Origin of the sequence: Nocardioides szechwanensis (assembly GCF_900103935.1) — a bacterium.
GTDB classification, from domain to species: Bacteria; Actinomycetota; Actinomycetes; order Propionibacteriales; family Nocardioidaceae; genus Nocardioides; species Nocardioides szechwanensis.
Map to the genome: position 1 here is coordinate 850818 of NZ_FNIC01000001.1, position 56594 is coordinate 907411.

Annotated in this window: 56 protein-coding genes and 1 tRNA gene (2 of these 57 cut by a window edge); 34 read left to right on the top strand and 23 right to left on the bottom strand. The window is 71.1% G+C overall.

The genetic code is table 11. The features are described from left to right. Together BLR90_RS04120 and BLR90_RS04125 are read left to right on the top strand one after the other, a co-directional pair. Positions 1–10, top strand: partial view of an acyl-CoA dehydrogenase family protein gene (locus tag BLR90_RS04120; RefSeq protein WP_091022727.1) — the final stretch only. Its footprint begins 1355 nt before the window's first position; only the last 10 of its 1365 coding nucleotides appear in the window; its start codon lies beyond the left edge, outside the window; the stop codon is at positions 8–10. Continuing rightward, on the top strand, positions 10–1224 hold the full coding sequence (locus BLR90_RS04125; RefSeq protein WP_091022728.1) for an acyl-CoA dehydrogenase family protein: 1215 nt from the start codon (positions 10–12) through the stop codon (positions 1222–1224). The genes BLR90_RS04120 and BLR90_RS04125 overlap by 1 nt, the downstream gene beginning before the upstream one ends. Positions 1225–1239: 15 nt before the next feature. Here the strand turns inward: BLR90_RS04125 and BLR90_RS20880 are convergent, their stop codons facing one another. The 3 genes from BLR90_RS20880 to BLR90_RS04140 form a co-directional block, all read right to left on the bottom strand. Beyond that, positions 1240–1920 carry a hypothetical protein gene (locus tag BLR90_RS20880; RefSeq protein WP_091022729.1) on the bottom strand — a complete coding sequence of 227 codons (681 nt, stop codon included), beginning with the start codon at positions 1918–1920 and terminating at the stop codon, positions 1240–1242. Positions 1921–1968: 48 nt separating this feature from the next. After that, a complete protein-coding gene (locus BLR90_RS04135; RefSeq protein ID WP_143016103.1) occupies positions 1969–2364 on the bottom strand; it encodes a hypothetical protein in 396 nt (131 codons plus the stop codon). A gap of 138 nt (positions 2365–2502) precedes the next feature. Continuing rightward, a complete protein-coding gene (locus BLR90_RS04140; protein ID WP_091022734.1) occupies positions 2503–2790 on the bottom strand; it encodes a YiaA/YiaB family inner membrane protein in 288 nt (95 codons plus the stop codon). Between the two features lie 113 nt (positions 2791–2903). Here BLR90_RS04140 and BLR90_RS04145 point away from each other — a divergent pair, with 113 nt between their 5' ends. After that, positions 2904–4211: a DUF2252 domain-containing protein gene (locus tag BLR90_RS04145; protein WP_091022735.1), complete on the top strand. Its 1308-nt coding sequence runs from the start codon at positions 2904–2906 to the stop codon at positions 4209–4211. Here the strand turns inward: BLR90_RS04145 and BLR90_RS04150 are convergent. The 3 genes from BLR90_RS04150 to galK all read right to left on the bottom strand — a co-directional run bounded on the left by BLR90_RS04150 (position 4204) and on the right by galK (position 6442). Continuing rightward, positions 4204–4644, bottom strand: a complete 441-nt coding sequence (locus BLR90_RS04150) for a hypothetical protein (protein WP_091022737.1) — start codon at positions 4642–4644, stop codon at positions 4204–4206. The two genes, BLR90_RS04145 and BLR90_RS04150, sit on opposite strands and share 8 nt — an antisense overlap. 479 nt (positions 4645–5123) lie before the next feature. After that, on the bottom strand, positions 5124–5348 hold the full coding sequence (locus BLR90_RS04155; RefSeq protein WP_143016104.1) for a hypothetical protein: 225 nt from the start codon (positions 5346–5348) through the stop codon (positions 5124–5126). A 2-nt stretch (positions 5349–5350) separates the two neighbouring features. After that, the gene (galK, locus tag BLR90_RS04160; protein WP_091022741.1) at positions 5351–6442 is read right to left on the bottom strand and encodes a galactokinase; all 1092 of its coding nucleotides are present in this window, start codon (positions 6440–6442) and stop codon (positions 5351–5353) included. A gap of 23 nt (positions 6443–6465) precedes the next feature. Here galK and BLR90_RS04165 point away from each other — a divergent pair, with 23 nt between their 5' ends. Continuing rightward, entirely contained in the window at positions 6466–7902 is a 1437-nt protein-coding gene (locus tag BLR90_RS04165) for a GuaB1 family IMP dehydrogenase-related protein (protein ID WP_091022743.1), read from the top strand. Between the two features lie 74 nt (positions 7903–7976). Here the strand turns inward: BLR90_RS04165 and BLR90_RS04170 are convergent, their stop codons facing one another. Next, a complete protein-coding gene (locus BLR90_RS04170) occupies positions 7977–8561 on the bottom strand; it encodes a LysR family transcriptional regulator substrate-binding protein (protein WP_091022745.1) in 585 nt (194 codons plus the stop codon). Positions 8562–8645: 84 nt separating this feature from the next. Between BLR90_RS04170 and BLR90_RS04175 the strand changes: the two genes are divergently transcribed. Beyond that, positions 8646–9611, top strand: a complete 966-nt coding sequence (locus BLR90_RS04175) for an NAD(P)H-binding protein (protein ID WP_170254183.1) — start codon at positions 8646–8648, stop codon at positions 9609–9611. 70 nt (positions 9612–9681) lie between these two features. Here BLR90_RS04175 and BLR90_RS04180 read toward each other — a convergent pair whose 3' ends face one another. From BLR90_RS04180 to BLR90_RS04215, 8 genes are all read right to left on the bottom strand, one after another. Further along, entirely contained in the window at positions 9682–11349 is a 1668-nt protein-coding gene (locus BLR90_RS04180) for a SulP family inorganic anion transporter (protein ID WP_245715146.1), read from the bottom strand. Further along, positions 11346–11708 carry an ArsR/SmtB family transcription factor gene (locus tag BLR90_RS04185; protein WP_091023260.1) on the bottom strand — a complete coding sequence of 121 codons (363 nt, stop codon included), beginning with the start codon at positions 11706–11708 and terminating at the stop codon, positions 11346–11348. The genes BLR90_RS04180 and BLR90_RS04185 overlap by 4 nt, the downstream gene beginning before the upstream one ends. 147 nt (positions 11709–11855) lie before the next feature. After that, positions 11856–12635: an isocitrate lyase/PEP mutase family protein gene (locus BLR90_RS04190; protein ID WP_218029279.1), complete on the bottom strand. Its 780-nt coding sequence runs from the start codon at positions 12633–12635 to the stop codon at positions 11856–11858. 49 nt (positions 12636–12684) lie between these two features. After that, positions 12685–13956 (bottom strand): MFS transporter, encoded by a 1272-nt coding sequence (locus BLR90_RS04195; RefSeq protein ID WP_245715147.1) that lies wholly within the window; start codon positions 13954–13956, stop codon positions 12685–12687. 74 nt (positions 13957–14030) lie between these two features. Then, positions 14031–16751, bottom strand: a complete 2721-nt coding sequence (gene ppdK / locus BLR90_RS04200) for a pyruvate, phosphate dikinase (protein ID WP_174812344.1) — start codon at positions 16749–16751, stop codon at positions 14031–14033. Then, positions 16748–17656 carry a universal stress protein gene (locus BLR90_RS04205; protein ID WP_091022752.1) on the bottom strand — a complete coding sequence of 303 codons (909 nt, stop codon included), beginning with the start codon at positions 17654–17656 and terminating at the stop codon, positions 16748–16750. The genes ppdK and BLR90_RS04205 overlap by 4 nt, the downstream gene beginning before the upstream one ends. 102 nt (positions 17657–17758) lie before the next feature. Continuing rightward, positions 17759–18178: a pyridoxamine 5'-phosphate oxidase family protein gene (locus BLR90_RS04210; protein ID WP_091022754.1), complete on the bottom strand. Its 420-nt coding sequence runs from the start codon at positions 18176–18178 to the stop codon at positions 17759–17761. Between the two features lie 33 nt (positions 18179–18211). Next, a complete protein-coding gene (locus tag BLR90_RS04215) occupies positions 18212–20959 on the bottom strand; it encodes a cation-translocating P-type ATPase (protein WP_342706556.1) in 2748 nt (915 codons plus the stop codon). Between BLR90_RS04215 and BLR90_RS04220 the strand changes: the two genes are divergently transcribed. Further along, positions 20933–21274: a hypothetical protein gene (locus tag BLR90_RS04220; protein ID WP_091022758.1), complete on the top strand. Its 342-nt coding sequence runs from the start codon at positions 20933–20935 to the stop codon at positions 21272–21274. The genes BLR90_RS04215 and BLR90_RS04220 overlap by 27 nt on opposite strands. Positions 21275–21293: 19 nt before the next feature. On the opposite strand, the gene BLR90_RS04225 is transcribed toward BLR90_RS04220, so the two are convergent. Continuing rightward, positions 21294–22154: a class I SAM-dependent methyltransferase gene (locus BLR90_RS04225; RefSeq protein WP_091022760.1), complete on the bottom strand. Its 861-nt coding sequence runs from the start codon at positions 22152–22154 to the stop codon at positions 21294–21296. 130 nt (positions 22155–22284) lie between these two features. Here BLR90_RS04225 and BLR90_RS04230 point away from each other — a divergent pair, with 130 nt between their 5' ends. Continuing rightward, on the top strand, positions 22285–22989 hold the full coding sequence (locus tag BLR90_RS04230; RefSeq protein ID WP_091022761.1) for a winged helix-turn-helix transcriptional regulator: 705 nt from the start codon (positions 22285–22287) through the stop codon (positions 22987–22989). A gap of 33 nt (positions 22990–23022) precedes the next feature. On the opposite strand, the gene BLR90_RS04235 is transcribed toward BLR90_RS04230, so the two are convergent. Further along, a tRNA-Leu gene (locus BLR90_RS04235) sits at positions 23023–23108 on the bottom strand. A gap of 78 nt (positions 23109–23186) precedes the next feature. Between BLR90_RS04235 and BLR90_RS04240 the strand changes: the two genes are divergently transcribed. Next, positions 23187–24521: a M20/M25/M40 family metallo-hydrolase gene (locus BLR90_RS04240; RefSeq protein WP_091022763.1), complete on the top strand. Its 1335-nt coding sequence runs from the start codon at positions 23187–23189 to the stop codon at positions 24519–24521. 113 nt (positions 24522–24634) lie between these two features. On the opposite strand, the gene BLR90_RS04245 is transcribed toward BLR90_RS04240, so the two are convergent. Both BLR90_RS04245 and BLR90_RS04250 read right to left on the bottom strand, forming a co-directional pair. After that, positions 24635–24853: a DUF5703 family protein gene (locus tag BLR90_RS04245; RefSeq protein ID WP_245715148.1), complete on the bottom strand. Its 219-nt coding sequence runs from the start codon at positions 24851–24853 to the stop codon at positions 24635–24637. After that, positions 24850–25800 carry an aldo/keto reductase gene (locus BLR90_RS04250; protein ID WP_091022767.1) on the bottom strand — a complete coding sequence of 317 codons (951 nt, stop codon included), beginning with the start codon at positions 25798–25800 and terminating at the stop codon, positions 24850–24852. Before BLR90_RS04250 ends, BLR90_RS04245 begins: the two co-directional genes overlap by 4 nt. Positions 25801–25872: 72 nt before the next feature. Here BLR90_RS04250 and BLR90_RS04255 point away from each other — a divergent pair, with 72 nt between their 5' ends. Beyond that, positions 25873–26697, top strand: coding sequence for an undecaprenyl-diphosphate phosphatase (locus tag BLR90_RS04255; protein WP_091022768.1), 825 nt, complete (start codon positions 25873–25875; stop codon positions 26695–26697). An 83-nt stretch (positions 26698–26780) separates the two neighbouring features. Here the strand turns inward: BLR90_RS04255 and corA are convergent, their stop codons facing one another. Beyond that, positions 26781–27761 carry a magnesium/cobalt transporter CorA gene (gene corA, locus BLR90_RS04260; protein WP_091022770.1) on the bottom strand — a complete coding sequence of 327 codons (981 nt, stop codon included), beginning with the start codon at positions 27759–27761 and terminating at the stop codon, positions 26781–26783. Positions 27762–27793: 32 nt separating this feature from the next. Between corA and BLR90_RS04265 the strand changes: the two genes are divergently transcribed. The 4 genes from BLR90_RS04265 to mshC are packed head-to-tail and all read left to right on the top strand — an operon-like array spanning position 27794 to position 31152. After that, positions 27794–28513, top strand: coding sequence for a histidine phosphatase family protein (locus BLR90_RS04265; protein WP_091022772.1), 720 nt, complete (start codon positions 27794–27796; stop codon positions 28511–28513). A 10-nt stretch (positions 28514–28523) separates the two neighbouring features. Next, a complete protein-coding gene (locus tag BLR90_RS04270; protein ID WP_091023265.1) occupies positions 28524–29111 on the top strand; it encodes a DUF3090 domain-containing protein in 588 nt (195 codons plus the stop codon). Continuing rightward, positions 29108–29893: an SCO1664 family protein gene (locus tag BLR90_RS04275; protein ID WP_091022774.1), complete on the top strand. Its 786-nt coding sequence runs from the start codon at positions 29108–29110 to the stop codon at positions 29891–29893. Before BLR90_RS04270 ends, BLR90_RS04275 begins: the two co-directional genes overlap by 4 nt. A 23-nt stretch (positions 29894–29916) precedes the next feature. Then, positions 29917–31152, top strand: a complete 1236-nt coding sequence (gene mshC, locus BLR90_RS04280) for a cysteine--1-D-myo-inosityl 2-amino-2-deoxy-alpha-D-glucopyranoside ligase (RefSeq protein ID WP_091022776.1) — start codon at positions 29917–29919, stop codon at positions 31150–31152. Between the two features lie 100 nt (positions 31153–31252). On the opposite strand, the gene BLR90_RS04285 is transcribed toward mshC, so the two are convergent. Beyond that, positions 31253–32125: a PAC2 family protein gene (locus tag BLR90_RS04285; RefSeq protein ID WP_091022778.1), complete on the bottom strand. Its 873-nt coding sequence runs from the start codon at positions 32123–32125 to the stop codon at positions 31253–31255. Positions 32126–32366: 241 nt separating this feature from the next. Here BLR90_RS04285 and metH point away from each other — a divergent pair, with 241 nt between their 5' ends. The 5 genes from metH (at position 32367) to BLR90_RS04310 (ending at position 39146) form a co-directional block, all read left to right on the top strand. Continuing rightward, a complete protein-coding gene (gene metH / locus BLR90_RS04290) occupies positions 32367–36035 on the top strand; it encodes a methionine synthase (protein ID WP_091023267.1) in 3669 nt (1222 codons plus the stop codon). Between the two features lie 4 nt (positions 36036–36039). After that, positions 36040–36693 (top strand): HAD family hydrolase, encoded by a 654-nt coding sequence (locus tag BLR90_RS04295; RefSeq protein WP_245715149.1) that lies wholly within the window; start codon positions 36040–36042, stop codon positions 36691–36693. 236 nt (positions 36694–36929) lie between these two features. Next, a complete protein-coding gene (locus BLR90_RS04300; RefSeq protein ID WP_091022782.1) occupies positions 36930–37229 on the top strand; it encodes a hypothetical protein in 300 nt (99 codons plus the stop codon). Positions 37230–37252: 23 nt separating this feature from the next. After that, complete coding sequence (locus tag BLR90_RS04305) at positions 37253–38509, top strand: sensor histidine kinase (RefSeq protein WP_091022784.1); 1257 nt, start codon at positions 37253–37255, stop codon at positions 38507–38509. Next, the gene (locus tag BLR90_RS04310; RefSeq protein ID WP_091022786.1) at positions 38502–39146 is read left to right on the top strand and encodes a response regulator; all 645 of its coding nucleotides are present in this window, start codon (positions 38502–38504) and stop codon (positions 39144–39146) included. Before BLR90_RS04305 ends, BLR90_RS04310 begins: the two co-directional genes overlap by 8 nt. 4 nt (positions 39147–39150) lie before the next feature. Here BLR90_RS04310 and BLR90_RS04315 read toward each other — a convergent pair whose 3' ends face one another. Beyond that, entirely contained in the window at positions 39151–40035 is an 885-nt protein-coding gene (locus BLR90_RS04315) for a RecB family exonuclease (protein ID WP_091022788.1), read from the bottom strand. A 64-nt stretch (positions 40036–40099) separates the two neighbouring features. Between BLR90_RS04315 and BLR90_RS04320 the strand changes: the two genes are divergently transcribed. The 4 genes from BLR90_RS04320 (at position 40100) to arc (ending at position 44848) form a co-directional block, all read left to right on the top strand. Then, positions 40100–41233 carry a site-2 protease family protein gene (locus BLR90_RS04320; protein ID WP_091022790.1) on the top strand — a complete coding sequence of 378 codons (1134 nt, stop codon included), beginning with the start codon at positions 40100–40102 and terminating at the stop codon, positions 41231–41233. 26 nt (positions 41234–41259) lie between these two features. Continuing rightward, a complete protein-coding gene (locus tag BLR90_RS04325) occupies positions 41260–42225 on the top strand; it encodes a tRNA (adenine-N1)-methyltransferase (RefSeq protein ID WP_091022792.1) in 966 nt (321 codons plus the stop codon). Continuing rightward, the gene (locus BLR90_RS04330) at positions 42222–42953 is read left to right on the top strand and encodes a glutamine amidotransferase (protein ID WP_091022794.1); all 732 of its coding nucleotides are present in this window, start codon (positions 42222–42224) and stop codon (positions 42951–42953) included. Before BLR90_RS04325 ends, BLR90_RS04330 begins: the two co-directional genes overlap by 4 nt. A 140-nt stretch (positions 42954–43093) precedes the next feature. Further along, on the top strand, positions 43094–44848 hold the full coding sequence (arc, locus tag BLR90_RS04335) for a proteasome ATPase (protein ID WP_091022796.1): 1755 nt from the start codon (positions 43094–43096) through the stop codon (positions 44846–44848). A 122-nt stretch (positions 44849–44970) separates the two neighbouring features. Here the strand turns inward: arc and BLR90_RS04340 are convergent, their stop codons facing one another. Then, on the bottom strand, positions 44971–45591 hold the full coding sequence (locus BLR90_RS04340; protein WP_091022798.1) for a class I SAM-dependent methyltransferase: 621 nt from the start codon (positions 45589–45591) through the stop codon (positions 44971–44973). A gap of 205 nt (positions 45592–45796) precedes the next feature. Between BLR90_RS04340 and dop the strand changes: the two genes are divergently transcribed. The 12 genes from dop to BLR90_RS04400 all read left to right on the top strand — a co-directional run. After that, positions 45797–47305: a depupylase/deamidase Dop gene (gene dop / locus BLR90_RS04345; protein ID WP_091022800.1), complete on the top strand. Its 1509-nt coding sequence runs from the start codon at positions 45797–45799 to the stop codon at positions 47303–47305. Between the two features lie 106 nt (positions 47306–47411). Then, on the top strand, positions 47412–47609 hold the full coding sequence (locus tag BLR90_RS04350; RefSeq protein ID WP_091022801.1) for a ubiquitin-like protein Pup: 198 nt from the start codon (positions 47412–47414) through the stop codon (positions 47607–47609). Next, positions 47606–48463, top strand: coding sequence for a proteasome subunit beta (gene prcB, locus BLR90_RS04355; protein WP_091022802.1), 858 nt, complete (start codon positions 47606–47608; stop codon positions 48461–48463). Before BLR90_RS04350 ends, prcB begins: the two co-directional genes overlap by 4 nt. Then, complete coding sequence (prcA, locus tag BLR90_RS04360; RefSeq protein ID WP_091022804.1) at positions 48460–49398, top strand: proteasome subunit alpha; 939 nt, start codon at positions 48460–48462, stop codon at positions 49396–49398. Before prcB ends, prcA begins: the two co-directional genes overlap by 4 nt. 196 nt (positions 49399–49594) lie before the next feature. Continuing rightward, complete coding sequence (locus tag BLR90_RS04365) at positions 49595–50602, top strand: hypothetical protein (RefSeq protein WP_091022806.1); 1008 nt, start codon at positions 49595–49597, stop codon at positions 50600–50602. Positions 50603–50699: 97 nt separating this feature from the next. Continuing rightward, positions 50700–52061, top strand: a complete 1362-nt coding sequence (pafA, locus tag BLR90_RS04370) for a Pup--protein ligase (protein WP_091022808.1) — start codon at positions 50700–50702, stop codon at positions 52059–52061. Positions 52062–52218: 157 nt separating this feature from the next. Continuing rightward, complete coding sequence (locus tag BLR90_RS04375; protein ID WP_091022810.1) at positions 52219–53148, top strand: FKBP-type peptidyl-prolyl cis-trans isomerase; 930 nt, start codon at positions 52219–52221, stop codon at positions 53146–53148. 59 nt (positions 53149–53207) lie between these two features. Next, complete coding sequence (locus tag BLR90_RS04380) at positions 53208–54200, top strand: helix-turn-helix transcriptional regulator (RefSeq protein WP_091022812.1); 993 nt, start codon at positions 53208–53210, stop codon at positions 54198–54200. After that, a complete protein-coding gene (locus BLR90_RS04385) occupies positions 54197–55171 on the top strand; it encodes a helix-turn-helix transcriptional regulator (protein WP_091022814.1) in 975 nt (324 codons plus the stop codon). The genes BLR90_RS04380 and BLR90_RS04385 overlap by 4 nt, the downstream gene beginning before the upstream one ends. Positions 55172–55220: 49 nt before the next feature. Further along, positions 55221–55502, top strand: coding sequence for a Sec-independent protein translocase subunit TatA (locus tag BLR90_RS04390; protein WP_091022816.1), 282 nt, complete (start codon positions 55221–55223; stop codon positions 55500–55502). Positions 55503–55530: 28 nt separating this feature from the next. Next, positions 55531–56367: a twin-arginine translocase subunit TatC gene (tatC, locus tag BLR90_RS04395; protein WP_091022819.1), complete on the top strand. Its 837-nt coding sequence runs from the start codon at positions 55531–55533 to the stop codon at positions 56365–56367. Next, positions 56364–56594 carry the 5' portion of a hypothetical protein gene (locus BLR90_RS04400; RefSeq protein WP_091022821.1) on the top strand. The gene runs 171 nt beyond the window's last position, so only the first 231 of its 402 coding nucleotides appear in the window; it begins with the start codon at positions 56364–56366; its stop codon lies beyond the right edge, outside the window. The genes tatC and BLR90_RS04400 overlap by 4 nt, the downstream gene beginning before the upstream one ends.

The following is a 56594-nucleotide window of genomic DNA, read 5'->3' on the forward strand; positions in this document are numbered from 1 at the left end:
TCTCGTCTGATGGCCATCAATCTGGACGACCCCAAGAAGTTCCGCCCGCTGGTGGGCCAGGCCCACCAGGTCGCGATGAACATGCTGCGACCCATCTCGCGCAAGTACGACCGCGCCGAGCACGAGTACCCCAAGGAGCTCGACATGCTCGCCGCGATGATCGACGGGCTCTCCGAGTCCGGCGCGAGCGAGGGCGCCGGTGCGGCCGGCGTTCGGCGTGACGAGGGCGACCAGGACACCTCGGTCAAGAACGGCGCCAACCTGGCCTCGGTCATGTCGATCGCCGAGATGTGCTGGGGCGACGTGGGCCTGCTCCTCTCGATGCCCCGCCAGGGTCTCGGCAACTCCGCGATCGCGTCGGTCGCCAACGAGGAGCAGCACGAGCGCTTCGACGGCGTGTGGGCCGGGATGGCGATCACCGAGCCGGGCGTCGGCTCCGACTCGGCCAACATCAAGACCACCGCCACGCTCGACGGCGACCACTACGTGCTCAACGGCGAGAAGATCTTCGTCACCTCCGGTGACCGCGCCGACGCGATCGTGGTGTGGGCGACGCTCGACAAGGACCTCGGCCGTGCCGCGATCAAGTCGTTCGTCGTCGCCAAGGGCACCCCCGGCATGCGGGTGGAGCGGCTCGAGCACAAGCTCGGCATCCGCGCCTCCGACACCGCGACGATCATCTTCGACAACTGCCGCGTCCCGGCGGAGAACCTCCTCGGCTCGGCCGAGGTCGACCCGAAACAGGGCTTCGCGGGCGCCATGGCGACTTTCGACAACACCCGGCCGCTGGTGGCCGCCATGGCCGTGGGCTGTGCCCGGGCCGCGCTGGACCTCACCCGCGACCTGTTGGCCCAGGCCGGCGTCACCGTCGACTACGACCGCCCCGCGCTGACGCAGTCGGCCGCCGCGGCCAAGCTCCTCCAGATGGAGGCCGACTGGGAGGCGGCGCACCTGCTGACCCTGCAGGCGGCCTGGATGGCCGACAACCGCCAGCCCAACTCGCTCGAGGCCTCGATGGCCAAGGCGAAGGCCGGCCGGGTCGGCTCCGACATCACGCTGAGCTGTGTGGAGCTCGCGAGCTCGGTCGGCTACAGCGAGGCCGAGCTGCTCGAGAAGTGGGGCCGCGACTCCAAGATCCTCGACATCTTCGAGGGCACCCAGCAGATCCAGCAGCTGATCGTGGCCCGCCGGATCCTGGGGCTCTCGAGCGCCGAGCTCAGGTAGCCCGGCCGGCCCGGCTCAGGAGGTCCGCGGAGGCAGCTTGTCGCCCGGCGAGGAGGCGGCGGTCCTCTTCGTCGGGGCCTTCTTGGCGGGCGCCTTCTTGGCCGCCGCCTTCTTCGCCGGGGCGGTCTTGGCCGGGGCCTTCTTCGCGGCCGCCTTCTTGACCGCCGGTGCGATGTCGGCCGGGGTCGCGTCGACGTGGCTCGCGTCGGCCGCGGCGTCGATCGAGGTGAGCGGCTTGGCGCTCTTGTCCGCCTTGGCGGCGGGGGCCGGCTTGGCCACCGGGGCGGCGTCGAGGCCCAGCTCCTTGGTCACGTTGACCGGCTTGTCCGGAGAGATCTTGGCGACCTTGGGGGTGGCCTTCTTGGCCGCGGCCTTCTTCGTGGGCGCCGACTTGATCGGCGTCACCTTGGCCGGGGACATGGGGTCGCCCTGCGACTTGCGGGACACCGTCGCGGGGACGGCCGGCTCCAGGTCGGGCGAGGGGGCCGGAGCCGGGGTCTTGCGGCCCGGGATGAGTGAGGTGACGGTGTCGCCGGCCTTGGCCGCGACCTGCCCGGCCACGGTCACGCCGAGGCCGACCCCGCCCTTCGCGCCCTCGACGACCTGTCCGACTGCCTTCTCGGCGGTCGCCTTCGGCTTGCGGATAGTGCCGAGCGCGACGTCCTTGATGGTGCCGAGCGGGTTCTTGCGAGCCACGGTGTGTCCCTTCGGTTGGTGGTGCGTACGTCGTGCGGTGGTGCCGGCCTAGGTCCCCTCGGTCTTGCGACGCGGGGGGAGCTTGGCGCCGGGCGCCGCCTTCTTCACCGGCTTCTTGGTCTTGCTCGCCGGCTGCGGCGGGTGAGGCGGGATGTTCTTGGCGACCGCTGCCGGGGTGGGCGTCGGGCTGGGCTTGGTCGGCGCCGCGGCGGCCGGCTCGGCCGGTGTGGCTGGCTGTGCTGGTCGGGCCGGGGCCGGCGTGACGGTCACCGGGCCGGTACCCGTCGGCGGCGTGGGTGAATCACCCACGCGTGACTTGATCGCACCGATCGCCTTGCCGACCAGCGGTCCGGCCGTGCGTGCTGCGCGGGCGGCGACCGCGGTGCCGATGACCACGGCTCCGGACGCTGCGCTCTTGATGCGGTCGAGGGCGTTGGCGGCCACGGGCACTCCCTGGGTCGTTGTGGGTCGTGGGCGAGTCGGTCGTGACCCCGATTCAAGCAGGCCGGGCAACAGAAGAGGGCGGGCGGTCCGTCGGTGGGACGGACCGCCCGCCCTCGGGGACGGGGGTGGCGGTGGGGCTCAGGAGACGCTACGGAAGGGGTCGTGCTCGGCGAGGATCTTGTCGACCCGGGCCTGGTCGATGCGGGAGACGACGTACTGGTTCTCCTGCGCGTCGCGCACGACCTTGGCGAGGGTGAAGCACGAGGTGGTGAGGAACATGGTGCCGAGGCCGAGGAACGCGCGGATCCAGGGGTCGACCGGGAGGTAGAGGATCGCGAACAGCATCGTCATCAGCGCGATGCCGAACGAGAGAGCCGCTTGGACGAAGAAGGCGTTGGTGTTCTTGGACGTGCTCGGAGTGCTCATGCGACGAGCCTGTCGTCCGGGCGCCGGGGCCGGACCTGCGTGAGTACCTGACTGCGGCTGAGTACCCCACCTCAGGTTCCCCACCTCAGGACCGCTGTGGCAGGGTCGACGAGATGACGAGCGACGCGCGCCTGGACCTGATCGTGTCGACGCTGAGTGACGCGTTCGCCCCACTCATGGAGGCCGACCCGGCGGCGTTCCGCGGGAAGTTCCGGACCATGTCCGCCGACCCGCACGCGTTCTACCGGGGCTCGGCGTGCCTCTTCTACGCCGACGTGACGGAGCAGGACGACCCCTACGCCGACGAGCACAGCGGCCGGATCTGGGTGCACGGCGACCTGCATGTCGAGAACTTCGGCACCTACCTCAACTCCGACGGCCGGCTGGTCTTCGACATCAACGACTTCGACGAGGCCTACCTCGGGCGCTTCACGTGGGACCTCCAGCGCTTCGCGGCGTCCCTGGCGCTGGTCGGCTGGCAGAAGGCACTGCCGGAGGAGGACGTCAGCCGCCTCATCGGCCGCTACCTGCGCGCCTACCTGTCGCAGATCGACGAGTACCGCAAGAGCGAGGAGGACGACTTCGCGCTGCACCTCGACAACACCGAGGGTCCGATCAAGGAGGCCCTGGTCATGGCGCGCCAGCAGCGGCGCGCCGACCTGCTCGACGAGAGCACCCAGGAGGTCGACGGGATCCGGCTCTTCCGTGAGGGACGCGGCGTACGCCGCCTGGGCAAGGCCGAGCGGGCGAAGGTGGTCAAGGCGTTCGAGGCCTACCTGGACACCATCCCCGAGCGGCGGCGCTCGGACCGGGATCTCTTCTACGACCTGCGCGACGTCGTCGGGAAGTCGGGGTTCGGGATCGGCAGCGCCGGGCTGCCGGCGTACAACGTGCTGGTCGAGGGCTACAGCCAGGCCCTGGACAACGACGTCGTGCTGTCGATGAAGCAGGCGAACGTGCCGGCGATCAGCCGGTTCGTCGACACCAGCGCCGTGGAGCGCTACTTCGAGCACGAGGGGCACCGGACCGTCGTCAGCCAGCGCGCCCTGCAGGTGCACACCGACCCGATGCTCGGCTACACCGAGCTGGACGGCGTCGGCTATGTCGTCGCCGAGGTCTCGCCCTACGAGGTCGACCTGAACTGGTCGGGGCTGACCGAGCCCGAGGAGATCTCGAAGGTCGTGGACCTGCTGGGACGGGCGACAGCCAAGATCCACTGCGCCTCCGACGAGGACAGCGACCAGGACCTCGTGGACTTCCAGGTCGAGGACGCCATCGCCGAGAGCGTCGAGGGCCGGCGCCGGGAGTTCGTGCGCTGGGTGACCGACTTCGGGATGAGCTACGCCAACCAGGTGCGCGAGGACCACGCGCTGTTCGTGCAGGCGTTCCGCGAGGGGCTGGTCGGGGTCACGTCTACCTGACCCGGATGCGCACGGGCTGGACGTGGTCGGCGACCAGTCGGGCCGGGCCGGGCTCGGCCGCCAGGGGGACGTCGAAGCTCCAGGTCACCCAGCCCTGATGGTCGGTCTCTGCGGTCTCCGCGTCCGTGATGCCGAGAGTCCACGAGCGGTCGCCCTGAACCAGTCGCAGCTCCACGTCCTCCAGCGGCGCGGGAGGCGGGTCGTCGTACTCACAGTCGTCACAGCCGAAGCCCGCCGAACAGCTCATGCTGTCGCGGCAGCCCTCGGTGAAGGCGCGGCCCTCGATCACCACGTCCGCACCGCGCTCCAGCACGAGCGGCTCGGTGATCTCGAGGTACGGCGCCGCGCAGGATGCCGACGCGGGTGCCTGAGGGAACGGGGCCGCGGCGAGGCCCAGCAACGTGGCGAGGAGGAGCAGGGGCGTGCGCCGCATGTGGGTGGGACGGTCTGGTCGCGGCATCGGTTCCGCTTCCGCTTCCGGTGCGATGGTCATGACCCGAGCAGGGTTCGCACCCGGGCGGCCTGGTGCTCCAGGCTCCCGGGTGGGTTGCGCGCGTGACCCGGGTTGCCAGGGAGCAGCATGAGCAGCCAGAACGTCGCGAACAGCCTGCGGCCCTGAACCAGACGGTGGCGCTGCGCCGCGGACAGGCCGAGCGCGGAGACCAGCGCCTCCGCGTCGACGAGCCCGCGCAGCGACGCCGAGACGTGCTCGAGCAGGTCGGCGACCTCGAAGTCGACGACCCGGCAGGTGGCGCCGTCCCAGAGGAAGTTGCCGAGGTTGCCAGGTCCTCAGGTCGCCGACCATCTCCGCCCCACCCGAGCGACGCACCGGCAGGGCGGCCAGCACGTCGGGGGGAACAGCGACGTGCAGCAGGTTCAACGCAGTCGTGAGGCCGGCCGTCTGCGCGCCTGTCAGCGGCACGTGCCCGAGCGGGTGGCCCGCGGTCGCGACATCACGACGACGGGGGCGCCGTGGCGCACGGAGCACTCCAGCGGCACCGGTGCCAGCCCCGGCGCATGCCGGTCGAGCAGGGTCAGCGTCGCCCACTCGCGGTCGGCCTCGTCGCCGTGGCGCAGCCGGAAGGTCTTGGTCACGGACTCCATGTCCTGGGCGATGTGGTGGGTCGTGGCGAGCACGGTCACCCCAGGTCGGCGGGGCCGCTCGGCCCGGCGTCGAGGTGGCGGGGCGCGGCGAAACCGGCCGCCGCGAAGGCGACGTCGACGGCACGACGTACGGCGTCGACGCGTTCGGTCGGGACGAGGGCGATGGCCGTTCCGCCGAAGCCGCCGCCGGTCATCCGCGCGCCCAGCGCCCCGCTCTCCAGCGCCGTGGTGACCACGAGGTCGAGCTCGGGGCAGGAGACCTCATAGTCGTCGCGCAGGGAGTCGTGGGAGGCGGTGAGGAGGTCGCCGAGCGAGCTCCAGTCCCTGGCGCCGATCGCTGTCACCGCAGCCTCGACGCGGGCGTTCTCGGTGACGACGTGGCGCGCGCGGGCGCGCAGCCGGGGTTCGAGGCGCTCCAGGTCGGGCAGCGTCGCCCGGCGCAGGGACGGGAGGCCGAGCGCCTTGGCGGCACGCTCGCAGTCGTCGCGGCGGGCGCCGTAGCCGCCGTCGGTGAGCGCGTGCGAGACCTGGGTGTCGACGACGACCAGGGTCAGGCCGGCGTCACCGAAGGGGAGGTCGACGTCGCGGGTGGCCCCGGTCTCGAAGTCGATGAGCAGCGCAGCGCCCGGGGAGGACAGCAGCACCGCGCTCTGGTCGAGGCCTCCGGTCGGGGCACCGGCGACCTCGGTCTCCGCACGCCGGCACACGGCCACGAGCTCCCGGCGGAGCTCGGACGTGAGGGTGCGGCCGACCAGCCCCGTGACCGCGACCGCGACGGCGCACTCGATGGCCGCCGAGCTGGAGAGGCCGGCACCGATCGGGACGGTGCTGTCGACGACGAGGTCCACGCCCGGGACGTCCCAGCCGGCCTGCTGGAGCGCCCAGAGCACGCCGACGGCGTACGTCGCCCAGCCGGTGACGTCGCCGGGGCCGGTCGTGGCGAGCGTGCCGGTCCACGGCTCGCCCTGCTGGCGGCTGGTCACGGAGACACAGTCGTCGGCGCGGGTGGTGGCGGTGACCGTGGTGGCGTACGGGATGGTCAGGGGCAGGCACAGGCCGTCGTTGTAGTCGGTGTGCTCGCCGATCAGGTTGACCCGGCCAGGGGAGCGGCCCACGGACGTCGCCATGCCCGAAGCCTAGGCTTCTGGCCGTGCGCTTCCTCCATGACTCGGCCCCGTCCCACGACCTGACCTACGACGACGTGTTCATGGTGCCCCGGCACAGCCACGTCGCGAGCCGTTCGGACGTCGACCTGTCGACGTCCGACGGCACCGGGGCGACGCTGCCGCTGGTGGTGGCCAACATGACTGCGATCGCCGGCAAGCGGATGGCCGAGACGGTGGCGCGGCGTGGGGGGATCGTCGTGATCCCGCAGGACATCCCGTTCGCGGTCGTCGCGCAGGTCGTGGCCGACGTGAAGGCGGCACACCTCGTCTTCGACACCCCGATCGAGCTGAGCCCGACCCAGACGGTGGCCGAGGCGCTGTCGCTGATCCCGAAGCGGGCACACCGGGCCGCGGTCGTGGTGGTGGACGGCCGACCCGTGGGGGTCGTGTCCGAGGCCGACTGCGCGGACGTCGACCGGTTCGCGCAGGTCGGGCAGGTGATGAACCCGCGGCCGGTCCTGATTGCCGCCGACAGCGACCCTCGCGACGCGTTCGACGCCATCGACAAGGCTCGTGCCGCGGTGGCCGTGGCGGTCCACGCCGACGGCACGCTGGCCGGGGTGCTCACCCGCGACGGCGCCCTGCGAGCCACGCTCTACGAGCCGGCGGTCGACGGATCTGGACGGCTGTGCGTCGCGGCCGCGGTCGGGGTCAACGGCGACGTGGCGGCCAAGGCAGCCGAGCTGCTCGACGCCGGCGTCGACTGCCTCGTCGTGGACACCGCCCATGGGCACCAGGAGCGGATGCTGGACGCGCTGGCCGCCGTACGCGCCCTGGACCCGCAGGTGCCGGTGGCCGCCGGCAACGTCGTGTCGGCCGAGGGCACGCGCGCGCTGATCGAGGCGGGGGCCGACATCGTCAAGGTCGGCGTGGGGCCGGGCGCGATGTGCACGACCCGGATGATGACCGGAGTCGGCCGACCGCAGTTCTCGGCCGTCCTCGAGTGCGCGGACGCGGCGCGCGACCTGGGGCGCCACGTCTGGGCCGACGGGGGCGTGCGGCACCCGCGCGACGTCGCGCTCGCGCTGGCGGCGGGGGCGTCAGCGGTGATGATCGGGTCGTGGTTCGCGGGGACGCACGAGTCGCCGGGCGACCTGGTCGTGGACTCGACCGGGCGCGCCTACAAGGTCTCGTTCGGGATGGCGTCGGCCCGCGCGGTCGCCAATCGCACCGCGGGGGAGTCGGCGTACGAGCGGGCCCGCAAGGGCCTCTACGAGGAGGGCATCTCGTCGTCGCGGATGTACCTCGACCCGGCCCGCCCCGGCGTGGAGGACCTGATCGACGAGATCTGTGCCGGCGTGCGCTCGGCGTGCACGTACGCCGGCGCCACCACCGTGGCCGAGCTCCACGAGCGGGCCGTCGTCGGCGTCCAGTCGGCCGCCGGCTTCCACGAAGGCCGGCCGCTCGCGCAGTCCTGGTGAGGACGCGGTTTGGTCACAAACCGCAGGTCTGGCGGCCGGAAACGTGCGGCTTGTGACCAAACCGCACGCGGCACCTAGCGCGACGAGCGCTCGGTGCGGCCCCGGACGATGCCGATGAACGTCTGGACCCGGTCGTCCTCGTTGTCGACGAGCCACGCCAGCCCGACCTTGGTGGCGGGCAGGTCCGTGACCGGGCGGGAGACGATGTCCTTGCGCTGGTGGAGCCGCGCGACGGACATCGGGACGAGCAGGATCCCCGTGCCGGAGGCCACCACCTCGACGGCGTCCTTGACGCTCATGTCGGGCCAGTCGAGCTGCTCCGCTTCGGGAATCCACCCGGACTCGTGGGGTAGCACCAGCTGCTCGTCACCCAGGTCGGCCAGGGTGACCTCGTCGGCGGCCGAGACCAGGTGCTCCGCCCCGGCGACCGCGACCGCCACCTCGTCGTACAGGGGGATGCAGTGCAGGCCGGTGCGGTCGACGGGGAGGCGGACGAGACACATGTCCAGGCTGCCGTCGCGCAGTCCGGTCTCCTGGTCCGGCTGCTCCACCGGGACCAGCTCGAGTCGGGTGCGGGGGTAGCGCGCGCGCCAGACGGAGGCCCACTTGTCGGGCGTCGCGCCGGTGACGAACCCGACGCGGAACGAGTGCGTGTCCACGGCCCGAGTATGGGGTAGTGGATGGCACTGGCTAGCGTCGAGTCCGCAACGGGACGGTTGGGGTCGGCTTCGGAAGGTGGGGACATGCGGGTGCTCGTGACCGGCGCGACCGGCTACGTGGGGTCGCGGCTCGTGCCCGCCCTGCTGGCCGAGGGGCACGACGTCGTGGTCGCCGCGCGCGACCTCGACGCGCTCGCCCGCTTCGCGTGGGCCGACGACGTCGAGCGGCGCTGGTGCGACGTCGAGGACACCGTCTCGGTGCACCTCGCCGTGCGCAACATCGACGCCGTCATCTACCTCGTGCACTCGATGGGCGCGGGGGAGTTCCTCAAGCGCGACCGCGAGGCGGCCGGCTACGTCGCCGACGCGTGCGAGTACGCCGGGGTCGACCGGATCGTCTACCTCTCCGGCCTGGTGCCCCCCGGCCGGCTCTCCGACCACCTGCGCTCGCGTCACGAGGTCGAGGAGATCCTGCTCGGGTCGACGGTCCCGAGCACCGTCCTGCGCGCGGCCATGGTGATCGGCGCCGGCTCCACGTCCTTCGAGCTGATGCGGCGCGTCAGCGAGCGGCTTCCGGTCACGCCGGTGCCCGCCTGGATGCAGCGCGACATCCAGCCGGTGGCCGTCGAGGACGTCGTACACCTGCTGGTGCGGTCGCTCGAGGGCGAGCCCCGCAACCGCGCCTACGACGTCGGCGGCGACGAGGTCCTGACCTACCGCGAGCTCCTGGACCGCTTCGCCGCCCTGGCCGGGCTTGAGCGGCCCCAGGTCGTCCTGCCGCTGGCACCCGGCCGACTGGTCGGCGAGGCCGTCGCGCTGCTCTCCGGGGTGCCGCGCTCGACCGTGCTGGCCTTGGTGCACAGCCTCGCGCACGACATGGTCTGCCAGGAGGACGACGTACGACGGGAGCTGGCCCCGGGCCATCGGTTCTTGTCCGTCGACGACGCGATCCTGCGCTCGCTCGCCGGCCAGACCCAGGCCACCGAGGTATTCGGTGACGTCCAGGGCCAGGCCACAAGCGACCCCGCCTGGGTCGGCACCACCCGCTGACCTGCGGTTTGGTCACAAACCGCAGCATTTCGGGCGCGGAACGTGCGGTTTGTGACCAAACCGCACGTCCTCAGGCGGGCGCGTCGGCGATCGGGTGCTCGAGCCGGGCGGCGTGGAGCCGCGCGTGGGCGATCGCCTCGGGGGTCGTGGCGAACACATGTCCTTGGTGGGCGAGCTCGTCGTAGACCCCGAGGCTCTGCAGGACGTGGTCGTGGCGGGGCTGGACCCCGGACAGCATCACGGTGATCCCCTGGCGCTCCAGCCGGCGCACGGTGTCAGCGAGCAGCGCGGCCCCGGTCGCGTCGAGCGAGGTGATCCGTGACAGCCGGAGGACGACGACCCGCACGTGGCTGATCGTGGTGAGGTCGAGCAGGAAGTCGTGGGCGGCGGCGAAGAACAGCGGTCCGTCGAGCCGGTAGGCGACGATGTTGGCGTCCAGCAGGGCGTGCTCCTCCTGGCTGTGCCCGGTGTCGTCGAGCGGCACCTCGTCGAGGCGCGCCTCGCGCGCGGTCTGCCGCAGGGCCAGCCCGCCAGCGAGCACCAGGCCCAGGATCACTGCGGTGACCAGGTCGAAGACCAGGGTCGCCACGGCGGTCGTGACGAGCACGGCGGCGTCGCCCCGGGTCGCCCGCAGCAGCGCGAAGGCGCTCGAGACCCGCACCATCTGCGCGGCGGTCGCGATGAGTACGCCGGCCAGCGCGGCGAGCGGGATCTCGCCCACCCAGCGGGCGGCGACCAGGACGAAGAGGAGCAGCACCACGGCGTGGGTGAGAGCCGCCAGCCGCGACGCGGCACCGGACCGCACGTTGACCGCCGTACGGGCGATCGCGGCTGTGGCGGGGATGCCGCCGAACAGTGGGCTCACCAGGTTGGCGATGCCCTGGCCGAACAGCTCCCGGTCGGGGTCGTGGCGCTGGTCGACGCTCATCGCGTCGGCGACGGTCGCGGACAGGAGGCTCTCCAGCGCGGCCAGCGCGGCGACCGCCACCGCCGGCAGCACGAGGGTGTCGAGCTGGGCGAACGGGATGCTGGGCAACGAGGGGGCGGAGAGCCCGGACGGCAGCTGTCCCACGGTGCTGACCTCCAGCCCCAGGACCGCGGCGGCGACGGTGCCAAGGACGACCGCGGCGAGTGCAGCCGGCAGCAGGCGGACCCGGGTCAGACCGAGCATGAAGGCGACCACCGCGGACGCCAGCAGCGGCGCGGCCCAGTGCGGGTCGTCCAGCCAGGCGACGACGGCGTCAGAGGCCAACGGCAGGACCTTCTCGGCGTGCACGTCGACTCCCAGCGCCGACGGGACCTGCTGGAGCGCGATGATCACCGCGATCCCGATCGTGAAGCCCTCGACCACCGAGACGGGGAGGTAGCGGATGAACCGTCCGGCCCCGCTCGCCGCCAGGGCGAGCAGGATCAGGCCGGCGAGGAGGCCGACGACCAGGACGCCGTCGGCGCCGTGCTCCGCCACGATCGGGACCAGCACGACCGTCATCGCGCCGGTCGGGCCGCTGACCTGGAGGTTGCTGCCGCCGAACACCGCGGCGAGGGCACCGGCGACGATGGCCGTGGTGATGCCGGCGGCCGCCCCGAGACCGGAGCTGACCCCGAAGCCGAGCGCCAGGGGCAGTGCCACGAGCGCGACCATCGTGCCGGCGAGGACGTCCCGGCCGGGCTGCAGGCGCATCGCCAGGAGGTCCGCTCGTCCGGGCAGCAGCGCGAGCAGGCGGCGTACGGCACTCAACGCGCCGCCTCTGCCCCTTCTTGCGCCAGCTCGGACGAGAGCTCGGCCTGGGCCGCCAGCATGCCCGAGAGGATCTTGCGGGCGGCGAGCAGCAGGTCGCGCACCTCGGGGACGCTGATCGAGTACACGACCTCGCCGCCCACCCGGCGCGATAAGACCATCGACGTACGGCGCAGCACGGCGAGCTGCTGCGACAGGCTGCTGGGCTCGCCGCCGATCTTCTCGAGCAGCTCGTGCACCGCGTGGTCTCGCTCGCACAACAGCTCGAGGATCCGGATCCGGGCCGGGTGTCCCAGGGTGCGGAAGAACTCCGCCTTGGCCTGGTACAGCGGGACGCTCGTCGTCGACTTCTCCGGCATGTGCATAGTTTCGCACATGAAGATGTCTTCATGTGAAAGGGCAATGGTCACGCACGTCCCGGGACGCGCGGTTTGGTCACAAACCGCACGAAATGCCGCCCGGGAGCTGCGGTTTGTGACCAAACCGCAGCCGCCGGAGGCTGCGGGTCAGTTCAGGAGCCGCATGTCCTCAGGGACGCCGCCGCCGGCGTGGACGGACTCGACCAACTTGGCGAGCGCGGTGAGGGCGACGTTCTGGGACATCGGGCCGTACGAGACGCGGGCGACGCCGAGCTCCTCGAGACGCGCCAGGGAGGGGATCCCGGGGATGCCGATCAGCGTGAGCCGCTGCGGGCCGAGGGCGTCGACGAGCGCCACCACCTGCTCCTCGTTGAGCCGGCCCGGCACGAAGACGACCGGGGCGCCGGCGTCCAGGAACGCCTTGCCGCGCTCGATCGCGTCGGCAAGTACCTCGGCCTGGTCGCGCTCGCGCCCCTTCACGAAGGCGTCGGTGCGCGCGTTGAGGACGAAGTCGGGCACGCCCTCGGCAGCCGCGGCCTTCATGACCGCTTCGACCTGGGCGGCGGCCTCGGCGAGCGGCTTCATCTGGTCCTCGAGGTTGGCGCCGACGACGCCGACCCCGATCGCCTTGCGGATGGTCTCGGGTGCGTCGCCGTAGCCACCTTCGAGGTCGGCGGAGACCGGGAGCGACGTCGCGGCGACGATCTGGGCGACCTCGGCGATCATCTCGTCGACGGGGATGTTCTCGCCGTCCTCGTAGCCGCGAGCGGCGGCGATGGAGTGGCTGGCGGTGGCGAGGGCGGTGGTGCCCTCGAGGTCGCTGACGACCTTGGCCGTGATCACGTCCCAGACGTTGACGACGGTGAGGAGGGCGGGGTCCTGGTGGAGGCGGAGGAGCTCGGAGGCTCGCTGCTGGTTGTCGGTCACGTCGACCATCGTGCCCCAGGCCCGGTCACCGGCCCGGTCACCAGCCCGGTCAGGCGACGCTGCGGATCCTCGTGACCAGCAGCGACCCGATCACGGTCGTGGCCGCGGCGAGGCCGTAGAGGGTGGCGTAGCCGAGGTCCAGACCGAGTACGACGGCAGCGATGCCGGGCGCGACCACCTGGGGGAGCGCGTTGGCGATGTTGATGACGCCCAGGTCCTTCGCCCGGTCGCCGGCGTTGGGCAGCACCTGGCTGATCATGGCGAAGTCCACCGAGCTGTAGATGCCGAACCCGACGCCCAGGACCACCGCCCCGATCCAGGCGCCGGTCATCGTGGGCACCAACGCGAGGACCACCAGCGCGGCGGCGATCACGAAGCCGGAGGCGATGACGAACGGCTTGCGTCGTCCGACGTGGTCGGACCAGATGCCGCCGCCGACGGCGGTGAGCACGGTGATGACGCCGTACGCCGCCGTGAGCAGGAAGACCCGCGACTCGGCCTGGTCCTTCGTCAGGCCGACGGCGTCGTCGAGGTAGTAGAGCAGGTAGAGCACGACGATCGCGTTGCCGAGGTTGACCAGGAACCGGGTCAGCCAGGCCCAGGCGAAGTCGGGATGCAGCCGGGGCGAGACCCAGAAGGAGCGGACGAAGCGACCCGCCTCGAACGGCGGCCGCTCCTCGCGGGTCAGAGCGATGTCGCGGCTGCCGAGGCAGTACGGGATCGCGGTGACCAGCAGCAGACCGGCCGTGGTGAGGTAGCCCGCCGCGATGCTGCCCGTGGCGGCGGCGATGCCGGAGCCGGCGATCACGCCGACGGTCTGGGCGAGGGCCAGCCAGCCGCCGACGGTGCCGCGCTCGTGCACGGGCACCTGGTCGGGCACGGTGGCGGTCAGGGCGGCCAGCATGGCGTTGAGCGAGGCCTGCGCGAGGCACCAGCCGACCAGCATCTCGGCCACGCTGTCGGCCGGGGCGAGGATCAGCATCGAGCCGGCCCCGGTCACGGCTCCGCCGATCACCCACGGCACCCGGCGCCCGATCCGCAGGATGGTGCGGTCCGAGAAGGCGCCCCACAGCGGGTTGAAGACCAGGCTCACCGCTGCGCCGGCACCGGTCACCAGCGCGAGGATCGACTCCTTGTCGGACTCGTTGATCGCCTCGGCCTGCTGGGCGAGCAGCACCTGGATCGGCCCGAAGAACCCCGCCCAGACACCGATGCTGGCCAGCGAGATCCAGACCACCCAGAGCCGGGGCACGGTGGCGGTCGGCTCTGCGAGAGCGGACCTCGGCGGCGAGGTCATCGGCGGGATGATCGGCTGGGACATCGCGAGCATCGTAGGAGCCCGGGCACGCGGCCGGGCCGGAACACGCGAGTTGCTCCGGCCCCCCTACGCCACGGTCAGCGGTGCTCGAGCGTCGAGCGCCCCGCCTCCAGCCGCGCCACCGGCACCCGGAACGGCGAGCAGGAGACGTAGTCGAGGCCGAGCTCGTCGAAGAAGTGGATCGACGCCGGGTCACCGCCGTGCTCGCCACACACCCCGAGGTGGATGTCGGGCCGGGCCTCGCGGCCGAGCCTGACCGCCGTACGCATCAGGGCGCCGACGCCCTCGACGTCGATCGTCTCGAACGGCGAGGCGGGGAAGATCCGGTCCTCCAGGTACGTCGGGAAGAACTCCGCCTCGACGTCGTCGCGTGAGAACCCCCAGGTCATCTGGGTCAGGTCGTTGGTGCCGAAGGAGAAGAACTCCGCCGACTCCGCGATCCGGTCCGCGGTCACCGCGGCGCGGGGGAGCTCGATCATCGTGCCGATCTTGTGGGGTACGGCGACCCCGCGCTCCTTCTGCACGTCAGAGGCGACGTCGACGAGCGCCTCGCGCACCCAGCTGAGCTCCCGGTCGCTGGCGACCAGCGGGACCATGATCTCGGGGCACGGGTTGCCGCCCTCCTCGATCAGGTCCGCCGCGGCCTCGATGATCGCGCGGGCCTGCATCTGGAACAGCCCGGGGATCGCGATCCCGAGCCGGACGCCACGCAGCCCCATCATCGGGTTCTGCTCGTGCAGCCGGCGCACGGCCTCGAGCAGCCGGTGGTGGCGCTCGACCTCGGGCCCGCGCTCGTCCTCGAGGGCGACCTCCACGGAGAGGTCGGTGAGGTCGGGGAGGAACTCGTGGAGCGGCGGGTCGATCAGCCGGATGGTCACCGGCAGCCCGTCCATGGCGCGCAGGATCTCGACGAAGTCCTGCCGCTGCAGCGGGAAGAGCTCGGCGAGCGCCGCCTCACGGCCGGCCTCGTCCTCGGCCAGGATGAGGTGCTCGACGAGGATCCGCCGGTCGCCGAGGAACATGTGCTCGGTGCGGCACAGGCCGATGCCCTGGGCGCCGAACTGACGGGCGCGAGCCGCGTCGTCGGGGGTGTCGGCGTTGGCCCGGACCGCCAGGCGCCGTACGGCGTCGGCGTGCTCGAGCAGCCGCGCGACCGCGGGCACGAGGTCGTTGTCCGTCTCCTCGCCCTCGAGGTGGCGGACCACCTGGGAGGCCGCCACGGGCACCGCGCCCAGGAACACCTGACCCGTCGTACCGTCGAGAGAGATCACGTCACCCTCGGCGACCGTGACGCCGTCGCGGACCGTCATGCTCCGGGCTGCGGTGTCGACCAGGATCGCCTCGGCACCGCAGACGCAGGTGCGGCCCATGCCGCGGGCGACGACGGCGGCGTGCGAGGTCTTCCCGCCGCGGCTGGTGAGAATGCCGGTGGCGGCGACCATGCCACGCAGGTCGTCGGGGTTGGTCTCCTTGCGCACCAGGATCACGGACTCGCCGCGCTCGGCCCACTCCACGGCGGTCGCGGAGTCGAAGACCACGCGCCCCACAGCAGCACCGGGGGAGGCGTTCATGCCCGTGGCGATCAGCTGCCGCTCGGCCTCGGGGTCGAAGCTGGGGAACAGCAGCTGGGCCAGCTGGGCCCCGTTGACCCGGCCGAGCGCCTCGTCGGCGTCGATGAGCCCCTCGTCGAGCATGCTGCTGGCGATCCGGAAGGCGGCCTCAGCGGTCCGTTTGCCCACGCGGGTCTGGAGCATCCAGAGCTTGCCGCGCTCGATGGTGAACTCGATGTCGCACAGGTCGCGGTAGTGGCGCTCCAACGACCGCATGTTGCCCAGCAGCTCGTCGTACGACGTCCGGTCGAGGTCGGCGAGGTCGGCCAGCGAGATCGTGTTGCGGATGCCGGCGACGACGTCCTCGCCCTGGGCGTTCTGGAGGTAGTCGCCGTAGACGCCCTGGCGTCCGGTCCCGGGGTCACGGGTGAAGCAGACACCGGAGCCCGACGTCATGCCCTGGTTGCCGAAGACCATGACCTGGACGTTGACCGCCGTACCGAGGTCCTCCGGGATGCCCTCCTGACGGCGGTAGACCGAGGCCCGGTCGGTGTTCCACGACTGGAACACGGCGAGGACGGAGAGGCGCAGCTGCTCGGTGGGGTCCTGCGGGAAGTCGCGTCCGGTGTGCTCACGGATCAGGCCCTGGAACGTCGTCACGAGCTCACGCAGGTCGTTCGGCACGAGACCGAGGTCGTCGGTCGTCCCGCGGCGCTCCTTCAGCGCGTCGAGCGCGTCGGAGAAGATGTCGTGCTCGAGCCCGAGCACGGTCGAGCCGAACATCTGGAGCAGCCGGCGGTAGGAGTCGTAGGCGAACCGCTCGTCGCCGCTCTGCTTGGCCAGGCCGAGCACCGAGGTGTCGTTGAGCCCGATGTTGAGGACGGTCTCCATCATCCCGGGCATCGAGAACTTCGCGCCGGAGCGCACCGACACGAGCAGCGGGTCCTCGGCGTCACCGAGGCGCCGTCCCATCACCCGCTCGAGCTCGGCCAGGTGTGCGTCGATCTCCGAGGCCATCTCGACCGGCTCGTCACCCTCGGCCAGGTAGGCCCGACACGCCTCTGTCGTGATTGTGAAGCCGGGAGGGACCGGGAGCCCCAGGTTGGTCATCTCGGCCAGGTTCGCGCCCTTGCCCCCGAGTAGGTCCTTGAGGTCCTTGTTGCCCTGGGAAAACGCGTAGACGTAGGTGCTCACAGTGGGTTCCTTGTCCTTGCTCTCGGTGTGCGGCCGCCCCTGGACGGTCGTCATGACATGACTTCGGGCTGCGTGACCACCACGACCGAGCACTTCGCGTGCTCGACGACCTCGGGTGCCACCGAGCCGTAGACGAACTCGTTGAGCAGCGGTTTGGGTTGGTGTCCGAGGACGAGGAGGTCAGCGTGCTCGGAGGCCCGGAGCAGCCGGGCGTCGACGAACCCGCGGGTCAGCTGGAGGTGGACGGGGACGTCGGGATACCTCTCCTCGAGATGCCGTACGGCGTCGCGCAGCCGGGCTCGTTCGTCGTCGAGGCCGGGCTCGTCGTCGGGCACGTCGACCGCACCCTGCGAGATCTTGGCCATGTCCCAGAAGCAGTGCAGCGCGGTGAGCGGCATCTCGCGGGCGTCGGCGATCTCGAACGCGATCTCCAGGGCGCGGCGGTCGGTGCCGTCGTTGGAGACGGCGACCAGGACTCCACCCGGGGTCCGGGTCTCGTCGAGGTGGCGGGTCACCACGACCGGCGCGGGGGAGTGCTTGGCCAGCGCCAGGCTGACCGAGCCGAGGAGCAGGCTGCGGACCGGACCGAGGCCACGCGATCCCACGACGACGAGGTGGGCCTCGCGCGCCAGCTCCAGGAGCGCGTCGCGGGGGTCGGTGAGGCGGATCGCCTGGTGTACCTCGAGGCCGGGGTGCGCGGCGACCGCCTTCTCCTGGGCGCGGTCCAGCAGGGCGCGGGACTCGTCACGCAGCTGCTGAACGACCTGGTGGTGGTTGACGCCGACCGACATCAGCCAGGCGCTCGACGTGGGCGACGGTGGTGGCGCCGCGTGTGCGACGACCAGCGCCCGGGCTTCCCGGAAGGCTTCCTCGGCCGCCCAGGTGAGGGCCTGGTCCGACGACGGCGACCCGTCGACCCCCACGACGACGGCTCCTGGAGGTACGTGCATGGATTCCATCAGATCTCCTCAGTTGTGGGATCTCCGCTTGTCTCCAGACTGCTGTCGGGGGCTCCGGGCGGTCAGTGTCGTTGGTCCCCGCGGAGGCAGGGAGTTGGTCCCTCAGCCGGTCGGCGCCCCCTGGAGGCGGCGACCGCTGACGTCGACCGGCTCGACCTTGACGTACGCCGTCCGGTCGCCTGCGGGCCACACCTCGAGCACGTGCAGCGACTCCGGGACGTCGTCGTCCTCGATCACCTGGGCCACGCCGTGCACGACGACGCTCCAGCCCGACCTCGTCGGGATGTCCACCTGGTCGACCTCGATGGCCACCCGTTGGCCGCGACACTCACGCACGAGCGCGGATCCGAGGGTGGTGCGGAACCACAGTGCCCCGCTGACCAGCGCCAGGTTGACCGGGACGACGCTGGGGCCTTCGGGGCGGCACCAGGCGACCCGCCCCACCTGGACTCCGGCGAGCAGGGCCCAGCAGTCGTAGGGCCTCAGCTCAGCGAGTCGTCCGCCGCCTCGAGTGCTGTCCATGGTGGCGCTCCTTGTCGTCGGGTGTGCCCATGGTCACCCCACCCGGGAGGCGGGGCCAGGGGCCCGGGGGCCGCTCGGGACGGGACCTTGGTCCCGCTGCTCGTGTCCGGTCTGGAGGCGGCGTGACAGCTTCACCAGACCGTCGACGCCCACCAGCACCGCGCCGGCCCCCAGGGCCATGGCCCAGCCGAGCGTCGAGGGCCACGCGCCGCCGAGGACGTCGGCCACGGGCGGGAACCCGACGAACACCGCCAGGAGCAGCGCCTCCGCGGCCACCGCGCCCAGGAGCAGCCGGTTGGAGGCCAGTGCCAGGCGCCACACCGGGCGGCTGGTGCTGCGGCACGCGAACGAGTTGGCGATCTGGCAGCAGGCGATGGTCGCGAACGCCGTGCCGGAGGCCAGGGCCAGCAGACCGGCCGGCGGCGTCTCACCCCATGCCCAACCTCCGCGGACGAGGATCACGGCGAAGGCGCCCAGCGACAGCATCGCCTCGGTGACCCCCAGGACGAGGAACGCCCGCACCAGCACCCCACGGTCGACCAGGCTCCGGCGACGGGTCCCCTTCATGATCCCCTCGCGGGCCGGCTCGCTGCCGAGGGCGAGCGCGGGCAGCATGTCGGTGCCGATGTCGAGAGCCAGGACCTGAAGGACGCCGATCGCGAGCGGGAAGCTCCCTCCGGTGAGCGCCCACAGCGCGAACGGCGCGAGCTCGGCGACGTTGTCGGTCAGGTGGAAGGTGAGCGACCGTCGTACGTTCATGAAGGTCGCGCGCCCCAGCTGCACGGCCGCGACGATGGTCGCGAAATGGTCGTCGAGCAGCACCAGGTCAGCGGCCTCACGGGCCACGTCGCTGCCCGAGGCTCCCATCGCCACCCCGACGTCGGCCTCGCGCAGCGCCGGGGCGTCGTTGACCCCGTCACCGGTCATGGCCACCACGTGCCCACGCTCACGCAGGACCCGCGCGATCCGGAACTTCGCCGCGGGGGTCGCCCGGGCCACCACCGCACCTCCCGGGTGGTCGAGCGCCTCGGCGAGCTCGGCGTCGTCCTCCGGCAGTGCCGACCCGTCCAGGACGACGCCCTCCGGGTCGAGCAGCCCCACCTGCTCGGCGATCGCCTGTCCGGTGCGGGGGTGGTCACCGGTGATCATCGCGACGCGGATGCCGGCCCGTCGGCAGCTGGTGACCGCCGCGTGGACGTCGGGGCGGGGCGGGTCCTGCAGGGCCAGGAGGCCCAGGAACGCCAGGTCGTGCTCCATCGCCGGGTCGAGGGGGCCGTCCCAGTCGCGGCCGGCGACGGCGACTACGCGGAAGCCCTGGCCGGTCAGGTCGTCGAGGCGCCGGCCCAGGTCGGCGGGTGTGGCCAGGCACCGCGCCAGCACGGCCTCCGGCGCCCCGAGCACGCTGACCCGGCCGTCGACGAGGTGCGAGCTGAGCATCCGGTCGGGGGAGTAGGGCAGGCGCTCGCCGTCGGCTGGGTCCACGACGCCGGCCCTGAGGGCGAGCGCGTGGATGGCCGCCTCCATCGGATCGCCCTCCGCCACCCAGCCTGTCTCGTGGCGGACCGTCCGCCCCGTCACGCACGAGAGCGCCGCGGCGGCCGCGGCAGGGACGGCGCGTACGGCGTCCGGCGTGCCGTCCAACGTGCCTTCGGGCTCGTAGCCGCTGCCGCTGACCGTCACCCGGCCGGCCGGGGTGTCGACGGCGACGACGTTCATGCGGTTCTGGGTCAGGGTGCCGGTCTTGTCCGTGCAGATGTAGGTCGTGGCGCCCAGGGTCTCAACGGCGTCGAGGCGCCGGACCAGCGCGTGCCGGGCCGCCATCAGCTGCGCGCCGCGGGCCAGGGAGAGGGTGACCGTCGGCAGCAGACCCTCGGGCACCAGAGCCACGGTGACGCCCACGCCGAACAGGAACGCCTCGGTGAGGCCGAGCCCCAGCAGGACGGAACCCACCCCCAGGGCCACGCCGGTGCCCGCGGCGACGAAGGCCACGACCCGGACGACGGCGTTCAGCTGGACGGTCAGCGGGCTCGGCGGACGGATGGCGGTCTCGGAGAGGTGCGCGATCGCGGCGAGGGCCGTGCCGGACCCGACGGCCGACACGGTCGCGGCGCCGTCGCCCTCGAGGACGAAGGTGCCGGACATGACCTGCTCGTCCGGGCCGTGCCGCACCGCGGCGCTCTCGCCGGTCAGCATCGACTCGTCCAGGCTCAGCCCGCTGCTCGCGACCACGGTCATGTCGGCGCCGACCCGGTCGCCCGCCTCGAGCAGGACGTGGTCGCCGACCACCAGGTCCGCGACCTCGACCGTCGTCAGGCGGCCGTCGCGCACGACCCGGGCGCGGACCGGGAGGAGGGCACGCAGCTGCTGCGCCGAGCGGTCGGCGCGGAACTCCTGCCAGAAGGCGAAGCCACCGTTGAGCAGGATGATCACGACGATCGCCACGCTGATCGCCGGCATCCCGGCGACCAGCGCCAGCGCCGCCGCCACCCACAGCAGTACGGCGAGGAGGTGGGTGAGCTGGGCAGCGAGCATCCGCAGCGGGTGCGGGCGCGGCGGCTCCGGCATCACGTTGGCGCCGTACCGGTCCCGCGACTGGTCCACCTGCGTGCTCGTCAACCCCGACGCCATCGCGGCTCCCGCCTGCTCGCCTCCCAGTCTCGTCCCGGTGGGGTGCCTGCCTCCTGAGGCGAAGGTCGAGCAGTGCCGGGTCCAAGGTCCCTGTTGCTGGATGGTGTGCAGGGCTTGACTGGCCCCATGGCGTGGATGGAGATCGACGGACATCACCTGCTCGTGCGGTTCAGCCCCGCGGAGCACGTACTCGGCCTGGTGCGCGACCTCGTGGTGCCCCTGTCGTCGGTGGAGTCCGTGGACCTGGTGGGTTCCTGGAGAGAGGTCCGCGGCCTCCGGGTCGGCCTCGACCTGCCCCGGGTGCGCAAGCTCGGCACCTGGTACTCCCGCGGCCACCGGCAGCTGGTCTCGCTGCGGCGCGGGGTACCCGCGCTGAAGGTGTCGCTGCGCGGTGAGAGGTACGACGAGGTGCTGGTCAGCGTGCCCGAGACGGATCTCCTGCACGCCTGCCTGTCGTACCGCCCGTGAGGCGCGCGCGCCGTCGGCCTCAGGGGCGGGTTCCGGACACGACGAGCATCTCGCAGGGTCCGACGAAGCCGTCGGCCCCCTCGAACTGGGTCAGCGCCTCCTCGATCTCGCGCCAGGCCGCCGACCGCTCCGCGTCGGTGACACCGGAGAGCATCTGGTGGAGGGCGCCGAAGGACTCGCGCTCGAAGCGCACGCACTGCGCGGCGTTGGGCAGCCGGATGGGTGACGGGACGGTGGTCACGGTGACGTCGACGAGGCCGGCGGCTTCGTACGCTCTCTCGGCGACCCCCGGCGCACCCAGGCTGAAGGGGCCCGGCAGCCCGGGAGCGGGTGCCGGCAGGCCGGCGACCCGGCGGATGATGCCGACCGGGACCGCGAAGAAGCCGTTGCGGTCCGGCGTGCTGTAGACGACCGCGGAGAGCCGGCCGCCGGGGCGGAGCGTGCGGCAGATCTCGGTCAGGGCACGGTGCTGGTCCGGGAAGTAGATGAGGCCCACCCGGGAGATGGCGGAGTCCTGGCTGCCGTCGGCAACGGCGGACAGGTCCTCCCCGTCGGCCTCGACGGTCTCGACGTTGGCCAGCCCGGCCCGGGCTGCCTCGGCGGCGGCGTACTCCAGGATAGCGGGGGAGATGTCGGTGGCGAGGACCCGACCGGTCGGGCCGACGCGACGGGCCGCAGCGAGGGTCTGGCCGCCGGCGCCGGCGGCGACGTCGAGGACCCGCGACCCGGCGCCGAGGTGGGCATCGTCCAGCATCTGCTCGGTCGCCGCCCCGAGCCAGTCCTCGATGACAGGTCCCCACTCGTGCCAGGCGGGGGCCGCGGACTCCCACTGGGCGCGGGTCGTGGACTTGAAGGCGGAGGGGTCGAAGGTGGTGGTCATGGTGGCTCCTCGGGGAGGTGGACGGACTCCTTCGATGCTCGTCGCGAGACCGGTCGTCGCCTAGGGCGAGAACTGGACCTGGGTGGGACAGTTTCTGGACTCCCACGTCGGGCGGGACCACACTCGGGAGATGAAGGACTACGCCCAGTACTGCCCGGTCGCGCTGGCGAGCTCGGTGATCGCCGAGCGGTGGACGCCGCTGATCGTGCGTGAGCTGGTCCTGGGCGGTCGGCGGTTCAACGAGATCGACCGCGGGCTGCCGGGGATCTCCCGGTCGTTGCTCAAGCAGCGCCTGGACCACCTCGAGCGCAAGGGGGTCGTGACCCGGGTCGAGCTGTCGCACGGGCGTGGCCACGAGTACCAACTGACACCGGCCGGCCGCGACCTCGAGGGTGTGATCATGGCGGTCGGCGAGTGGGCCGTGAAGTGGATGTTCAGCGAGCCGGAGCCGCGGGAGGTCGACCCGGTGACGCTCACCTGGTGGATGTCGCGCCGGATCGTGCTCGACGCCGTACCGGAGCACCGCACGGTGGTCGAGTTCGACTACGGCGGCGACGACCCCACTCGGATCTGGATGGTGATGGAGCGGCGAGAGACCTCCGTCTGCACCGACCCGCCGGGCTTCGAGGTCGACGTGGTGGTCTCCACCGAGCCGGTGGAGCTGATGCGGGTCTTCTCGGGGATCACGACCTACCGCGACGCTCTCGCCAGCGGCACGATCGCCGTCGCCGGGCCCTCGAGCCTCACCCGCGCTCTGCCGCACTGGTTCGCCTGGAGCCCGTTCGCGCCCGCCGTGCGGGACCGGCTCGCCGCCGGCCGGCCTGAGCCGAAATGAAGAAAAGGCCCCGTGGAGCCGGAGCCTTCTCAGTGTCCGAGAGGGGACTTGAACCCCTACGCCCTAATACGGGCACTAGCACCTCAAGCTAGCGCGTCTACCAATTCCGCCACCCGGACGAGTGCGGTGGAACAGTAGCAAAGAGAGGGGCTCCGGCTCGCATCGGGGAGGGCCCGGCCGGGTGCTTTGATGGTGGCATGAGCACCGAGACGGACGCCGTGTCCTACGACCCCGCGAGCGAGGTCGTCGACCTGTGCCGCGAGCTGATCCGGATCGACACCACCAACTACGGCGACCAGGAGGGTCCGGGGGAGCGGAAGGCGGCGGAGTACGTCGCCACGCTGCTCGACGAGGTGGGCATCGAGTCGCGGCTCTACGAGTCGACACCGGGCCGGACGTCGCTGGTCGCGCACTGGGGCGGACCCGCCGACGGGAGCGTCCCCGACCGCGGCGCCCTGCTGCTCCACGCGCACCTGGACGTCGTACCGGCGGCGGCGGAGGACTGGCAGGTCCACCCCTTCTCCGGGGAGGTCCAGGACGGCTACGTCTGGGGCCGCGGGGCGGTCGACATGAAGGACTTCGACGCGATGCTGCTCTCCGTCGTGCGCGCCCGCGCCCGGGCCGGCGCCGTGCCCGAGCGACCCGTCGTCCTGGCGTTCACCGCCGACGAGGAGGCCGGCGGCCACCACGGTGCGGAGCAGCTGGTCCAGCAGCACGCCGAGGAGTTCGAGGGCTGCACCGAGGCGGTCGGCGAAGTCGGCGGCTTCAGCACGACCATCCGGGGGCGCCGGCTCTACCTGATCGAGGCGGCCGAGAAGGGCATGGCCTGGATGCGGCTCACCGCCCGCGGCCGGGCCGGCCACGGCTCCATGATCAACTCCGACAACGCGGTCACCGAGCTCGCGGCCGCCGTCGCGCGGATCGGCGCCCACCAGTGGCCGGTGCGGCTCACCCCGACCATGCAGACCCTGCTCGCGGCCGTCGCCGAGCTGGTCGGCACCGAGGCCACGCCGGACAACGCGGAGAGCCTGATCGAGGAGTTCGGGAGCGCGGCCCGGATGCTCGGCGCCGTCATCCGCAACACCACCAACCCGACCATGCTCGGGGCCGGCTACAAGGTCAACGTGATCCCGACGGAGGCCACCGCGCACGTGGATGGGCGGTTCCTGCCGGGCTACGAGGACGAGTTCTTCGCGACCCTGGCCGAGCTGTGCGGCGAGAACGTCACGGTCGACTACGTGTCGAAGCAGCCGCCCTGGGAGATGCCGTACGACGGCGCGCTGGTCGACACCATGACCCGCTCGCTGCTCGCGGAGGACCCCGGCGCCGTCGTGGCGCCGTACACGATGAGCGGCGGCACCGACGCCAAGCACTTCACCAAGCTCGGGATGCGGTCCTACGGCTTCGCGCCGCTGCGGCTCCCGGCGGAGCTCGACTTCACCGCGCTGTTCCACGGGGTCGACGAGCGGGTGCCGGTCGACGCCCTGGAGTTCGGGGCGCGCGTGTTCGACAGGTTCCTTGGCGAGGCCTGAGGCCGGCTCTGCCCCTCACTGCGGGCCGGGGGAACTGCGGTTTGGTCACAAACCGCAGCCCCGGGGGCCGATATTTCTGCGGTTTGTGACCAAACCGCAGAGCCGGACATAGTTCAAGCGGTGCGGACGGCGCGGATGATCTTGCGCCGCAGGATCACGCGACGGGTGCCGTCGGCGGTCATGCGCACCCGGTCGAGCTCCCAGCCGCCGTGCTCGGCGCGCTCGACGAGCAGCCTGGTCACGACGTTGCGGGGGAACTCTCGAGGGAACGTCACCCGGTCGAACTCCCACTCCACCCCACGCCCCGGGGCACGACGGTCGTGCCGGCTCACGCCGGCTCCGACACGTCGTCGAGGGCGGCGATGATCTCGGTCGGGAGCTCCTTGTCCTCGAGGTCGAGCGCTCCACGGAGCTGAGCGGCGGTGCGGGCGCCGACGATGGGCGAGGTCACGCCCGGGCGGTCGCGGACCCAGACCAGCGAGACCTCGAGCGGGGTCCAGCCGAGGCCCTCGGCGGCCCGTGCGACCGCCTCGACGATGCGGCCGCTGCGGTCGTCGAGGTAGGCGCCCACGAAGCCGGAGAAGACGGGAGACGCGCCGCGGGAGTCGGACGGCGTGCCGGTGCGGTACTTGCCGGTGAGGACGCCGCGGCCCAGCGGCGACCAGGGGAGGACCCCGAGACCAAGAGCGTGGGCGGCCGGGAGGACCTCGCGCTCCACGCCGCGGTTGAGCAGGGAGTACTCCACCTGGGTCGACGCCAGCGTCGCCCGTCCGGGCACCGCGCGCTGCCAGGTGGCGGCCTGCGCGGTCTGCCACCCGGTGTAGTTGGAGATCCCGACGTACGACGTCCGCCCCGACGCGACCGCGTGGTCGAGAGCCGTCAGGGTCTCCTCGAGCGGCGTCTCGTCGGACCAGATGTGGACCTGCCACAGGTCGACGTGGTCCACGCCGAGCCGCTTGAGCGAGGCGTCGAGCGCGGTCAGCAGGTTGCCCCGGGACGTGTTGGTGACCCGCTCGCCGGAGCGCCGGGAGATGCCGGCCTTGGTGGCGAGGACGATCTCGTCGCGGGCAACGACATCGCCGATCAGGGTGCCGATCAGGGACTCTGAGTCGCCGTCGGTGTAGCCCGCCGCGGTGTCGACCAGGGTGCCCCCGGCCTCCGCGAACGCGATCAGCTGGTCGCGGGCCTCGTGCTCGTCGGTGTCGCGGCCCCACGTCATGGTGCCCAGGCCGAGGCGCGAGACCTTGAGGCCGGTGTGGCCCAGTGACCGCTGTTGCATGGCGACAAAACTAGTGGGCACACCCTGGGGGCGGCGTGGCGGCTCGCCCGGCACGCCCTAGGCTTCCTGCTCGTGTGGGACTACCTCCAGGCCGTCGTGCTCGGCCTCCTCCAGGGCCTGACGGAGTTCCTGCCGATCTCCAGCAGCGCTCACCTACGGATCTTCCCCGAGCTCTTCGGGTGGGGTGACCCGGGCGCCGCGTTCACCGCGGTGATCCAGATCGGCACCGAGCTCGCCGTCCTCATCTATTTCCGTGAGGACATCTGGCGGATCGGGTCTGCCTGGGTGAAGTCGCTGTTCCGCCCGGAGTACCGCGGTCACCTCGACGCCCGCATGGGGTGGTTCATCATCATCGGCTCGCTGCCGATCGTGGTGCTCGGGATCCTGCTGAAGGACGTCATCGAGCGCGACTTCCGCAACCTGTGGATCATCGGTACGACGCTGATCGTGCTCGGCATCGTCCTCGGCATCGCCGACCGCGTGGGCCGCACGGACAAGAAGATCAAGGAGATCTCGCTGCGCGACGCCGTACTCATGGGGGCGGCGCAGGCCATGGCCCTGATCCCGGGCGTCTCCCGCTCCGGCGCGACCCTGTCGATGGGCCGCTTCCTCGGCTACGACCGCGAGGCCGCCACCCGCTACGCCTTCCTCCTCGCGATCCCCGCGGTCGTCGGCGCCGGGCTCTTCGAGCTCCCCGAGATCTCGGGCGGCGACAACGACTACGGCTGGGGCCCCACCATCGTGGCGACCGTGGTGTCGTTCGCGGTCGGGTACGCCGCCATCGCCTGGCTGCTGCGCTACGTCAGCACCCGCTCCTACACGCCGTTCGTGCTCTACCGCGTCGCCCTCGGCGCCGCCACGCTCATCCTGGTCGCCACCGGCGTCCTCAACGCCTAGGCGCGGCTCCGGGGACCTGCGGTTTGGTCACAAACCGCAGGAAAACGGCCGCCAGAGCTGCGGTTTGTGACCAAACCGCGCGTTCACAGCCAGCCGGACTTCTTGAAGAACACCCACAGCGCCGCCGAGGTCATCACCATCAGCAGCAACGCGAACGGGTAGCCGAGCATCCAGTGCAGCTCGGGCATGTGGTCGAAGTTCATGCCGTAGACGCCCGCGATCAGGGTCGGCGCCGCCACCAGGCCGACTCCGGCGGAGATCTTGCGCATGTCGTCGTTCTGCTGCACCGAGATCCGCGCCAGGTGGGCGTCGAAGGCGGTCGACAGCAACCCGTCGAGGCTGTCGACGATCTCGGAGGCACGGGTGAGGTGGTCGGCCACGTCGCGGAAGAACGGCGCCGCCGCCTCGTCGATCCCGGGCACGAGGCCGGAGGCGAAGCGTCGCATCGGGTCGCGCAGGGGGTGTACGGCGCGGCGTACCTCCGCGATCTCGCGCTTGAGCGTGTAGATCCGCACCGAGTCGTTGGTGCGGGCGGGGGAGAAGACGGACTCCTCGACCTCGTCCACGTCCGCCTCAAGCTCGGCGACCACCTCGGAGTAGGCGTCCACGACGGAGTCACAGACGGCGTAGACGACGGCCGACGGACCGTGGGTCAGGACCTTGGACCGCTGCTCGAGGTACTTGCGGGCGGAGTGCAGCGCCCCGCCCTCCCCGTGCCGGACGGTGATCACGAAGTCGCTGCCGACGAACATGCTGATCTCGCCGGTCTCGACCGCGTCCTCCGCCTCGACGTACCAGAGCGTCTTGAGGATCAGGAAGATGTTGTCGTCGTACCGTTCGAGCTTCGGGCGCTGGTGGGCCTTCACGGCGTCCTCGACCGCCAGGTGGTGCAGCCCGAAGGCCTCGGCCACCCGCTCCAGCTCCGCCTGGCCGGGTTGGTGCAGCCCGACCCACACGAAGTCGCCGGGCGCCTTGGCCTGCGCGCGCAGGGTCGCGTAGTCCTGGGGCCGGCAGTCGACGGCGACCCTCTCGCCGTTGCGGTAGACGGCGCTGTCGACGATCACGGGCTCACGGTAGCCCCACTACAGTCCCCGACATGGCAACTGTGATCCTCGTGCGACACGGCCGCACGAGCGCCAACGCGAGCGGCACCCTCGCCGGGCGTACGCCGGGCGTGAGGCTCGACGACACCGGCACCGACCAGGCACGGCGTACGGCGGAGCGGCTCGCCGCCGTGCCGCTGGCCGCGGTCGTGACCAGCCCGCTCGAGCGCTGCCGCCAGACCGCGAAGATCATCACGTCCGCGCACCCGGCCGCCCCGAGGACGGTGACCGAGCGTGGCATCACTGAGTGCGACTACGGCGAGTGGCAGGGACGCCTGCTCAAGGACCTGGCCAAGGAGAAGCTGTGGGGCGTCGTGCAGACGCAGCCCTCGGCCGCCGCGTTCCCCGGTGGCGAGTCGCTCCAGGCCATGCAGGCCCGCTCGGTGGAGGCCGTACGGCGCCACGACGCCGCACTCGAGGCGGAGCACGGTCCCGGCGCGGTCTGGGTGGCGGTGAGCCACGGCGACATCATCAAGTCGGTCCTGGCGGATGCGCTGGGCATGCACCTCGACCTGTTCCAGCGGCTGTTCGTCGACCCGGCGTCGGTGTCGATCGTGCGCTACACGGGCACCCGTCCCTACGTGCTGGCCTCCAACACCCACGCCGGTGACCTCTCCTGGCTGGCGGCGCCACCGGCCAAGCGGGCCCGCCGCCGCAAGAGCGTCGAGGACGCCCCCGTCGGTGGCGGCGCCGGGCCTTCGGCTCGGTCATAGGGTGGGCGACATGCCTCCGATCACCCACGGTTTCGACCCGCCCGAGCGCTTCGTCGCGGGCACCGTCGGGCCCCCGGGGTCGCGCACGTTCTTCCTGCAGGCCCGGTCCGGGGTCCGGGTCGTCAGCGTGTCCCTGGAGAAGCAGCAGGTCGCCGCCCTCGCCGAGCGGGTCGACGAGCTCCTCGACGAGGTCATGTCCAGCGAGACCGCCTCGGGCGTGATCCCGGCCGTGGCGCCGCTCGGGCTCGAGGACGCGAACCCGCTCGAGCAGCCGATCGAGGAGGAGTTCCGGGCGGGCACGATGACCCTCTCCTGGGACCCCGACGACCAGCGGATCGTGATCGAGGTGTTCCCCTTCACCGAGGCCGCGGTCGTCACCCCAGACCAGGTCGACCAGGACTTCGAGGAGCCCGAGCCGGAGGAGGTCTTCCTGGTCCGGATCGACGCCGGCCACGCGCGGGCCTTCGTGAAGCGAGCCGCGCAGGTGCTCGACGCGGGGCGCCCGAGCTGCCCGTTCTGTGGCAACCCGATCGACCCCGACGGCCACCTCTGCGTGCGCGCCAACGGCTTCCGTCGCCGGGACCCGATCGGCCCATGAGCCAGCCCGACCCCCAGCCCGAGGCTGCACCCGTGCTGGACGGTGACCTGGTGCTGCACGGGCGGATCATGCCCGCCTCCAACGCCACGTTCCTCGGCGAGATCGGCGAGGTCACGGTCGTCTACAAGCCGATCGCGGGGGAGCGGCCCCTGTGGGACTTCCCCGACGGCCACCTGGCCGGCCGTGAGGTCGCGGCGTACCTCGTCTCCCAGGTCACCGGCTGGGACGTCGTGCCACACACCTGGCTGCGGGACGGGCCGCACGGGCCCGGCATGTGCCAGCTGTGGCAGGAGCCCGACGAGGAGCAGGAGGCGGTCACGCTGGTCGAGGAGGGCGAGGTACCCGCAGGGTGGCGCCACGTCTTCGACGGTCTCGACGGCCGCGACGTCGCGGTCTCGCTGATCCACGAGGACACCGCCGCCTTGCGCCGCATGGCTGTGTTCGACGTGGTCGTCAACAACGCCGACCGCAAGGGCGGCCACGTGCTGGCGATGCCCGACGGGCACCGGTACGGCGTGGACCACGGGATCGCGTTCCACCACGAGCACAAGCTCCGGACCGTGCTGTGGGGCTGGCAGGGCGAGCCGTTGCGAGACGACGAGGCGGACGTCGTACGCCGGATCCGAGCCGCGCTGGCGGGCGGTCTCGGGGCGTTGCTGGCCGAGCACCTCACCGACCTGGAGATCGACGCGCTCGACGTGCGCTGCCGCCGGCTGCTCGACGCAGGGCGGCTGCCGCGCTCGAGCGGCGACTGGCCCGCGATCCCGTGGCCGCCCTTCTGAGGAGCGGTGGTTAGGCTGCGGACATGCGAGCCTGGAGTGTCCCAGAGATCCCGAGCCTGCCCGTCGTGGGGCCGCCCGTAGCGCTCCACGACACGTCAACGGGTGCCACGGTCACGACCTCGCCCGAGGGCGCCGCCCGCCTCTACGTCTGCGGGATCACGCCGTACGACGCGACCCACCTGGGCCACGCCGCGACGTACGTCGCCTTCGACCTGCTCAACCGGGCCTGGCGCAGTGCCGGGTACGACGTGACGTTCGTCGAGAACGTCACCGACGTCGACGACCCGCTCCTGGAGCGCGCGACCAAGGTCAACGTCGACTGGGTCGAGCTCGCCGAGCGCGAGACCGAGCTGTTCCGCCACGACATGACCGCGCTGCGCGTCATCCCGCCCGACCACTACGTCGGCGCCGTCGAGTCGATCCCGCTGGCCGTCGAGCTGATCCAGCGTCTCGAGGCCGCCGGTGCGACGTACCGCGTCGAGAGCGACGTCTACTACTCCGTGAGCGCCGACCCGGCGTTCGGTGCGGTGTCCGGCTACGACCGCGACACGATGCTCCGGCTCTTCGCCGAGCGGGGCGGCGACCCCGAGCGCCCCGGCAAGCGCGACCCGCTCGACTGCGTGCTGTGGCGCGGCGAGCGTGAGGGTGAGCCGAGCTGGGAGAGCCCCTTCGGTCCCGGGCGTCCCGGCTGGCACGTCGAGTGCACGGCGATCGCGCAGCGCTACCTCGGCGGCGCGTTCGACGTCCAGGGCGGCGGCTCCGACCTGGTCTTCCCGCACCACGAGATGTGTGCGGGACACGCGCAGGTGGCGGCGCCCGTCCCCTTCGCGCAGGTGTACTCCCACGCCGGCATGGTGGCCTACGACGGCGAGAAGATGTCGAAGTCGCTGGGCAACCTCGTCTTCGTCTCCGCGCTGCGCAACAGCGACGTCGACCCGATGGGCATCCGGCTGGCGCTGCTGCGCCACCACTACCGCTCCGACTGGGAGTGGACCGACGCCGAGCTCTGGGACGCCGTCGACACCGTCGCCACCTGGCGCAAGGCGATCTCCCTCGGCGCCGGTGCCCCTGCCACCCCCGTGGTCGAGGAGGTGCTGGCCGCCCTCGCCGACGATCTCGACGCACCGCGCGCCACCGCCGCCGTCGACGCCTGGGTCGCCGCCACGCTCGGCACCGACGGCCTCGCCGACACCAGTGACCCCGACGCCGCCGTACTCATGCTCGGGGTCCTCGACGCCGCCCTCGGTCTGTCGCTCTGACGCCTGCGCGTCCGACGTGCGGTTTGGTCACAAACCGCAGCTCCGGGGCGCCAGAACCTGCGGTTTGTGACCAAACCGCAGACCCGCGGGCCCGCGACCGTCAGGCCGGACCCTGCTGGCCCTGGCCCTCTTCGTCGCCACGCCGCTTGAGGTAGCGCTCGAACTCCCGGGCGATGGCCTCACCGGACGCTTCCGGCAAGTCGGCGGTGTCGCGGGTCTCCTCGAGGCTGCGCACGTAGTCGGCGATGTCCTCGTCCTCCTCGGCGAGCTCGTCGACGCCGCGCTCCCAGGCGCGGGCGTCCTCGGGCAGGTCGCCGAGGGGGATGCTTACCTCGAGCAGGTCCTCGAGCTGGCCCAGCAGCGCCAGCGTCGCCTTGGGGCACGGGGGCTGCGCGACGTAGTGGGGGACCGCGGCCCAGTAGGACACGGCGGGTACGTCGAGCTTCACGCAGGCGTCCTGGAACACGCCGACGATGCCGGTCGGTCCCTCGTACGTCGACTGCTCCAGCTTGAGCCGGTCGACCAGCTCCGGCTCGGTCGCGGTGCCGGTCACGGGGATCGGCCGGGTGTGGGGGGTGTCGGCGAGGAGCGCGCCGAGGGTGACCACCAGCTCGCCGCCGAGCTCGTCGACGGCTGCCAGCAGCTCGGCACAGAACTGCCGCCACCGCATGCTCGGCTCGATGCCGCGGATCAGGATGATGTCGCGGTCCAGGTCCGGCGGGGAGGCGATCGCGATCTGGGTGCTCGGCCAGGTCAGGCGCCGGTAGCCGTGCTCGTCGGTGCCGACGATCGGGCGGTTGACCTGGAAGTCGTAGAAGTCCTCGGGATCGATGGCCCCCACGACCCGCGCGTTCCACACCTTCATCAGGTGGTCGACCACACCCGAGGCGGCGTCGGCGGCGTCGTTCCAGCCCTCGAAGGCCGCGATGACCAGCGGATCGACCAGCTCCGGCGCGTCCTCGATCTCGATCACGTGGGAAGCCTAGTCGGGGCGACACAGGCCCGCCGGGGAGCCGCCAAGGATTTCGTGGGGCCATTCGCGCGGTGTCACCATTCGGGAAACCCGTCCACTTCGTGGACGTGCTTCCTACGCTGGAAGACCGGCCCGCTCTCTCGGCGGACCGGGCGACCCTGAGAGGAGTCCCGTGTCCAGATCGTCCGACCTGCGACCCGACGCCACCGATGCCCTGACTGCGACCCTGCAGGAGCGGATCATGGTGATCGACGGAGCCATGGGTACGGCGATCCAGCGGGACCGACCCGACGAGGCGGGCTACCGCGGCGAGCGTTTCGCCGACTGGCCCTCCGACCTCCAGGGCAACAACGACCTGCTCACGCTCACCCAGCCCGAGATCATCGCCGACATCCATCGCGAGTACCTCGAGGCCGGCGCCGACATCGTCGAGACCAACACGTTCAACGCCAACGCGATCTCCCTGGGCGACTACGGCATGCAGGAGCTCGCCTACGAGCTCAACTACGAGTCCGCCCGGCTCGCGCGCCGCGAGGTCGACGCGATGAACGAGCGCACCCCCGACCGTCGGCGCTACGTCGCCGGCGCGTTCGGCCCGACCACGCGCACGGCCTCGATCTCGCCCGACGTCAACGACCCGGCCGCGCGCAACGTGAGCTACGACCAGCTGGTCGCCGCCTACATGGAGGCCGGCCGCGGGCTCCTCGAGGGCGGCTCGGACCTGCTGTTCATCGAGACCATCTTCGATACGCTCAACGCCAAGGCTGCGATCTTCGCCGTCGAGACCCTCTTCGAGGAGTACGGCCGCCGCTGGCCGGTCATCGTCTCCGGGACGATCACCGACGCCTCCGGCCGCACCCTCTCCGGTCAGGTCACCGAGGCGTTCTGGGACTCCATCCGCCACGCGCGCCCACTGGCAGTGGGCCTCAACTGCGCCCTTGGTGCCAAGGAGATGCGCCCCTACATCGCCGAGATGGCGCGTCTCGCGGACAGCTTCGTGTCGTGCTACCCCAACGCCGGCCTGCCCAACGCGTTCGGTGAGTACGACGAGGCGCCCGAGGAGACCGCGGCGATCATCGAGGAGTTCGCGGCCAGCGGGTTCGTCAACCTGGTCGGCGGCTGCTGCGGTACCACGCCCGCCCACATCGCCGCGATCGCGCAGGCCGTCGAGGGCAAGCCGCGCCGCGAGCCGGTCGCCGTTCCCCCGGCCATGCGGCTCGCGGGCCTCGAGCCGTTCACGGTCACCGAGGACAGCCTGTTCGTCAACGTCGGCGAGCGCACCAACATCACCGGCTCGGCGAAGTTCCGCAACCTGATCAAGGACGGCAAGTACGACGACGCCCTGGCCGTCGCGCTCCAGCAGGTCGAGAACGGCGCGCAGGTCATCGACGTCAACATGGACGAGGGCATGATCGACGGCGTCGCCGCGATGGACCGCTTCCTCAAGCTGGTCGCCTCCGAACCCGACATCAGCCGGGTGCCGGTCATGGTCGACTCCTCCAAGTGGGAGGTGATCGAGGCCGGGCTCAAGTGCGTCCAGGGCAAGCCGATCGTCAACTCGATCTCCATGAAGGAGGGAGAGGACGCCTTCCGCGCGCAGGCCCGCCTGTGCAAGAAGTACGGCGCCGCTGCGGTCGTCATGGCCTTCGACGAGGACGGCCAGGCCGACAACCTCGAGCGCCGCAAGGCGATCTGCGAGCGCGCCTACCGGATCCTGGTCGACGAGGTGGACTTCCCGCCCGAGGACATCATCTTCGACCCCAACGTGTTCGCGGTCGCCACCGGCATCGAGGAGCACGCGTCGTACGGCCAGGACTTCATCGAGGCCACCCGCTGGATCAAGCACAACCTCCCGGGCGCCAAGGTCTCCGGCGGCATCTCCAACGTGTCGTTCTCCTTCCGCGGCAACAACCCCGTGCGCGAGGCGATCCACGCGGTCTTCCTCTTCCACGCCATCGAGGCCGGACTCGACATGGGCATCGTCAACGCCGGCGCCCTCGTGGTCTACGACCAGGTCGAGCCCGAGCTGCGCGAGCGGATCGAGGACGTCATCCTCAACCGCCGTCCCGACGCCGCCGAGCGGCTGCTGGAGATCGCCGAGGCCCACAACCTCGCCGGCGAGAAGGTCGAGGAGACGCTCGAGGAGTGGCGTTCGCTGCCGGTCGGGGAGCGGATCACGCACGCCCTGGTCAAGGGCATCGACGCCTACGCCGAGTCCGACACCGAGGAGCTGCGCGCCGAGATCGCGGAGCGCGGAGGCCGCCCGATCGAGGTCATCGAGGGACCGCTGATGGACGGCATGAACGTCGTCGGCGACCTGTTCGGGGCCGGCAAGATGTTCCTGCCCCAGGTCGTGAAGTCGGCCCGCGTGATGAAGAAGGCCGTCGCCTACCTGATCCCGTTCATCGAGCAGGAAAAGCTCGACAACCCCGAGTACGCCACCGCCAAGGACACCAACGGCACGATCGTGATGGCGACCGTCAAGGGCGACGTCCACGACATCGGCAAGAACATCGTCGGCGTCGTGCTGCAGTGCAACAACTTCGAGGTCATCGACCTCGGGGTGATGGTGCCCGCCCAGAAGATCCTCGACACCGCCCGCGAGGTCGGCGCCGACGCGATCGGCCTGTCCGGCCTGATCACGCCGTCCCTCGACGAGATGGTCAACGTGGCTGCGGAGATGCAGCGCCAGGACTTCACGATCCCGCTGATGATCGGTGGCGCCACCACCTCGCGCGCCCACACCGCGGTCAAGGTCGACGGCAAGTACGACGGCCCGGTGGTGTGGGTGAAGGACGCCTCGCGCTCGGTCCCGACGCTGGCGGCCCTGCTCAGCGACGCACAGCGCCCCAAGCTGATGGCCGACGTCAAGGAGGACTACGACGCCCTGCGCCGGCGGCACGCCACCAAGCACGACCGGCCGATGGTCTCCCTGGAGAAGGCGCGCGCCAACCGGACGCCTGTCGAGTGGGACGGCTACCAGCCGCCGGCACCGCAGCAGCCCGGCATCCAGGTGCTCGAGGGCTACGACCTCGCCGAGCTGCGCGACTACATCGACTGGCAGCCGTTCTTCAACGCCTGGGAGATGAAGGGCAAGTTCCCCGACATCCTCAACAACCCGGCGACGGGGGAGACCGCACGAGCGCTCTACGACGACGCCCAGAAGATGCTCGACCGCGTCATCGACGAGAAGTGGCTGACCGCCAACGCAGTTTTCGGGCTCTTCCCGGCCAACGCCGCGGGCGACGACATCGAGGTCTACACCGACGACTCGCGCTCCGAGGTGCTCACACGGCTCCACAACCTGCGCCAGCAGGGCGACCATCGCGACGGGGTCCCCAACCGGTCCCTCGGCGACTTCGTGGCGCCCGCGGAGACCGGTCTGCCCGACCATGTCGGCGCGTTCGCGGTCACGGCCGGCCTCGGCATCACCGACCGCATCCAGGCGTTCAAGGCCGAGCAGGACGACTACTCGGCGATCCTGCTCGAGTCGCTCGCCGACCGGCTTGCCGAGGCGTTCGCCGAGCGGCTCCACGAGCGGGTGCGCAAGGAATTCTGGGGCCACGCCCCCGACGAGAGCCTCGACAACGAGTCGCTGATCTCGGAGAAGTACGAAGGCATCCGTCCCGCCCCCGGCTACCCCGCCTGTCCCGAGCACACCGAGAAGGTGACGCTCTGGGAGCTGCTCGACGTCAAGGCCAACACCGGCATCGAGCTCACCGAGGGCATGGCCATGTGGCCCGGCGCCGCGGTGTCGGGCTGGTACTTCTCGCACCCGCAGTCGCAGTACTTCGTGGTCGGCCGGCTCGGCCGCGACCAGGTGGCCGACTACGCCGAGCGCAAGGGCTGGACGGTCGCTCAGGCCGAACGCTGGCTCTCGTCCAACCTGGGCTACGACCCTGAAGACTGAGGCGGTGCCGCCAGCGGCCGTCCTCTGGGACATGGACGGCACGCTGGTCGACACCGAGCCCTACTGGATCGAGGTCGAGTACGAGCTCGCGGACGAGTACGGCGGCAGCTGGAGCCGTGAGCACGCCCTCCAGTTGGTGGGCAACGACCTGCTCTCCTCGGGCGTCTACATCCGTGAGCACATGGGCATCGACCTGCCGCCCGAGGAGATCGTCGAGCGGCTGCTCGACGGCGTGGTGGCCCGGGTCGAGCGCGAGGTGCCGTGGTGTCCGGGTGCCCGCGAGCTGCTGGTCGCGCTCCGCGAGGCGGAGGTGCCCCTGGCACTCGTGACGATGTCCTACGCCCGCTTCGTCGCCCCGATCCTCCATCACCTGCCCCCCAAGACCTTCTCGGTGATCGTGACCGGTGACCAGGTGACCAACGGCAAGCCCCATCCCGAGCCCTACCTGACCGCCGCCGCGGCGCTGGGAGTCGAGCCCCAGGAGTGCGTGGCCATCGAGGACTCCAACACCGGGACCATCTCGGCCGAGTCGGCCGGGTGCCGGGTGCTCGTCGTACCGAACCACGTCACCGTCGAGCCCGTCCCCGGGCGTCACTTCCGCGACTCCCTGGTCGGGCTGACCGTCGGCGACCTGGCATACTTGCCGTTCGCCAAGTAGTCCGGGGCGAGACCGCCCGGGGCCGAGCCAGAGGTAGTAGTACCACCGGACAATGGCGTGTCACCCCGCCTCGGTAAAGACTTAGGTCACTCCGGAGGGCGGCCACCCTCCGTTGGTATCTGAAGGAGCAAGTCAACATGTCGCCCCGGTCCCTCCTCGTCGTCACGCTCAGCTCGGTGCTGGGTGCAGCGGCGCTTGCTACTGCCCCGTTTGCAGTTGCAAGTGACGACGATGGTGTGGCCCGGGGCGCATGCTCCGACACCAGCACCAAGCGGCTGCGCGTCGTGCTCAACGACGAGGGACGTCTCGACGTCATCGGCGTCGTCTGGAGCAACGACGACGACCTCTGGGACTGGCGGATGCTGCACGACGGAGACGTCTCGTTCAGGGGTGAGATCCGCGCCGACGGCGACTCCGACCGCTCCTTCCGGATCAAGCGCACGATGCTGGACTTCCCCGGCACCGACATCATCGCCTTCAAGGCCGAGAACCAGCGCACCGGCGAGACCTGCTTCGTCAAGGTCGACGACTTCTGATCGCCTCCCTGCTGCGCAGCCCGGTGGCGCGCTTCCTCGCGATCGGCGCCGTCACGCTGGTCGTGCTCGTCGTTGCCACCAACCTGCTGGCCGGCCAGGCCGCTGACCGTGAGGCGCTGGCGGAGGCACGGACCATCAACGAGGTGCTCGCGGAGTCGGTCGCCGGCCCTCTCCTGAGGGAGAAGCTCGTCCTCGGCAACCCAGCGGCGATCGACGCGTTCAACCGACGTGCCGTCGACCAGTTCGACGTCCAGGTCCTCTCCCAGGTCAACCTCTGGTCGAGCGAACGCCTCGTCTACTCCGACAACCCCGTGTTCGCCGGGCAGGAGTTCGAGCTGGGGCAGGAACGGCAGGACGTGCTGGAGAACGGGGGCACCGGCCAGGTCTACACAGACGAGACCGCGCAGACCCTCCTCACGGAGGATGCCGACGGGACGGTGCAGATCTTCACCCGCATCGAGACCCCTCGAGGCACGCCGTTGCTCTTCGAGGGCTACTACTCCCTCGAGGACATCGAGGAGCGGCGCGCACAGATCTACCGCCCGTTCATGTGGATCATCGTCGGCGCGCTGGTCCTGCTCCTGGTCCTGGTCACCCCGATCCTGCGGGTCCTCACCAAGCAGGTGACCAGCGCGGCCAAGGAGCGCGAGCGCCTGCTGCGCGCCGGCCTCGAGGCCTCCGACGCCGAACGCCGTCGGATCGCGCGCGACCTGCACGACGGCGTCGTCCAGGACCTCGCCGGTACGTCGTTCTCGATCGCGGCCGCGGCCCGCGAGCCGGAGCTGGCCGACGGCGTCCGCGCGTCCCTTCACGCTGCCAACCAGGCGATCCGCGACACCCTCAAGTCCCTGCGTGCGCTCCTTGCCGAGATCCACCCGCCCGAGATCCAGGCCGACGGCCTCGCGTCGTCGCTCGCCGACCTGATCGCCCCCGCCGGCGCGCTCGGGATCCAGGCCTCGGTCAGCGTCGAGGGGGCGGAGACCGCCACCGACACCCAGGCCGCGCTGGTCTGGCGGGTCGCGCAGGAGGCCGTGCGCAACGCTCTGCGCCACGCCCACCCCTCCACGATCGCAGTCACCGTGCGCAGCGACGGCAAGAAGCTGGTCCTCGAGGTGGTCGACGACGGCGTCGGCTTCGCCGCCGACGCAGCGCCCGCCGCCGACCGCTACGGTCTGCGTGGCATGAGCTCGCTGGTTCGCGACAGCGGCGGCCGGCTCGAGGTCCGTTCCTCCGCCGGTGAGGGAACCGCAGTGCGACTGGAGGTGGGCGTCGATGCCTGAGGAGACCGAGACCCCCGCCGGTGCGCCGATCAAGGTGGTGCTCGTCGACGACCACGCGGTCATCCGGATGGGGCTCGCCCAGCTCCTCGCCGCCGTCAGCGACATCGAGGTCGTCGGCGAGGCGGCCAACGGCGAGGAGGCGATCGCGGTCGTCGAGGCCACGCGCCCCGACGTCGTCCTCATGGACCTGCAGATGCCCGGCATGGACGGCGTCACCGCCACCCGCCGGATTGTCGACGCCGGGCTGGCCGACGTACTCGTGCTGACGTCGTTCTCAGACAACGAGCGCATCGTCGGTGCCCTCGACGCCGGCGCCGTGGGCTACCTCCTCAAGGACGCCGACCCCGACGACGTCCTCGACGGCATCCGGGCGGTGAGCCGTGGGGAGTCACCCATCCACCCCCGGGCCGCACGTGCCCTGATCGGCACCCGCGCCGGGTCGACCAACGTCCAGCTGACCGCGCGCGAGGCGGAGGTGCTCGGGCTGGTCAAGGACGGGCTCGCCAACAAGCAGATCGCCCGCCGCCTGGGCATCAGCGAGCGCACCGTCAAGGCGCACCTGACCTCTGCCTTCGCCCGGATCGGGGTGGCCGACCGGACCCAGGCCGCGCTGTGGGTGGAGCGCCACGGCCTCTGACCCCTCAGGTCGACGCCGCGGTTGCGGTGGGCTCGGGCAGGGGCGGCGGCGTGCCGCCCCACTCGGGGCAGATCGCCTGGTGGGCGCACCAGTCGCACAGACGACTGCGGCGGGCCTGCCAGTCGCCCGTGTCCTGGGCGTGCCGGATGGCCGCCCAGATAGCCTCGACCTTGCGCTCGGTGCCGAGCAGGTCCTGCTCGTCGGGGACGTAGCGCACGATCTCGCCGTTGCCGAGGTAGACCAGCTGCAGCATCGCCGGAACGACGCCGCGAGTGCGCCAGATGACGAGCGCGTAGAACTTCATCTGGAACAGCGCCTTCGCCTCGAACCCGGCGGCGGGGGAGCGTCCGGTCTTGTAGTCGACCACCCGGATGGCGCCGTCGGGCGCCACATCGATGCGGTCGACGAACCCGCGCAGCAGCAGCTTGGAGTCGAGCAGCGTCTCGACGTAGAGCTCGCGCTCTGCGGGCTCGAGGCGCCGCGGGTCCTCGAGGGTGAAGTAGCGGTCGAGCACCGAACGGCACGACGTGAGCCAGGCCGCCACGTCGGGCCCCTCGGACCCGAACATCTCGGCCACGGCGGGCTCGGCGTCGAGCAGCTCGTGCCAGGCGGGCACGAGGAGGTCTCGGGCCCGGTCGGGCGTGCGGTCGCCGGCCGGGAGGTCGAAGAGGTTCTCGAGGACGCGGTGGACGACCGTGCCGCGCACGGCGTCGGGGGAGTGGGGCTCGGGGATCCGGTCGACGGTGCGGTAGCGGAAAAGCAGCGGGCAGGTCAGGAAGTCGCCGGCCCGGCTCGGCGACAGCGCGCCCAGCACGTCGACCCCGTCGACGGGGGTCGAGACCCGCTCCGCGGGCGAGCCGGGAGCGGCGCTCGCGTCCTGGACGGTCATGTCAGCCTCACACCAGCGACCCTAGGCGACCGCACCGACAGGGGGCATCGGATAGATTCGACGCGTGTCTGACCCCGCCCCACGCCCTGCTCCCCGCCCGCCGGGGACCTTCAAGCTGGGCACCATCGCGGGCAGCGACGTCCTCGTCTCCTCCTCGTGGTTCCTGATCGCCGGCCTCATCGCCGTGGTGATGGCGCCCCGCGTAGAGCAGGTGCAGCCCGACCTGGGTGCCTGGAAGTACGTCGCCGGGCTGGCGTTCGCGGTCATCCTCTACGGCTCGGTGCTGCTCCACGAGGCGTCGCACGCCGTCATGGCCCGCCGCTACGGGTTCCCGGTCCGCTCGATCACGCTGCACTTCCTGGGTGGCATGACGGCGATCGAGGGCGAGTCGCGCACCCCGAGGCAGGAGTTCTGGATCGCCGTGGTCGGCCCGCTGACCTCGCTCGCCGTGGGCGCGGTCGGCGTCGGGCTGTGGTTCGTGACCCCGGACGGGCTGCTCCTGATGGCCGTCGAGGGGCTGGCCGGCGCCAACCTGCTGGTCGGCGTCCTCAACCTCGTGCCCGGGCTGCCGCTCGACGGCGGCCGGGTCCTCAAGGCCGCCGTGTGGCGGGTGACCGGCAACGCCCACCGCGGCACCATCGCCGCCGGGTGGGGTGGCCGGGTGACTGCGGGAGCGGTGCTGCTGTGGCCGATCGCGCAGGAGGCGCTCTTCGACACCCCGCCCGACGTGTTCGACTACGTCCTGTCGGTGGTGATCGCGATGTTCCTGTGGACCGGCGCCACCTCCGCCATGGCGTCGGCGCGCATCCGCTCGCGGCTCCCCGACCTGCACGCCCGTGACCTGGCCCGTCGTACCCTCGCGGTCCCCGACGACCTGCCGCTCTCCGAGGCCGTACGACGTGCGCAGGACGCCAAGGCGGGCAGCATCGTCACGGTCACCAGCACCGGACGGCCGGTCGGCGTCGTCAACGAGGCGGCCCTGCTGGCCACGCCCGAGGACCGGCGGCCCTGGGTCGCGGTCTCGAGCGTTGCCCGCACCCTCGGGGAGGGCTTGAGCCTGCCCGCCACGATCACCGGCGAGGAGCTGATCCTCGCGATCAGCCGCACCCCCGCAGCCGAGTACGTCCTGGTCGAGGAGGACGGAAGCGTCTACGGCGTCCTGTCCACCGCCGACGTCGACCGCGCGTTTCGCCAGTGACCGACCGGCGCCAGTAGGGTTCCGCGGTGTCCACGACTCACCCCACCGGCGGCGACGTACCCCCTGAAGCCTGGTCCGGCGTCCACCGCGGCCCGCTGCGCGCCGGCGAGTGGGTCCGCCTGGTCGACGGCAAGGGACGCAAGCACAACATCTGCCTCGAGCCCGGCAAGACGTTCCACACCAACCGGGGCGGCATGTCGCACGATGACCTGATCGGTCGCGAGGAGGGCTTCACCGTCACCTCGACGTCGGGTGGTGAGTACCTCGTCTTCCGCCCGCTGCTCTCCGAGTTCGTGGTGTCGATGCCCCGCGGTGCCGCGGTGGTCTACCCCAAGGACGCCGCGCAGATCGTGGCCATGGCCGACATCTTCCCCGGGGCCGACGTCGTGGAGGCCGGGGTCGGCTCGGGCGCGCTCACCTGCTCGCTGCTGCGTGCGGTGGGGCCGCACGGGAAGCTGACGTCGTACGAGCGACGCGAGGAGTTCGCCGACGTCGCCCGCCGCAACGTCACGCAGTTCTTCGGTGCCCCGGAGGGCGAGACCCACCCGGCGTGGTCCCTGCGCCTCGGCGACCTCGCCGAGGAGCTCCCGGCCTCCGGCGAGCGCTACGACCGCGTGATCCTGGACATGCTGGCCCCGTGGGAGTGCCTCGACGCCACCGCCGACGCGCTCCGTCCCGGCGGCATCGTGTGCGCCTACGTCGCCACCACGACCCAGCTGTCGCGCTTCATGGAGACCGTCCGCCTGCACGGCGGGTTCACCGAGCCCCAAGCCTGGGAGTCGCTGGTGCGCGACTGGCACGTCGAGGGCCTCGCCGTACGCCCCGGTCACAAGATGATCGGCCACACCGCGTTCCTGGTCACCGCCCGCCGGATGGCCCCGGGGCAGGTGGCGCCGCTCAAGCGCCGCCGGCCGGCACCGGGGGCCTACGGGCCCGACTACACGGGGCCACGGGCGCCCGAGGCTGTCGACGAGCCCGAGACGTCGGAATGAAGCCGTTCCTGCTCCTGTCGATCCGCGCCGAACCGGCCGCGGTGGGCGAGGAGTACGACGCGTTCTGCCGCTTCCTGGGCGTCGCGCCCTCCGACCTGCACGCCCGGCAGCTCGCGGCCGAGCCACTGGGTGAGCTGTCGCTCGACGACTGGTCCGGCATCCTCCTCGGCGGCGGAGCCTTCACCGTCTCGGACCCGGAGGAGACCAAGACCGACGCCCAGCGGCGCACCGAGGACGACCTCGCGGTCCTGCTCGACCAGGTCGTCGCCGCCGACTTCCCGTTCCTCGGCGCCTGCTACGGCATCGGCACGCTCGGCACCCACCAAGGCGGCCTCGTCGACACGGCGTACCCCGAGCCCGTGGGGCCGCTGTGGATCACGGTCACCGACCAGGGCGCCAAGGACCCGCTGTTCGCCGGCGTGCCACCGAGGTTCGCGGCGTACGGCGGCCACAAGGAGGCGCTCTCGCAGCTCCCCGGACACGCCACCCTGCTGGCCACCTCCGAGGCATGCCCGGTGCAGGCGTTCCGGGTCGGGGAGAACGTCTACGCGACCCAGTTCCACCCCGAGCTCGACCTGCCCGGCGTCCGCACCCGGATCGACGTCTACTCCACCTACGGCTACTTCGACCCCAGCAAGGCCGAGACGCTCAAGGACCAGGCCGGCCAGGTCGCCGTCGACCACCCCATGGCCCTCCTCGCCAACTTCGCGCGCCGCTACGCCCGCTGACCCTCCGGGCATGCGGCTGGCCCGGCGGCCTGGTGGAGGGCAGTAATCGGGCCGGTCCCAAATCGTGACCAAGACCGCGGGTCATCCCCTTCCGTAGCGGGTCGGCACGGGTAGGGTCGCAAGAACAGGAGGTGGGCCTCATGTCGACGTCAGACGGTCGATCCAGCGGGAGCAGTCGCAACCCGGACGAGCTCGAGAGCCAGGTGCGCTTTCTCGAGTCCGAGGTGTCCGACCTGCGCCGCCGTCTCAGTGACGCCCCCGGGCAGTCCCGGGGCGTGGAGCTACGGCTGGCCGACGCCCAGCGCTCGCTGGCGGCCGTCACGTCCCAGAACGAACGCCTCGCCGAGACCCTGCGCGAGGCCCGCGACCAGATCATGAAGCTCAAGGAGGAGGTCGACCGGCTGGCCCAGCCGCCCGCCGGTTTCGGCACCTTCCTGGCGCGCAACGACGACGACTCGGTCGACGTCTTCACCGGTGGGCGCAAGCTGCGGGTCAACGTCAGTCCGGCCGTTGACGCCACCGCGCTGCAGCGCGGCCAGGAGGTCATGCTCAACGAGGCCCTCAACGTCGTCGCCGCCTTCGACTTCGAGGAAGTCGGCGAGGTCGTGATGTTCAAGGAGATGCTCGCCGATGGCGCGCGGGCCCTGGTCATCGCCAACGCCGACGAGGAGCGCGTCGTACGCCTCGCCGAGCCCTTGCACCACGAGACCATCCGCGCCGGCGACTCCCTGCTGCTCGACTCCCGGGCCGGCTACGTCTACGAGAAGGTGCCCAAGTCCGAGGTCGAGGAGCTCGTCCTCGAAGAGGTGCCGGACATCGACTACAGCGACATCGGTGGTCTCTTCGGCCAGATCGAGCAGATCCGCGACGCGGTCGAGCTGCCCTACCTGCACCCCGAGCTGTTCCTGGAGCACGAGCTCAAGCCGCCCAAGGGCGTGCTGCTCTACGGACCTCCCGGCTGCGGCAAGACGCTGATCGCCAAGGCCGTGGCCAACTCGCTGGCCAAGAAGGTCGCCGCGAAGACGGGCCAGGAGGGGAAGTCGTACTTCCTCAACATCAAAGGCCCCGAGCTGCTCAACAAGTACGTCGGCGAGACCGAGCGCCACATCCGCCTGGTCTTCCAGCGGGCCCGCGAGAAGGCCAGCGAGGGCACGCCGGTCATCGTGTTCTTCGACGAGATGGACTCGCTCTTCCGCACCCGCGGCTCCGGCGTCTCCTCCGACGTCGAGAACACCATCGTCCCGCAGCTCCTCAGCGAGATCGATGGCGTCGAGCTGCTTGAGAATGTCCTGGTCATCGGCGCTTCCAACCGCGAGGACATGATCGACCCCGCGATCCTGCGCCCCGGACGACTCGACGTGAAGATCAAGATCGAGCGACCCGACGCGGAGTCGGCACGCGACATCTTCAGCAAGTACCTCACCCCCAGCCTGCCGCTGCACGCCGACGACCTCGGCGAGTTCGGTGGCGACCGCGACGCCTGCGTGGCCGGGATGATCCGCGCCACCGTCGAGCGCATGTACACCGAGACCGAGGAGAACCGCTTCCTCGAGGTGACCTACGCCAACGGCGACAAGGAGGTCCTGTACTTCAAGGACTTCAACTCCGGCGCCATGATCCAGAACATCGTCGACCGGGCCAAGAAGATGGCGATCAAGGACCTCCTCGACCACCAGCAGCGCGGCCTGCGCGTCTCGCACCTGCTCCAGGCGTGCGTCGACGAGTTCAAGGAGAACGAGGACCTGCCCAACACCACCAACCCCGACGACTGGGCGCGCATCTCCGGCAAGAAGGGCGAGCGGATCGTCTTCATCCGCACGCTCATCACCGGCAAGCAGGGCACCGAGCCCGGCCGCTCCATCGACACCGTCGCCAACACGGGTCAGTACCTCTAGGTTCCACGCTGCCCCGCCTGCAGCCGGCATCCTCGGCTGCAGGCGCTTGGGCCTGCGGTTTGGTCACAAACCGCACGTTCCCGGCGCCCTGCGCTGCGGTTTGTGACCAAACCGCGCGCCGCTCAGGCGGTCGCCCGCCCCAGGTAGCCGAACGTCCACGGGCGCGAGACCCGCGGCCCGGGCAGGTACTCCGAGCGCAGCTCGACGATCTCCAGCCCCGCTCCGCGGACGAGCGCCGGGATGTCGCGCGACAGGTGGCACCCGCCGGCCAGGCGCCGCTGCACCGGCTCGAGCCGGTGCTGCCACACGACGACGCCGGGGTCCGGCGCCAGACCGTGCTCGACGAAGTGCAGCGCGCCACCCGTCCGCAGCACCCGTCGTACCTCGGCGAGTGCCCGAGCCACGTCCGGGATCGTGCACAACGTGAACGTCGACAAGACGGCGTCGTATGACGCGTCATCGGCCTCGAGGCGCTGTCCGTCGAGTCCGACCCGGACCACCGGCACGCGGCTGGCGGCCCGTCGGCTCTCGGAGAGCCGCCACGCGAGGTCGGAGGGCTCCACGGCGCTGATCGTCGACACCGCGGCGGGGTAGTACCGGGCGTTGAGACCGCTGCCGTACCCCAGCTCGAGGACTTCGCCGTGCAGCCCGGCGCAGACGGCGGCGCGCAGCTCGCCGATCTCGGGGGACCGCAGCGAGCGATCCACGAGCCGCGGGACGACCCGCTCCTCCCACAGACCCATCAGAGTACCGCGCGCCGGAGACCGCCCGCAGACAGCCGCGTGCTAGGCAGGGGAGGTCGCTCGCCCGGAGCGACGCGAAACCCGGGAGTTCCCATGATCAAGATCATCCTCATCATCCTCGTCGTCCTCGTGATCCTGTACGTCGCTCGCATGGTGCTGAGCAAGCGCTGACCGTCGTCGCCTGTGGTCCGCGTACCCTCGTGCCATGAGCGTACGACGGGTCATGGGGGCCGAGGTCGAGTACGGCATCTCGGTCCAAGGTCAGCCACTGGCCAACCCCATGGTGGCGTCGTCGCAGGTGGTCAACGCCTACGCGTCGGCCACGGTGCGGGCGCGGCGCGCCCGGTGGGACTTCGAAGAGGAGTCGCCGCTGCGCGACGCCCGCGGTTTCGACATGTCGCGGCAGGTGGCCGACCCCAGCCAGCTGACCGACGAGGACATGGGACTCGCCAACGTCATCCTCACCAACGGCGCGCGCCTCTACGTCGACCACGCCCACCCCGAGTACTCCAGCCCCGAGGTCACCAACCCCCTCGACATCGTCCTGTGGGACAAGGCGGGGGAGCAGGTGATGCTCGACGCGCAGCGCCGGGCCGGACAGCTGCCCAACGGGGCCGTGATCACGCTCTACAAGAACAACACGGACAACAAGGGCGCCTCCTACGGCGCCCACGAGAACTACCTCATGCGTCGCTCCACGCCGTTCGCCGACATCGTGCGCCACCTGACGCCGTTCTTCGTCAGCCGCCAGGTCGTGTGCGGCGCCGGCCGGGTCGGGATCGGCCAGGACGGCCGCGAGCACGGGTTCCAGATCAGCCAGCGCGCCGACTTCTTCGAGGTCGAGGTCGGCCTGGAGACCACCCTCAAGCGCCCGATCATCAACACCCGCGACGAGCCGCACGCTGACCCGGAGAAGTACCGCCGCCTCCACGTCATCATCGGCGACGCCAACCTCTCCGAGGTCTCGACCTACCTCAAGGTCGGGACCACGGCACTGGTGCTCGCGATGATCGAGGACCGCTTCATCGGCCCCGACCTCACCGTCGACGGCGCCGTCTCCGCGCTGCGAGCGGTGTCCCACGACCCCACGCTCAAGCAGACGTTCACGCTCACCGACGGGCGCACGCTGACCGCCGTACAGCTGCAGCTCGAGTACCTCGACCTCGCCAAGAAGTACGTCGAGGACCGTCTCGGCGCCGACGCCGACGCCCAGACCGTGGATGTGCTCCAGCGCTGGGAGTCCGTGCTCGACCGGCTCGAGCGCGACCCGATGCTGTGCGCCACCGAGCTCGACTGGGTCGCCAAGCTCAAGCTGCTCGAGCAGTACCGACACCGCGACGGCCTCGACTGGAGCGACGCAAAGCTGCAGCTCATCGACCTCCAGTACTCCGACATCCGTCCCGACAAGGGCCTCTACAACCGGCTCGTCGCCTCGGGTCGGATGGAGCGTCTGCTCGACGACGGCGCCGTCGAGCGCGCCATGCACGACCCGCCGGAGGACACCCGCGCCTACTTCCGGGGCCGCTGTCTCGAGAAGTACGCCGAGCACGTCGCCGCCGCCTCCTGGGACTCGGTGATCTTCGACCTCCCCGGGCGCGAGTCACTCCAGCGGGTTCCCACCATCGACCCCCTCCGGGGCAGCAAAGCTCACGTCGGTGACCTCCTCGACCGCTGCGACACCGCCGAGCAGCTGTTCACCGCCCTCACCCGCTGACCCGGCCGGGTCGCGGTTTGGTCACAAACCGCAGACCTCGGCGCTCTCGACCCGCGGTTTGTGACCAAAGCACCATCCGCTTCGCGCGACTGGATAGGGTCGAGACATGGCCCAAGAGCAGAAGCAGCCGCGCAAGTCGTCGGAGACTGACGAGGCGACCGAGGTCGCCACCGAGAGCGACGTCGCCGAGCGCAGGGAAGCCCTCGACGACGACGTCGACGCCATCCTCGACGAGATCGACGAGGTGCTCGAGTCCAACGCCGAGGACTTCGTGAAGTCGTTCATCCAGAAGGGTGGCCAGTGAACGACCCCCGCCTCCCGGCGTCGTACCTCCAGCCCGGCGTGTCGTCGTTCAGCGACTTCCTCGCCGCCCAGGCCCCGGAGCTCCTGCCCAACCGGCGTGCGCTGCCGCAGGGTCAGGCCGGCGACCTCGCACCGCACGGGACGACGATCGTCGCCGCGACGTTCCCCGGCGGCGTGGTCATGGCCGGCGACCGGCGCGCCACGATGGGCAACATCATCGCCCAGCGCGACATCGAGAAGGTGTTCCCCGCCGACGAGTACTCCGTGGTCGGCATCGCCGGTGCAGCCGGCCTGGCCGTCGAGATGGTGCGGCTCTTCCAGACCGAGCTCGAGCACTACGAGAAGATCGAGGGCACCACGCTCTCCATGGACGGCAAGGCCAACCGGCTCGCGGCTCTCATCCGCGCCAACCTCGGCATGGCGATGCAGGGCCTCGCCGTCGTACCTCTCTTCGCCGGCTACGACCTCCGCCAGGGCCACGGCCGCATCTTCAGCTACGACGTGACCGGCGGACGCTACGAGGAGCAGGCCTTCTTCTCCGTCGGCTCCGGGTCGCTGTTCGCGAAGGGGTCGCTCAAGAAGCTCTACCGCGAGGACCTAGACGAGACCGAGTGCGCGACGGCCGTCGTCCAGGCGCTGTACGACGCCGCCGACGACGACTCCGCGACCGGTGGACCCGACATGACCCGCCGGATCTTTCCCGTGGTCCGCGTGATCACGGCCGACGGCGGGCGCCGTCTCCACGACGAGGAGGTCGCAGAGATCGCCGACCGAATCCTTGGTGGCCGGATGATCCGACCCGACGGACCGCTCGCGCCCCTCACCGGCCCCTCGACGACGGGAGACGCCCGATGAGCATGCCGTTCTACGTCTCGCCCGAGCAGCTGATGAAGGACCGGGCCGACTTCGCACGCAAGGGCATCGCCCGAGGCCGCTCCGTGGTGACAGTTCAGTACGCCGAGGGCATCCTCTTCGCCTCCGAGAACCCCTCGCAGGCGCTGCACAAGGTCTCGGAGATCTACGACCGGATCGCCTTCGCGGCGGTGGGTCGCTACAACGAGTTCGAGAACCTCCGGATCGCCGGCGTGCGCCTCGCCGACATGCGCGGCTACGCCTACGACCGCCGCGACGTCACGGGCCGGGGGCTCGCCAACGCCTACGCACAGACCCTGGGCACGATCTTCTCCAGCGGCGGTGAGAAGCCCTACGAGGTCGAGCTGTTCGTGGCCGAGGTCAGCGACTCCGCTGCCGACGACCAGATCTACCGGCTGACGTACGACGGTCAGGTCGCCGACGAGCAGGGCTTCGCCGTGATGGGCGGCGCGTCCGACGTGGTCGCGAGCTACATCGAGGAGCGCTACTCCGAGGGCGCCTCGCTGGAGAGCGTGGTCCGGCTCGCCGTCGCCGCGCTCGGACACTCTTCCGACGCCGACCGGGTGATCGACGTCGACCACCTCGAGGTGGCGATCCTCGACCGGACGCGCAGCCAGCCCCGGAAGTTCAGCCGGGTGAGCCCCGCCCGTCTCAGCGCCCTCCTGGGAGAACGCGGCCCGTCGACCCCCGACGAGCTGGCTCCCGAGGACACCCAGGCCGGTGGAGCCCCCAGCGACGGGACCCCCGACGACCCCGCCGACCCGACGGACCAGGCCAGCGGCCACGTCGCCCCGCTCGAGGACCCCGTCACCGGCGAGCCCAACGGCGGCGGCCCCGCCACGGATTCCGGACCGCCCTCGGGCCAGGAGCCTCCGGTCGCGCCGCCGCCTTCCGGTCCCACCGGTCCGGCTCTGTAGCCCACGACTAGGGGATCTCGACTGCGGCCCGACGGCCCGCGGTTTGGTCTCAGTCCGCAGCCAAAGCCCGCTCCTGCCTGCGGTTTGTGACCAAACCGCGGCAGCCGCGACCCGGGGCACGCTGCTTCGCCGCGGTGATCCACAGCCGCGTGCGAGCCGAGTTTGCGTAGGAGCAGTTCGGACCAGGCTGAGTGTCATGACCAGCTCAACCGGTGCGCGGCAGGGGAGGGATCCCCAGGAGCCCGGGATCCCGAACCCGGTCGGCGCGATCCTCGGCGAGGTCCGCACGGTGGGCCATCGCCGGGTCAGCTTCGGGCTCTACCGGCCGCTCACGGACGGGACTGAGTTCGAGGAGCTCATTCGCGACCTCCATGCGCTGCGACTCGTGATGCCCCCGGACGCGGCCTTCACCCATCTCACCGCCGCCCTGCTGCGCGGCTGGCAGGTGTCGAAGCTGCCTGCCAACCTCCCGGTCTTCGCCGCCGTGCACTCAGGCACGAGGCGTCCCCGGCGCCCCGGCCTGCTCTTCTCCCGGCTGGTCGGCGACCGCCCGGCGGAGATGCGCCACGGCCTGCCTGGAGAACCGGCCGAGGAGATCCTGCTGCGCGTCGCCCGCGACCTGGGGGTGATGGACCTGGTGATCATGATCGACTCGGCGCTGCAGCTGGGTGACATCGACGTGGAGCGGATGGACCGGTTGCTGGCCAGCCGACGGCCCGGGGTGAGGGCGCTGCGCGCGGCGTGGCAGGCCTCGGACGGCCGGGCCGAGAGTGGTGGCGAGAGCGTGCTGCGGATGTTTCACGACGCCCTCGACATCGCGGTCGAACCGCAGGCAGTCCTCAGAGACGACACCGGACGCCGCGTAGGGCGGGCGGACCTGCTCGTCATCGGGACCCGCGAGGTCCACGAGTACGACGGCGCCCACCATCGTGACGGCAGGCAGGACCAGGTCGACCTGAGGCGGGAACGTGGTCTCGGCACGTCGTACCGGCGACGAGGCTTCACCCTCGACGACCTGCTCAACCAGCCCGCGACCGTGATGCACGAGCTCGACCGGGTCCTGGGCCGACGGCACGAGCCGGCGCGGCTTCGCAGATGGCGTGCGCTGATCGCCGGCTCGATGTACTCGGACGCCGCTCGGCAGCGGCTCGTGAACCGGTGGCAGAGGGCCGTCGGCGTGGTGGACTGGCGCTCCGCCGCCTGACCGCCACCAGGTCCGTGCGCGGTTTGGGACCAAACCGCAACTGAGACGCCCGACGAATGAGCGGACTCCTGAGCAGGCGCACCGTAGGGTTTGCCTCGTGGACCGGCGGATCTTCGGCATCGAGAACGAGTACGGCGTCACGTGCACGTTCAAGGGCCAGCGACGGCTGAGCCCGGACGAGGTCGCGCGCTACCTGTTCCGCAAGGTCGTCAGCTGGGGCCGCTCCAGCAACGTGTTCCTGCGCAACGGGGCCCGCCTCTACCTCGACGTCGGCAGCCACCCCGAGTACGCCACTCCGGAGTGCGACGACATCGCCGAGCTGGTCACCCACGACAAGGCCGGCGAGCGGGTGCTGGAGGGCCTGCTCCTCGACGCCGAGCAGCGCCTGCACGACGAAGGCATCCAGGGCGAGATCTACCTGTTCAAGAACAACACCGACTCCGCCGGCAACTCCTACGGCTGCCACGAGAACTACCTGGTCGGGCGTGCCGGTGAGTTCAGCAGGCTCGCCGACATCCTCATCCCGTTCCTGGTGACGCGGCAGATCGTGGTGGGGGCCGGCAAGATCACGCAGACGCCGCGCGGTGCGTCGTACTCCGTCTCCCAACGTGCCGAGCACATCTGGGAGGGCGTCAGCAGCGCGACCACCCGCAGCCGCCCGATCATCAACACCCGTGATGAGCCGCACGCGGACGCGGAGAAGTACCGCCGCCTGCACGTCATCGTCGGCGACTCGAACATGAGCGAGACCACGACGATGCTGAAGGTCGCGAGCTGCGACCTGGTGCTGCGGATGATCGAGGAGGGGGTGGTGATGCGTGACCTCACCATGGAGAACCCCATCCGCGCGATCCGCGAGATCTCCCACGACGTCACCGGTCGCCGCAAGGTGCGGCTGGCCAACGGTCGCGAGGCCAGTGCTCTCGAGATCCAGGGGGAGTACCTCGGCAAGGCGCGTGACTTCGTCGACCGGCGCCAGATCAGTACGCCGCTGATCGAGCGCGCCCTGGACCTGTGGGAGCGGGGCCTGAAGGCGGTCGAGTCCGACGACCTGGGGCTGGTCGACCGTGAGATCGACTGGGTCATCAAGTGGAAGCTGATCGACCGCTACCGCGCCAAGCACGGGCTGCCCCTGGGGCACGCCCGGATCGCCCAGCTCGACCTGGCCTACCACGACATCCACCGCGGTCGTGGCCTCTACTACCTGCTCGAGAAGCGCGGTGCGGTCGCACGGGTCACGACCGACCTGAAGATCTTCGAGGCGAAGTCGGTGCCGCCGCAGACCACCCGCGCCCGGCTGCGCGGCGAGTTCATCCGTAAGGCGCAGGAACGGCGCCGGGACTTCACGGTCGACTGGGTGCACCTCAAGCTCAACGACCAGGCCCAGCGCACCGTGCTGTGCAAGGACCCGTTCCGGGCGTACGACGAGCGCGTCCAGCGGCTCATCGACGGGATGTAGGTGCCGGTCAGACGCGGTTTGGTCACAAACCGCATGCGAATGCGCCCCGGGCCTGCGGTTTGTGACCAAACCGCGGCCCGGAGGGCCGTGGGATTCTCTCAGCCGCGGCTTGTAGGGTGACGGCGCCGTTGACGCTCCGCTCCCGAAGGTGAAACCCGTGCTGCTCCGTCGTGCCGCGACTCTGACTCTGTCCGCCCTCCTCCTGACCTCGCTCACCGCCTGCGGCGACGACGCGGGCGAGGGGGCTGAAGGCGCGGAGCGTCTCGACAGCGTCACCATCGAGGGCGAGGTTGGCAGCGCTCCCAAGGTGACCTGGGAGGACCAGATGTCGGCCGACGAGGTCGAGGTCGAGACTCTCATCGAGGGCGACGGGGCCGACGTCGCCGAGGGGGACGTGCTCAGCATCCACTACTGGATCGGCAACGGGTTCACCGAGCGGAAGTCCTACAGCTCCTACGACGAGGGCGGGGCCCCGGAGCAGATCACGGTCGACGACCAGCTGACGCCGGTGTTCGCCGAGGCGTTCGACGACGCCAAGATCGGCTCCCGGGTCGCCGTCACCGCCTCCGCGGAGGAGGCGTTCGGCCAGGCGGGCAACACCCAGCTCGGGATCGCCCCCAAGGACACCGTGCTCGTCATCATCGACGTGATCGAGGAGTACGTCCCGCCGGCGCCGGTCGAGACCCCCGCGTCGAAGCTCCCGGACCCGGTCTTCGAGAAGGGTGAGCCGGTCCGGTTCGACTTCAAGGGGATCGCCAAGCCGAAGCCCGACGGTGAGCTGCTGCGCAGCGTCCTCAAGGAGGGCACCGGCAAGCTGGTCACGACCGAGATGACGGTCACCGCCAACTACCTCGGCCAGGTGTACGGCGCCGACGGGCCGTTCGACGAGAGCTACTCCAAGCAGCCCGTCCCGTTCGCGCTCACCGGTGTCGTCGGCGGCTGGACCTACGGCCTGTCGGGCCTCAAGGTGGGCACCCGCGTGCTGCTGCAGATTCCGCCGGACCTGGGCTACGGCGCCCAGGACAAGGAGAACATCCCGCCCAACAGCACCCTCTACTTCATCGTGGACATCATCTCGGCGAAGTAGCCCGCACGACGACCACCACCAGTCGCGACCAGCCACAGCAGGCCAGGAGGGAGAGCAGCATGAACGTGCGCAAGAGCGAACGGCTGCTCAACCTGCTGATCATGCTGCTCGTGCAGCGGCACTTCGTGCCGAAGGAGCGCATCCGCGCCCTGCTGTACGCCGACTCGTCCACCGACGCCTTCGAGAAGATGTTCGAGCGTGACAAGGAGGAGCTGCGCAGCCTCGGGGTCCCGATCGAGGTGGGGCAGATGGACGCCTACTTCGACGACGAGCCGGGCTACCGGATCCGCCCTGACGAGTTCGCCCTGCCCGACATCGACCTCGAGCCGGACGAGGCGGCGATCATCGGCCTGGCCACGAAGGTCTGGGAGCACGCCCGGCTCGCCGAGGCCACGACCGACGTCGTCCGCAAGCTCACCGCGCTCGGCGTACCAGTCGACGTCTCCGCCCTCGACATCGTCCAGCCCCGGCTGAGCGCCGACGAGCCGGCGTTCGACGTCTTCTTCGAGGCCGTCCAGGAGCGCAGCGCGGTGGAGTTCGACTACGTCCGCTCCGGGCAGAGCGAGGTCACCAGCCGCCGCCTGCACCCGTGGGGCGTCGCGCGCTACTCCGGTCGCTGGTACGTCGTCGGCCACGACCTCGAGCGTGACGCCGAGCGAGTCTTCCGCCTGTCCCGGGTCCAGGGCCCCGCCCGCAAGGTCGGCCAGCCCGGTGCGTACGACGTACCGCCCGGCACCGACGTGAGCGAGGTCGCCCGACGGCTGGCCCCCGCGCCGATCTCCGAGCGCGCCGTCGTCCTGGCCCGCGCGGGCACCGGGCTGCCCCTGCGGCGCCAGGCCGCCGAGATCACCCCCTCCGTGGTCGGCCCCGACGACCGCACCGCATGGGACCGTTTGGTCACAAACCGCAGCTCCACCGGGCTCGCGGACGAGCTCCTGGGCTACGGGGCGGACGTCTACGTCGAGGAGCCGGCCAGCCTGCGTGCGGCGGTGATCGAGCGCCTCAGCGCCGTCGCCCGGCCCACTGGCGAAGAGTCCGGGGGAGCGGCATGAGTCCGGCACCGACGGGCGCGAAAGACCAGGTGGCCCGCCTGCTGACGCTGGTGCCGTTCCTGCACACCCACGGCCACGTCCGCATCGACGAGGCGGCGCGGGCCCTGGGCGTCGACGAGGAGCAGCTGGTCAAGGACCTGATGGTGCTGCTCATGTGCGGGCTGCCCGGCGGCTTCCCCGACGACCTCATCGACGTCGACCTCGACGCCCTGGAGGCCGGGGTCATCCGGGTGTCCAACGCCGACTACCTCGCCCGCCCGCTGCGGCTGACCCCCACCGAGGCGTCGGCGATCATCGTGGCGCTGCGGGCCCTGCGCAACGGCGCCAAGGACGACACCCGCGAAGTCGTCGACCGGGCGCTGTCCAAGCTCGAGGCCGCGGCTGCCGAGGGTTCGGCGGCCACCCAGATCGACCCCGGCCTCAACGCCGCCGACGCCGACCAGGCGCTGCTCGCCGTACGCCTGCGCGGGGCCGTCGAGAGCCGGCGCCAGGTCCGGCTGACCTACTACGTGCCGGCCCGCGACGAGGAGTCGGTGCGCGTCGTCGACCCGCACGGCCTGATCACCCACCGCGGCCTGACCTACCTCGACGCCTGGTGCCACAGCGCCGAGGCGCCGCGGCTCTTCCGCCTCGACCGGGTCGCCGAGGCCGAGGTCCTCGACACCCCGGTCTCTGCCCCGGACACCGCCCCGCGCGACCTCGGCGACGGCCTGTTCACCGCCTCCTCCGACACCACGCCCGTCACGCTGCGCCTGCAGCGCCCGGCGCACTGGGTCACGGAGTACTACCCCGTCGACGACATCCGGCCACGGGAGGACGGTTCCCTCGAGGTCGACCTGCAGGTCGCCGACGAGCGCTGGCTGACCCGGCTGCTGCTCCGCCTCGCGCCATACGCCGAGGTCGTGGCGCCGGCGTCGTACGGCGACGCGTTCACAGCGGCCGCACAGGACGCCCTGGCGCTCTACCGATGACCCACGGCGTACGATTGACGACGCAACGACACCCACAGATGAGGTCCCGATGATCAACCCCATGATTGGCATGCCGCAGGGCGCCGAGTGGCTCATTATCCTGGCCATCGTCATCCTCGTGTTCGGTGCTGCGAAGCTCCCCGACCTGGCCCGCGGCACCGGCCAGGCGCTGCGGATCTTCAAGGCCGAGACCAAGGGCCTCAAGGACGACGACGAGGCAGACAAGGACTCGCCGGCCGTCCCGCCCCCGGCGATCCCGACCGCGGCCGAGGACCTGCCCACCACGGCCAACCCCGAGACGGACCGTCAGACCGACACCCGCAACGGCTGACCTCCGGCCGGGCTGAGAACATCTGCGAGTGTCCATCTCTGGCGTCGTCCAGCTCTTCGTTGGCAAGCCGGTCCACCCGGTCGGTGCTGACGGCCGGATGGCCCTGTCGGACCACCTGCGAGAGCTGCGCGCCCGGATCCTGAAGATAGCCCTGGTCGTCATCACCGGGCTGATCGTCTCGCTGGTCTTCTTCGACCAGCTCTTCGACCTCGTCTACGGGCCCTACGAGCAGGCCCAGGAGTCGCTGCCCGACGGCAGCACCGAGGCGACCACGGCCGGCGCCGCCGGGGGCTTCCTGCTCTACCTCAAGCTCTGCGGACTTGCCTCAGTCGTCGCCACCAGCCCCGTCTGGCTCTACCAGATCTGGGCGTTCATCCTCCCCGGCCTGCACGCACAGGAGCGGCGCTGGTCGCGGATCTTCGTGGCGATCGCCGGCCCCCTGTTCCTGAGCGGCGTCCTGCTCGGCTACGTCACGCTGCCCAAGGGCCTCGAGGTCCTGATCGGGTTCACGCCCGAGGGCCTGACCAACCTGGTCGAGTTCAACGAGTACCTCACGTTCTTCAGCCGCACCCTGCTGGTCTTCGGGATCGCCTTCGAGATCCCGCTGTTCGTCGTCCTGCTCAACCTCGCCGGCGTGGTCTCCGGCAAGGCGCTCGGGGCACACCGGCCGTGGATCATCGTCGGCGTCTTCGTCTTCGCCGCAGTCGCGACCCCGTCGGCCGACCCGTTCACGATGACGTTCATGGCGGTCCCGATGGTCGTGCTGTTCCTGATCTCCGAGCAGATCGCGCGCTACAACGACCGCCGCCGCGCCAAGAGGAGCAAGTTCGCCGGCCTCTCGCCCGACGAGGCGTCCCCCCTGTGACGGCGACCGTGAGCCCGACCGACGTCGACCCCTTCGACCTGCCCGACTGGCTGGGGGAGTCCGAGGTGACCTGGTCCGCCGACACCGGCCTGCGCACCGGACACCTGGTCCCCGGGCGCCTCACCGGCCCCTCCGACGAGGACGCGGTCGCGTGCGACCTCCTGGCGGTCGACGAGGCCTACCCCGCACCGGTGACCGACAGCGCGCTGCGCTCGCGCGCGCACCAG

Coding starts and splice junctions, on each gene's coding strand:
- BLR90_RS04125 (WP_091022728.1), top strand. CDS start 10: ATGGCCATCAATCTGGACGACCCCAAGAAGTTCCGCCCGCTGGTGGGC.
- BLR90_RS04140 (WP_091022734.1), bottom strand. CDS start 2,790: ATGAGCACTCCGAGCACGTCCAAGAACACCAACGCCTTCTTCGTCCAA.
- BLR90_RS04145 (WP_091022735.1), top strand. CDS start 2,904: ATGACGAGCGACGCGCGCCTGGACCTGATCGTGTCGACGCTGAGTGAC.
- BLR90_RS04150 (WP_091022737.1), bottom strand. CDS start 4,644: ATGCGGCGCACGCCCCTGCTCCTCCTCGCCACGTTGCTGGGCCTCGCC.
- galK (WP_091022741.1), bottom strand. CDS start 6,442: ATGGCGACGTCCGTGGGCCGCTCCCCTGGCCGGGTCAACCTGATCGGC.
- BLR90_RS04175 (WP_170254183.1), top strand. CDS start 8,646: ATGCGGGTGCTCGTGACCGGCGCGACCGGCTACGTGGGGTCGCGGCTC.
- BLR90_RS04185 (WP_091023260.1), bottom strand. CDS start 11,708: ATGCCGGAGAAGTCGACGACGAGCGTCCCGCTGTACCAGGCCAAGGCG.
- BLR90_RS04195 (WP_245715147.1), bottom strand. CDS start 13,956: ATGTCCCAGCCGATCATCCCGCCGATGACCTCGCCGCCGAGGTCCGCT.
- ppdK (WP_174812344.1), bottom strand. CDS start 16,751: ATGACGACCGTCCAGGGGCGGCCGCACACCGAGAGCAAGGACAAGGAA.
- BLR90_RS04205 (WP_091022752.1), bottom strand. CDS start 17,656: ATGGAATCCATGCACGTACCTCCAGGAGCCGTCGTCGTGGGGGTCGAC.
- BLR90_RS04210 (WP_091022754.1), bottom strand. CDS start 18,178: ATGGACAGCACTCGAGGCGGCGGACGACTCGCTGAGCTGAGGCCCTAC.
- BLR90_RS04220 (WP_091022758.1), top strand. CDS start 20,933: ATGGCGTGGATGGAGATCGACGGACATCACCTGCTCGTGCGGTTCAGC.
- BLR90_RS04215 (WP_342706556.1), bottom strand. CDS start 20,959: ATGTCCGTCGATCTCCATCCACGCCATGGGGCCAGTCAAGCCCTGCAC.
- BLR90_RS04225 (WP_091022760.1), bottom strand. CDS start 22,154: ATGACCACCACCTTCGACCCCTCCGCCTTCAAGTCCACGACCCGCGCC.
- BLR90_RS04230 (WP_091022761.1), top strand. CDS start 22,285: ATGAAGGACTACGCCCAGTACTGCCCGGTCGCGCTGGCGAGCTCGGTG.
- BLR90_RS04240 (WP_091022763.1), top strand. CDS start 23,187: ATGAGCACCGAGACGGACGCCGTGTCCTACGACCCCGCGAGCGAGGTC.
- BLR90_RS04250 (WP_091022767.1), bottom strand. CDS start 25,800: ATGCAACAGCGGTCACTGGGCCACACCGGCCTCAAGGTCTCGCGCCTC.
- BLR90_RS04265 (WP_091022772.1), top strand. CDS start 27,794: ATGGCAACTGTGATCCTCGTGCGACACGGCCGCACGAGCGCCAACGCG.
- BLR90_RS04270 (WP_091023265.1), top strand. CDS start 28,524: ATGCCTCCGATCACCCACGGTTTCGACCCGCCCGAGCGCTTCGTCGCG.
- BLR90_RS04275 (WP_091022774.1), top strand. CDS start 29,108: ATGAGCCAGCCCGACCCCCAGCCCGAGGCTGCACCCGTGCTGGACGGT.
- mshC (WP_091022776.1), top strand. CDS start 29,917: ATGCGAGCCTGGAGTGTCCCAGAGATCCCGAGCCTGCCCGTCGTGGGG.
- metH (WP_091023267.1), top strand. CDS start 32,367: ATGGTGATCGACGGAGCCATGGGTACGGCGATCCAGCGGGACCGACCC.
- BLR90_RS04310 (WP_091022786.1), top strand. CDS start 38,502: ATGCCTGAGGAGACCGAGACCCCCGCCGGTGCGCCGATCAAGGTGGTG.
- BLR90_RS04315 (WP_091022788.1), bottom strand. CDS start 40,035: ATGACCGTCCAGGACGCGAGCGCCGCTCCCGGCTCGCCCGCGGAGCGG.
- BLR90_RS04330 (WP_091022794.1), top strand. CDS start 42,222: ATGAAGCCGTTCCTGCTCCTGTCGATCCGCGCCGAACCGGCCGCGGTG.
- arc (WP_091022796.1), top strand. CDS start 43,094: ATGTCGACGTCAGACGGTCGATCCAGCGGGAGCAGTCGCAACCCGGAC.
- BLR90_RS04340 (WP_091022798.1), bottom strand. CDS start 45,591: ATGGGTCTGTGGGAGGAGCGGGTCGTCCCGCGGCTCGTGGATCGCTCG.
- dop (WP_091022800.1), top strand. CDS start 45,797: ATGAGCGTACGACGGGTCATGGGGGCCGAGGTCGAGTACGGCATCTCG.
- BLR90_RS04350 (WP_091022801.1), top strand. CDS start 47,412: ATGGCCCAAGAGCAGAAGCAGCCGCGCAAGTCGTCGGAGACTGACGAG.
- prcA (WP_091022804.1), top strand. CDS start 48,460: ATGAGCATGCCGTTCTACGTCTCGCCCGAGCAGCTGATGAAGGACCGG.
- BLR90_RS04365 (WP_091022806.1), top strand. CDS start 49,595: ATGACCAGCTCAACCGGTGCGCGGCAGGGGAGGGATCCCCAGGAGCCC.
- BLR90_RS04380 (WP_091022812.1), top strand. CDS start 53,208: ATGAACGTGCGCAAGAGCGAACGGCTGCTCAACCTGCTGATCATGCTG.
- BLR90_RS04385 (WP_091022814.1), top strand. CDS start 54,197: ATGAGTCCGGCACCGACGGGCGCGAAAGACCAGGTGGCCCGCCTGCTG.
- BLR90_RS04390 (WP_091022816.1), top strand. CDS start 55,221: ATGATCAACCCCATGATTGGCATGCCGCAGGGCGCCGAGTGGCTCATT.